The organism is Providencia alcalifaciens DSM 30120 (genome assembly GCF_000173415.1).
GTDB classification, from domain to species: Bacteria; Pseudomonadota; Gammaproteobacteria; order Enterobacterales; family Enterobacteriaceae; genus Providencia; species Providencia alcalifaciens.
The window spans coordinates 115,344-173,014 of the sequence record NZ_ABXW01000004.1 but is presented as its reverse complement, the minus strand read 5'-3'; the positions used below and the strand labels follow the sequence as shown (position 1 = coordinate 173,014).

Here is a 57,671-nt window from a genome sequence, read left to right as displayed (position 1 = left end):
CGTTAATAACTTCATTAAAGCCGTTATTAATATCCGCTAAATATGCCCTAACTCGGCGTACAATTGGTGTACTTAGGCGTTGATAAACCAGCATAACAACCAGTACCGCTGGAAATATTAATACCGCAATGGACGCCATTTTCCACTCTAAAGAGAACATCGCCACTAACATAGCGCAAATCAATGCTAAGCTACGAAATACGGTTGGTACGACCATAACAAACAGGTCTTTGATGACTTCAGTGTCGTTAGTCACTCGGGAAATAATCTGCCCTACGGGTTGCTTATCAAAAGCACTCAAAGGCTGGCGTAAAGCCGCATTCATCACATCCGTTCGTAAGTTTTGTACCACACCAACAGATGCTTGGTTAAACAGTATTTTTTGATAGTAATGGAGGAGTGCGGCGATAATTTGCAATGCAATAAATCCTATCACCATATATAACGTAAGCGGCATGATAATCTGTTTTTTTGCCACCATGTTGTCAATAAAGTAACTAATAAGTAAGGGACCACTCACTTCTGCTGCGGCTGCCAGCCACAGCATCGTTATCGCGATCACCATCGTCCGACGGTAAGCTTTACCATAAGATAATAAGCGTTTTAGTGCCGGCCATAGCGGCTTTTTCTGGTTCATAGGTCACCATCCAAAGCAGCTTCAATTTGCTGATAATGATACATATCACTGTACCAACCTGATTCCTTAACTAACTCTTTGTGAGTTCCCTTAGCAACAATCCCACCATGACATAACACGAGGATATTATCAGCATCGACCAAAGCAGATAAACGATGGGCACTAATAATCAAAGTTCGCCCCTGTCTCCAGTCACTCAAATTTTGCAAAATAACGTGTTCCGTTTGCCCATCTACCGCAGATAACGCATCATCCAAGACCAATATCTCGGCATTTTTCAAAATGGCTCTCGCAATGGAAATGCGCTGTTTTTGCCCACCGGAAAGCATGACTCCACGTTCTCCCACTTGGGTTTGATACCCTTCAGGTAGCCGTAGAATATCTTCATGAACACAAGCAATACGAGCAGCATCTTCTATTTGTGCCATAGTGGCATCTGGCTGCCCAAGAGCGATATTATTTGCCACTGTATCCGAAAACAGGAAAGCGGATTGATTGACGATAGATAGCCTAGCCCGCCATTCATCGAGCTGAATATCAGTAAGTGGCTTATGCTGATAACTAATTTCGCCATCACTCACATCAAAATGACGTTGTAGTACAGTAATTAGTGTCGATTTACCGGAACCCGTTGGTCCACATAAACCAAGAAATCCACCAGGCTTCAACGTAAATTGAATGTCTTTCAGAGCATACCGCTGAGTTTCAGGATAAGAAAACGTTCGGATATTCACACTTAACTCGCCTTTTTCAGCGAGCAAACTTTGGTTACCATCTTTAATCACTAATGGCTCATTGAGTAAACTTAAAATTCGGCTATAAGCTGCACTACCACGCTCAACGATATTAAACATCCATGCAAGCGCTAACATTGGCCAAATCATCAAACCTAAGTACATCACGAAACTGGTGAGCTCCCCGAGAGTCAAGGTATCATCCAATACCATCCAGCTCCCACCAGCTATGGCTAATAGGTTTGCCATACCAATTGCCATAAAAATGGTCGGGTCAAAGCGAGCATCAATCTTTGCGACATGCATATTGCGTCGCCCTGCTTCAGTGGCAACTTGTTCAAACTGGTTAGATTGATGATCTTCCAGACCAAATGCTTTAATCATTCGAATGCTGGTTAAGCTTTCTTGAGCATGGTTATTTAAAGAAGAGAAAGCGCCCTGAGCGTGTTTAAAGCGGTGGTGAAGTTGGTCGCCATAGCGCTTAATAACCAATGCCATAATAGGCATAGGGATCAGGGCAAGCAGTGTTAATTGCCAACTAATTTCAATACTCATCATGATAAGGACAGCACATCCCATCACTAAAGAGTCTACAAGGGTCAGTACCCCTTCCCCCGCTGCAAATACCACGCGATCGACATCATTCGTAGTCCGAGCGATAAGATCGCCTGTACGATATTTCAAATAAAATGGTTGGTTTTGTAAACTGAGTTGTCGATAGATTTGTTGCCTCAACTGAACGGCTAACTTATAGGAAGCACCAAACAACCATAACCGCCAAACATAACGTAACCCATAAACCGTTAAGGCAATAGCTAACATCGATAAGACGTAATTAACAAGTTGTTGATTAGTCATCGAGCCTTTACTTATGCCGTCCACAATCACACCAACGAAACGCGGAGGAATTATCTGTAGAATGGCAATGACCACAAGAAAACAAATAGCGCCGAGATAACGACGCCATTCGCTTATAAAATACCAACATAACTGTGAAAATAATCGCACGTATTACTGCCTTGAATGATGTTAGTAACTGCCTACTTTCTTTATTATTAATGACTTTGTGTTTTAGCCTATATTGTACCAATTTAAGTAAGCTAAATTAGTCGGGAATGGGCAGTACTGTCGTATATTTGATTTTTTCCATTGCAAAACTGGAGGTTACATCAATTAAGCCGTGAACACCATTAACCAACTTCTTATAGAATAGATCATAGGATTTCATATCATGGACTTCAACCTGCATCAGGTAATCATATTCTCCCGCCATACGATAAAATACTAAAACCTCAGGAAGCTTTTCGACAAAGGAAACAAACTGCGCGTACCATTCACTATTGTGCTGCTGGGTTTTAATCATGACAATGACGGTCAATCCTAATCCTAGTTTTTCTCCATCAAGGAGTGTGACACGACCTCGAATATAGCCTTCATCTTCTAGTCGTTTTAATCGCTTCCAACATGGCGTGGAAGTTAAGTTAACGGCTTCCGCTAATGAATTTAATGATAGGCTGCTGTCATTTTGTAATAAGCCAAGTAGTTTTTTATCTATTTTATCCAGCATATTTAGCCCCTAGGCGGATTCCTGTATCAGCAAAATTCTATCATGATGAAATAATAAAGCTGTTATGAATTGCAAGTATTGTAGAATAACTTTGCATAAATAGCCGAAAAATAGCATAAATTACTTATACCATAAGGGTATAGTACAAAAACAAGCTGTTCATTACTCTTCTAGACCGCTAACATAGGGCTCAATTAATTTCCTCATTATTGCAAGCTCAGGAGAGACTTATGAAACGCGCCGTTGTCGTCTTCAGTGGAGGGCAAGATTCAACGACCTGCCTAATTCAAGCACTCAAAGATTATGATGAGGTTCACTGTGTGACCTTTGATTATGGGCAACGTCACCGCTTAGAAATTGAGGTCGCACAAAAATTGAGCCTCCAATTAGGTGCAAAAGCGCATAAAGTTCTCGATGTCTCATTACTCAACGAACTTGCGATAAGCAGCCTAACCCGTGACAATATCCCTGTCCCTGATTATGAAGAAAGTGAAGCAAGTGGGCTTCCAAGTACCTTTGTGCCTGGTCGAAATATTCTATTTCTGACGCTTTCCGCCATTTATGCTTATCAGGTCAACGCAGAAGCAGTGATCACTGGCGTGTGTGAAACTGATTTCTCGGGCTACCCTGATTGCCGTGACGAGTTTGTCAAAGCACTGAATCATGCTGTCAATTTAGGGTTAGCAAAAGATATCCGTTTCGAAACACCGCTTATGTGGTTAGACAAAGCTCAAACTTGGGCTCTTGCTGATTACTATGGGCATCTTGAAACTATCCGTACACAAACACTGACTTGCTACAATGGTATCCAAGGTGACGGTTGTGCTGAATGCGCAGCATGTCATTTACGTAGCAAGGGTTTGAATTATTATCTCAATAATAAGCAAACCGTTATGGACTCCCTACTCAAACACCTCAATAGCATTAAGTAATTCAGCTGGCCAACCAAGACTGCCCCTCGGTTGGCTATACTTCAATACATGCATCTATTTTATTTTTCAAAGACTCAATCTTTTCGTGTAATTCATCTTCAATCACCATCGCTTTATTGCTTTTTCCATCAATGAACACAAAAGTGACATAGGCATCGGAAACCACTTCGTCTTCACCATTACGGTGACGAATAATTTGCTGGTAACAAACGGCACTTTTAACACCAATTTTATCGATTTTTGACGTCACGGTCAGTTCATCCCCCAAACCAACAGCTTGGAAGTAGTTCACATTGATATTTACAGCAGCCATAATAATTTTGTGCTGGATAGCCCACTCAATGAGATTTGCCTTTCCCATCCAATCCCATCTATCCGCTTCGTAAAATTCTAAATATCGAGCATTATTTACATGTTGGAACACATCAATGTGGTAACCGAGTACTTTAATCTGTATCGCCATAACTACTCCGACTAGTTCATTTATTTGGTAACATAAAAATAACAAATATTTAGAAACTCTGCTGAATAAATCTCACTTATCAGACTTAGCTCTCATATTTACTTTTTAAATCAAATTGATTAGAACAAAACATACCGACTAATAATTTTTAACTTATATTTAGAATTTAATTTCAATAACTGAGCACTTAAAACATTCTTTTTATCTACATAAAGTTAGCTCACAATGAAGTGAGCTAATATTTTGCTAAAGCACGAGTTTTTCTCGATTTTTTTCTAAAAATGCCGGACCTATTCCTTGTACCTCAAGAATATTTTCTATGGCATTAAAAGCCCCAAACTTCTCTCGATATTCGACAATAGCTTGCGCTTTCTGCTTACCTATACCGCTGAGTTTTCTCGCTAACTCTTCTGCACTCGCTTGATTAATATTGACCTGATCAGGGGAAGTTAAGTGATTTGTACTTTTTATTTCATCACTATTTTGAGACTGCATAATCGAAGTCACCGGTTTTTCTGTTTCCGCTTTCTTTACCGCCGCAGAGACGGATAAAGGGCACAATATCGCAACCATTAACACTGTCCCTAATCCTTGTTTAATATATTTATTCCATTCCATCATTGTTCTCCTATGTGTGTTGAAACTCCACAATGCCAGAGAATTTTTTCAAAAACTTTTCTTAGAACTATACAATGCGAAAGGCCACCCTATGGGTGGCCTTCTATTACATATATTGCATTTTTAATTGCGAAGCACTTCGCAACTATCCTATGCTGAAAGCTTATTCTAAGCTTTGTACTTCAATTTTTGCATTTGTACGTAAGTTCAGCATTAATGCTTCATTCACAGCAGAGCTCATTGCACCACGATATTCGTTAGCTAACTGATTAAGTTCATCCGCAGTTGGTTGACCTAAAGTGACTTTATCTAGTTGGACAATCAACAGGTTATCTTTTTGATCATAAGCGATTGCATACGTTGGCTTGCCTTCTGACGGTGGTGTCATTTTCATTGCAACACCAGTTATATCAGTAGCTGGAGCAAGGAATGAAACCGTTTGAACAGCACCAAACTGGGTATCAGCGGCTTTCAGTGCTTCGTCACCTTTACCTGCTTGTAACGCTGCCAGTAATTTTTCACCATCTGCTTTTAACTGTGCAGATGCTTTTTGGCGCTTAACCAACGCTTCAATATCCGCGTTTACCGTCTCGAATGGCTCAATTGATTCCGCTTTATATTGAGCAACACGTAAGACAAACGCACGGTCACCTTCCACGTTAATAACATCTGAGTTAATGCCTGTTGAACCGTTTTTATCCACTAAGCGTTCGCTGAATACTTCATTAACCACCTTAGGGAAATTCAGTTCTGCTGGCGGGTTTTGACGATCAAACCAACCTGTAGTGACCACTTTGAGACCGGAAATGCTTTCAACGGAGGCTAATGATTCATTGTCATTCGTTGCTGCTTCACTGACTTTTTGTTGTAAATCATAGAATTGTTTAACGCTTTTATCTTGAACCAAGCTAGTTTCGATGCTGGATTTTACTTCATCAAAAGGCTTAACAGCTTCCGGCTTCACATCATCTAAACGGAATAAAACATAGTTATCTTGAACTTTGATTGGCGCAGAAACTTGACCTTTTTCAGTTAAATTAGCGCTAATAATTTCACTTGGCGTGGAGGTCGCTTCCATCCAGCCAATCACGCCTTTATTGCCCGCACTGAATTTATCAGTCGATTTTTCTGTCGCAAGTGTTGCGAAATCAGCACCACCTTTCAGTTCAGCTTCTAAAGCTTGCGCATCTTTTTCTGATGCAACTTGGATCATGCTATAAAGCTTTTGTTCTGCTTTCGTGAAGTTTTTCAGATTTTGTTCGTAGTAAGATTTCACTTCTTCGTCAGTGACTGACGCTTTAGGCATTGATGCCGCGTCCATTTCTACGTAACTCACTTGAACTTGTTCAGGCGAGATAAAACTGTTTTGGTTTGCCGCGTAATAAGCTTTCAGCTCATCCTCAGTCACTGTTTGTTTTGCTTGCAATGCAGCCAATGACAGCGTTGCAGTGCGTACCTCACGCTCTTGCATAAATAATTCAGCGTAAGCTTTAACTTCCGAAGGTAGCGCAAATTCTGTTCCGGTGAACGATTTACCTAATTGTGCACGCACTAAATCTTGACGAATTTGAGCGGCAAAATTGTCTGCATTGATATTGTAACGACTTAAAATTTCGCGATATTTTTCGCTATCAAACTTTCCATTAGTTTGGAAAATTTGCATAGCAAAAATAGCCTGCTCAATTTGTTGATCGCTGGCAGAAAGTTGTAATTCATTAGCATATTGATTAATCAATTGATTATTGATTAAGTTATTCAAAGCTTGGGTACGCAGCTCTTTCATGTAGTTGTCATTACTCGCAACTTCAGAGAATTTATCTCCTAAGTATTCTTGTAACGACTGGCGTTCTTGCTGGAAAGCTTGCTGTAATTGTTCCTTGCTTATTGGCTGTCCATTGACTTCAGCAGCATTATTACTTGAGCCACCAATCACATAGCCAGCAACACCTGTCAGCACGAATGACAAGATAATAATAGCTAACAACACTTTAATAAAAGGACTGTTCGCCTTCGTGCGTAGATCTTCCATCATAAAAAGGCTTAACTCCGCTTTGCTTTGTTGAATTTCTTAATATTACGCTAATTTTAACTCAGATAGAAAAAAAAGCGCACCATTTCCATGGCGCGCTTATATATTAGCTGATTAAAGACATTACGTCAGTTTGAGTTTTCGCAAAAATGCGTGAAAGACGAAACTAAACTCAATTAACCGTTAACAGCGTCTTTAAGACCTTTACCTGCACGGAATGCAGGTACTTTTGCCGCAGCGATTTTAATTTCTTTACCTGTCTGCGGGTTACGACCAGTACGTGCTGCGCGTTGACGTACGTTAAAAGTACCAAAACCAACTAAAGTAACATCATCACCCTTGCTCAGAGACGTCGTTACAGAAGCAACGAAAGCGTCGACTACGCGACCTGCTGCGGCTTTAGAAATATTCGCTTCTGCAGCGATTTTTTCAATCAGTTGAGACTTATTCACTATTATCATCCCCATATTAGTTTTGACTTTATCGGTTAATTAACCAACTACAGTATAGTTAACATTACTAAGTATAGTTAATTAATGATGCAGCCGTTATATCAATCCTGAATATTAATGGCAAGAAAACAGATAGTACGCTAACCATTATCAGAATCTTCGCTAAATTAACGACGAAAAAAAAGGCTGACAAGCCCTAAATTAGCTGTCAGCCTTAATTTTATACAAACTTCTTGATTCAGCTCACTCTTTTAGCTTTCTTTTGGACCACTTCAGCCCCAAAAGGAGGATTGACCAATGCTAATGAGAGTACTTCCTCAATTGTCTTAACAGGATGAATTTGCAAATCAGCAATCACATTCTGAGGGATTTCTTCTAAATCACGTTTGTTATCATCTGGGATAAGCACGGTTTTAATACCACCACGATGAGCTGCCAGTAATTTTTCTTTTAGCCCACCAATTGGTAATACTAAGCCTCGTAACGTAATTTCACCTGTCATTGCCACATCCGCTTTCACAGGGTTACCCGTTAAGCAAGAAACCAGTGCCGTTGACATCGCGATACCCGCACTTGGACCATCTTTTGGTGTTGCGCCTTCCGGAACATGAACGTGAATATCACGTTTTTCGTAGAAGTCACTGTTAATGCCTAGTTTTTCCGCGCGAGCACGAACAACCGTCAGTGCGGTTTGGATTGACTCTTGCATCACTTCACCCAAAGAACCCGTATATGTTAGCTTACCTTTACCTGGTACACAGGCAGTTTCGATGGTTAATAAATCACCACCCACTTCTGTCCAGGCTAATCCAGTAACTTGCCCTACACGGTTTTCAGTATCAGCATGACCATAGTCAAAACGACGAACACCCAAGTAATCTTTCAGGTTATCTGCTGTTATCTCAATATGCTTCAGTTTTTTATCCATCAGCAATGCTTTAACAGCTTTACGACATAATTTAGAGATTTCACGCTCTAAACCACGCACGCCAGCTTCACGAGTGTAATAACGAATGATGCTCATGAGTGCACCATCGTCGATAGATAACTCACCTTTTTTCAAGGCATTACGCTCGATTTGTTTGGATAACAAATGTCTTTTAGCAATATTCAGTTTTTCGTCTTCGGTATAACCAGAAAGACGGATTACTTCCATACGGTCTAATAATGGAGCAGGAATATTCATCGAATTCGATGTCGCGACAAACATCACGTCAGACAGATCATAGTCAACTTCCAGATAATGGTCGTTGAATGCTACGTTTTGCTCTGGGTCTAACACCTCTAATAGTGCAGACGCAGGATCACCACGCATGTCTGATGACATTTTGTCGATCTCATCCAATAAAAAGAGTGGGTTTTTAACCCCAACTTTCGCCATTTTTTGGATAAGTTTGCCCGGCATTGAACCAATGTAAGTACGGCGGTGACCGCGGATTTCCGCTTCATCACGTACCCCACCAAGCGCCATACGAGTGTATTCACGTCCTGTCGCTTTTGCGATAGATTGGCCCAGTGAGGTTTTACCTACACCTGGAGGTCCAACTAAGCACAGAATCGGTCCTTTGATTTTGCTAACACGGCTTTGAACCGCGAGATATTCAAGGATACGGTCTTTGACTCGTTCTAAACCATAATGGTCAGTATCGAGCACTTCTTGTGCTTTCACTAAGTCTTTTTTAACTTTACTGCGTTTATGCCATGGAACCTGAACCATCCAATCAATGTAGCTACGAACAACTGTCGCTTCCGCTGACATTGGAGACATCATTTTCAGCTTCTGCAATTCTGCTTCCGCTTTTTCTTGAGCCTCTTTTGGCATTTTCGCTTCTTCGATTTTACGTTTCAGCGATTCGTTTTCATCTGGAGCATCATCCATTTCGCCAAGTTCTTTTTGAATCGCTTTCATTTGCTCATTCAAATAGTACTCGCGTTGGCTTTTTTCCATCTGCTTTTTCACGCGGTTGCGAATGCGTTTTTCAACTTGCAGTAACTCAGTTTCTGACTCCATCATTGCCATCAGGAACTCAACACGCTCAGCAATATTTGCCATTTCTAAAACGCGTTGCTTATCTGCCAGTTTTAACGGCATATGTGAAGCAATTGTGTCAGCCAGTTTATCTAACTGATCTTGCTCAATCGTATGCAGTGAAGTCAAAACTTCCGGTGGAATTTTTTTGTTCAGTTTGATGTAACTTTCAAATTGGCTAACGATAGTGCGATATAAAACTTCTTGCTCTTTTTCGTCGACCAATTCAGCAGCGCTAGGCTCTTTAGATGCATCATCGTAAATAGCCGCTTTCGCACTGTCATTTGGTAAATACTCAGCTTGAGCTAAGAAATATTCACCATTGTCAGTCAGGCTAGTAATACGTGCGCGACGTAATCCTTCGACTAACACCTTAACGGTACCATCAGGTAACTTCAGCATCTGAATCACAGACGCAATTGTCCCAACAGTAAATAAGTCATTCACCCCAGGTTCATCGGTTGAGGCTTCTTTTTGCGCAACCAGCATCACTTGCTTATCATGATCCATTGCTGCTTCCAGACTGTGAATGGATTTTTCACGTCCAACAAACAGTGGGATCACCATATGTGGGTACACCACTACATCACGCAGAGGCAATACTGGTATTTCAATGCGTTCGGAACGCTCTGGATTCATAAAGCTCTCTCTTCGTTTAGCACACGCCAGTTAAGGGTTTCTGCTTATAACAGAAAAAATTCTTGCAAAACACTGTTATATAAACAGCGCTATTTCAAAATAAGGAAACCACAACTAAGAATATAAACTATATGGGGACAAGATTTTAGCATTCAATGGTTAGTTAAGCATAAAAAACAAAATGAGGGTTCCCCCTCATTTTATTTGATTATTTATTGAACACAGGTGAGAAGTTAATTATCACCAGAAGCTTGAGCATCCGGCTTGCTGTATATCAGCAGCGGTTCAGACTGTTCATTAATCACGTTTTCATCTACAACCACTTTTTCAACATCACTCATTGAAGGTAGGTCATACATGGTATTTAGCAAGGCAGCTTCAACAATTGAACGTAAGCCTCGAGCTCCCGTTTTACGCGCCATTGCTTTTTTCGCAATCGCTGTTAATGCTTCTTCACGGAACTCTAATTCAGTACCTTCTAAATTAAACAGCGCTTGGTATTGCTTAGTTAACGCATTCTTAGGCTCTTTCAGAATCTGAATAAGTGCTTCTTCACTCAACTCAGTCAGTGTAGCAACGACTGGAAGACGCCCAATGAATTCAGGGATCAAACCAAACTTGATCAAATCTTCAGGTTCAGCTTGAGTTAGTAATTCCCCCTCAGTAGCCTTCTCTGATTCGCCTTTAACTTGTGCTGCGAAACCGATACCCGAACGAGTATTCAGACGCTGACCAATCACTTTATCCAGACCTGCGAATGCACCACCACAGATAAACAGAATTTTCGAGGTATCTACCTGTAAAAATTCTTGTTGAGGATGCTTACGACCACCTTGGGGTGGAACAGCCGCAACAGTACCTTCGATCAGTTTCAGTAATGCTTGCTGCACCCCTTCACCGGATACATCGCGCGTAATAGATGGGTTATCAGACTTGCGCGAAATTTTATCAATTTCATCGATATACACGATACCACGCTGAGCTTTTTCGACGTCATAGTCACATTTTTGCAACAGCTTCTGAATGATGTTTTCAACGTCTTCACCCACATAACCTGCTTCAGTCAATGTCGTCGCATCTGCCATTGTGAATGGCACATCCAGATAACGCGCTAAGGTTTCTGCTAATAACGTTTTACCGCTACCAGTAGGACCGATTAGCAGAATATTACTTTTGCCTAATTCCACGCCATCACTAGTTTTATCGCCATTACGAAGGCGTTTATAGTGGTTATAAACCGCAACCGCTAAGACTTTTTTAGCTTTTTCTTGACCAATAACGTAGTCGTCAAGATGCTGTCTGATTTCATGGGGAGTCGGCAATTCACTACGCTCACGATGCGGAGCCAGTTCTTTGATTTCTTCACGGATGATGTCGAGGCACAAATCCACACACTCATCACAAATATAGACTGACGGACCGGCAATCAGCTTACGCACTTCATGCTGACTTTTTCCGCAGAAAGAACAGTACAGTAATTTACCTGCCCCCTCTTTGCGTTTATCTGTCATCAGTAGACCTCACTTATATTTATAATGCCTTGTTTTATCTAGCTTTCGCAGCAAAACAAGGCAACAAATTTTCAAAAATTTTAAGATATAAACGAATTATATCAAAATGCTCGCAAATTAACGGCTAGTATAAATATGGTCAACTAAACCATATTCTTTTGCTTCATTTGCGGATAAGAAACGGTCGCGTTCTGTATCGCGACTAATTTCTTCGATGGATTTCCCAGTATGCTGAGCCATCAATTCATTCATGCGTGACTTCACTTTCAAGATTTCTTGGGCGTGGATTTCAATGTCCGTCGCTTGACCTTGATAGCCACCTAATGGTTGGTGGATCATAACGCGGGAGTTTGGTAAGCAGAAACGTTTACCTTTTGTACCTGCGGTTAATAAAAACGCGCCCATTGAACACGCTTGTCCCATACAGATAGTGCTAACATCCGGCTTAATAAATTGCATGGTATCGTAAATTGACATCCCAGCGGTGATCACACCACCTGGTGAGTTAATATACAGTTGAATATCTTTTTCTGGGTTTTCTGCTTCAAGAAATAGCATTTGAGCGACAATTAAGTTCGCCATATGATCTTCCACTTGACCCGTTAGGAAGATAATACGTTCTTTTAAGAGACGTGAATAAATATCATATGAGCGTTCACCTCGAGAGGTTTGCTCGATAACCATTGGCACAAGTGCCATTTGGGATGCTAACTGCTCCTGACCGCCAAAATGTGACATCGAAATCTCCTATTAAAAACTTTCTGGTGCTTGCGCCTAATTTGCTGTCTGTCCGCCATTTTGGGCAGGAATTGTGCTACAAACAATATTTCTAAAAAACACGTTTTCTAAATTAGTTGTATCTGTATGCTTATGATCTTCGCTCACTTCATTATTTTAGCCACTTTTTAAATAATAGGTTAAAAAGTGACAGAAGAATTAAGCCAGAACACAGTTAGAAACACTGTGATAAGCAAGATGCTCTGTTAAAGAGTTTAACACAAGTCTATCTAGTTACACGGTTTTATACTGCTGAAAAACGTGTTCCACACAAAAATCCGCTCATCATCCTGCGAACAATATTTTGATGACTCTTATTATAATTAGGGTTTAAATGTAATTTTCAAGATGATTTGCACAAAGTCTAAATATTACGGCTCTAATTGACAAAAAACCCGCAGTGAAACACTACGGGTTTTTGTTTTGTACTGCTAAAAAGAAAAATTAACCAGCTTGAACTTGGTTCATCAGCTCAGTGAAGTTAGTTTCTTTTTCAGTCACTTTAGCCGCTGCCAGAATCGTTTCTACAGCTTGCTCTTCTAACGCTAAGTTACGAACACTGTTCATCAGCTCTTCATTTTTGCTGTAGTATTCAATAACTTCTGATGGATCTTCGTAAGCAGATGCCATGTCTTCGATCAGCGCTTTAACACGATCTTCGTCAGCTTTCAGCTCATTAGTACGAATAACTTCGCCTAACAACAGACCAACAATTACGCGACGCTTAGCTTGTTCTTCGAACAGTTCACGTGGTAATTCCATCGCTTGTTTTTCGTTGCCACCAAAACGCTGTGCAGCTTGACGACGCAGAACATCGATTTCACCATCAACAACTGCTGCTGGAACTTCGATTTCGTTAGCGTTAACCAGACCATCTAGAACTTGCGCTTTCACACGGTTACGAACTGCATTTTTCAGTTCACGTTCCATGTTTTTACGAACTTCTGCACGCAGACCGTCTACTGAACCGTCAGCGATACCGAAACGCTTAACGAATTCTTCAGTAAATTCTGGTAGTTCACGTTGCTCTACTTTCTTCAGAACGATAGCAAACTTAGCCGCTTTACCTTTCAGGTTTTCTGCATGGTAATCTTCTGGGAAGTTAACTTCGATATCGAATTCTTCACCCGCTTTATGACCCACAACGCCTTCTTCGAAGCCTGGGATCATACGACCTTCGCCCATAACCAGTGCGAAGTCTTCAGCTTTACCACCTTCAAACTCTTCACCGTCGATAGAACCAGTGAAGTTAATAGTGATACGTGAATCAGCAGTCGCTGCATCTTCAACTTCTTTCCACTGTGCTTGTTGCTTACGCAGAGTTTCCAGCATGTTGTCGAGGTCTTCGTCTTTCACGGTTACAGCTGGTTTTTCAACTTCGATAGTTTCAAAACCTTTTAATTCGATTTCTGGGTACACTTCAAACTCAACCGCATAAACGAAGTCTTTACCGTCTTCGAACATTTCTGGTTTGTAGCTTGGAGCACCAGCTGGATTGATTTTTTGTTCAATGATTGCATTGATAAAGTTACGTTGCATCACATCACCCAGAACGTCTTGCATTACAGACGCACCGTAGCGTTGTTTAACGATGTGCATTGGTACTTTCCCTTTACGGAAACCATCAACACGAACTTTCTTAGCAACGTTTACCAGCTCGCTATTCAGCGCTTTTTCAATATCAGTGGCAGGAACGGTGATTGTTACACGACGCCCAAGGCCTTGAGTCGTTTCAACAGAAACTTGCATCTTCTTACCTCAAAATAAATCTTAGTGATCGGTCTACTCCAGAGTTATGCCATTAAATCATAACGGCAATCTCCCTTCCAGAACCGGGGGCGTTACTTTCATAACGGTCATCCCTGATATCAGAAGCGTCCCGAAACCTTACTGAAAATTAGACGCAGCATTATACCGATGCATGCGCTCTGAGTCGAGAAAAGCCGATAAAAGAAGCGATCATTCCTCTTTATTTGTGACTTTTCTGACTAAAAATTCATTTTCTCTCTCAAACTGAGGAAAAAATGTTCACTTGCGGTGACTTAAACAAACATATTTTTGCTGCTTTGTTACCATCGACGCATTGAATTAGCGATTCACACCACCTACACCACGACAAGCTGGCGATTTTAGCGCAGTATTTGCTAATTCATTCCACTCTTTCGGTGTATAGGTATGTAATGCTAATGCATGGATGCCACCTGCAAGCTCGTCTGCCAAAATAGCATAAATTTCACGATGACGACCAATCATACGTTTGTTTTCAAATTTATCGCTGACCAAAACCACTTTAAAATGGCTCTCTGAACCCGGCAAAACATTATGTTGATGACTTTCATTGATCACCTCCATGTGTTCCGGTTCAAATGCAGTCTTTAGCTTTTCACTCACTCGAGACTGCATCGTTTGTGACACATTGGCGCCCATAGAGACTCCTAAATTAATTGAATGCAGTAAAGCACACAGAAAAAAATCGCCCTAGTATACCGTTAATGGCTATCTTCTTATTATGGAAATAGCGGATAATAGCATCGACATTGTTAGGACCATGGTCTGGGAACGCAAAATATTCTTCAACTGCACATTTATGCGAATTTTTTCTCAAACTGTTGTCTAATAGTGTTGAGTTGTTGCACCCCGAACCATAACGGAACATTTTCAATTAGGAAAGATGAACTGGGAAGAATTATGTTAAGAAGACTGTGTTTTCCACTTTTTGCGTTATTTTTATTAGCGGGCTGTACAGCACCGTCGAATACGCTATCCCTCGAACCTAAAATTGCCTTACCCGCAAAAAATCCGACATTAAATGCCACTTCAATTAGTGTAAGTAGCGTTGATAACCGTCCAAACCGTTCATTAGCTGAAATTAATCGCAACGGAAGTTTAGTGGTTCTGAACCCTTCTCGCGACCCTCGTTATTTAATGCAAGAAGCGGTTGAAAAACAGATGGCAGCACGTGGGTTTATGGTGACTTCCCCAGCGAATATCAACTTAGTTGTCCAGTTAAACAAGCTGAACACTCAAGTAAGCGAAGGAAGCTTACGACATAATATTACAGTTAACTCCAGCGTAGCCGTCAATGCAACTGCGCCGAATGGTTCGACAAAAACCCGAACTTATAGCCGTAATTACAATACTCAAGGAACGTTAGGCGCAACTAACGAAAAAATTGAAGCTGCGATTAACTTAGCGTTAAGTGATTTAATTTCCGATATGGCTAAAGACCAAGAACTCGCCGATTTTATCAGACAAAATTCACGATATTAATCGCGCATTCCGAATGATTTCATACTAGTATCATTCAGGTTTTTCGAGGCTAGGCAAAGCATCCGCCGCCCCCAACAATCCCAAGCTATACTTTTAATACAGATAGCTTGGGCTGTTTCTATCTTTCTGCTGCGCAACTCTTCGCGCAATGTAATACACCAGCATCAGGCGATGAGGGAATAATGCCACGTTTTACACAGCCCAATTTTACACTACCCAATAATATCACCTTAATTTTACTGGGATTCGTTTCAGGATTGCCTCTGGCATTGACCGCTGGAACATTGCAAGCTTGGTTAACCGTTGAAAAAATTGATATTAAAACCATCGGTTTCTTTTCCCTTGTTGGTCAAGCTTATGTTTTAAAATTTCTATGGTCTCCCATGATGGATCGCTATACCCCACCATTTTTGGGGCGCCGTCGTGGGTGGTTATTAACAACACAGATTCTGCTTGTTATCAGCATTGCTGGAATGAGCTTTATGAATCCTTCAGAACATCTTTGGTGGTTAGCAGCGCTGGCGGTCACAGTCGCTTTCTGTTCCGCCTCCCAAGACATTGTTTTCGATGCATATAAAACTGACTTACTAAGTGCAGAAGAGCGTGGTATTGGCGCAGCAACGTCCGTCATGGGTTATCGCATAAGTATGTTGGTTTCTGGCGGATTGGCACTGTGGCTTGCTGACAAATTCCTCACGTGGCAACAACTTTACTTGTGCATGGCTGGACTGATGTTTATCGGTATTTTCGCGACACTTTTTGCGAAAGAGCCTCAAGAAAATACCGCGCCACCGACATCCCTAAAAGATGCTATTTATGAGCCACTTGCCGAGTTTTTCAGTCGAAATAACGCTTGGCTCATTTTATTGCTTTTAATCTTTTATAAGATGGGTGATGCGTTTGTCATGGCATTGAATACCAACTTTTTGTTGAATGCCCTTGGCTTTAGCTTAAGTGAGGTGGGAACGGTCAATAAAACCGTTGGAATGGCGGCTACCATTATCGGGGCACTATTTGGCGGTTATTTAATGAAAAACATGAGCTTATTTAAAGCTCTACTTGTCTTTGGTGTACTTCAAGGTGGCTCTAATATTGGTTACTGGTTCCTTGCTGTTACACCACCCAATATTATTAGTATGGGATCCATTATTTTCCTCGAAAATATTTTTTCAGGTATGGGAACTGCGGCCTTTGTTGCCCTATTAATGACCCTATGTAATAAATCGTTATCAGCAACACAATTTGCGCTGCTTTCAGCCTTATCCGCAGTAGGCCGTGTTTATATTGGTCCTGTTGCTAGTATTTTTGTCAGTACCTATGGCTGGCCACTATTCTATTTAATTTCCATTGGTGTGGCTGTTCCTGGCGTTTTATTACTACTCGCTTGCCGCACTTCGCTGGTTTACACCCAAACAACAGGGGAATTCCAGCGCAGAGAATTATTCCCTAAAGCCTACAAAATAGCAGTTTATGCCCTAATTATTGCCGCATCTATATTGGCTGTCTGGTTAATCAGTTTGCTAATCACATCATTTGCCAGCGTGAAAGTTTACTTGTTTACTTCCCATCTATCACTATGGCTAGCTCTTCCTTACTATCAAAACCTCATATTTAACATTGGGATAGCTATTGGATCTATGAGCCTTATTGTGGGTGGTACACTCGACTACTTGGCTGTCCGAAAAGCAACAAAACATAAACTATCATAATGTTTTTGAAGAATTTTCATTCTATCTAATTCAATATTCCCCAATTTGAACTAATTAATTTGGGGAATCTCTCCTATTTTCCCAAATTAGATCTCTCTAGCAAATATCGCTTAAAGATTGATAAAAACGTGATCATTATCACCCATTCTTTGAAAGATATTTTTTAATTACAAATCTAAAGTCTAATATCTCACATGTTTGAGGATGGTTAGTTGACAAGCTGAAAATTTGCGTAGCAACTAATTTTTATTAATACATAAACGAAAATAATGTCTTATGAAAAAAACACTACTCTGCGCTGCTGCTTTAACATCATTAGCAGGAACCGCGAATGCTGAAAATTTTCTTGGGTATCAGAATGGTTTCGCAGACATCAACGTGAACTATCTTGACTGGTCCCGTCATACAGTAAACAAATCTAAGAATACAACTCATAAGGAAGATTTTGCTTACTTCGAGCTCGAAGGCGGTGCTAACTTTAATTGGGGTGAACTGTATGGATTCTTTGATCTTGAAAACCCATTCAATAAACAACATGAAGATCCAGGCAAAAACCAACGTTACACTGTAAAAACAACGGCTCGCGTTTATATCGCAGATACTGGATTTAACTTATATGGTCATGTTTATGGTACTTGGTCTTTACCAGGTGATAAGCATGGGGGCAATTTCCATGAAGTAAATACACTGTATGGATTAGGCTATAACACTTCGATTGGCGATCTATGGTTCAAGCCTTTCGTCGCTTTACATTATGTAGACCAAACTTATTATTCTGGTAATAACGGTTATGTCGTAGGTTGGGTTGCGGGTTATAACTTTAAAATGTTCCAAGAAAATTTCATGATCACCAACTGGCACGAAATGGAATTTGCTCGTCATGAACGCTATGGCAATGGCGGTCGTGATGGCGTAAATGGAGCACTTGCTTTTTGGTGGAACGCCACTCCAAATTTAGCAGCCGGTGTCCAATATCGTTATGCTGACAATAAATTAGGCGATGATTTCTATCAAGATGCAATCATTTATACATTAAAGTATAACTTCTAGTGACAACGAAAAACTTGTATATATTTTTAATATATTTCCTTTAGTTTCAAAAATGTAACAGTTTTTCTGTATTGTTTTGCCGGTAAAGTAATCAGTTTAGCTTTATCGGCAATAAATTCAGTAATTTCCCCTACCAATTCTCTTAACAATCCAATCAGTTTTCATATTTTTTTGTCAATTTTGTATATATTTTTCTTTGAAAAATTACCAAGATAATTTAGTATTCATACTGTTTTATCAAAACATACCTATAATTAGCAGTATTTTTAACTTTTTAGACGCAAAAGCTTTACATGTGATCATATTAACATAAAGAGCTAACATTTCCGTTTCTTTGCCTTACAATCATTTACACTCGCATAACCTTACCGTAAAATGCCCGCACTGATGAAACGACAATTAGATTCTTGTCATTTGGGGTCGTGGATGAGACTTATGAACTACAAAAAAAGCATTGGAGCAATCTCACTGGTTGTAGCAGCCTTATTATTAGGCGGTTGCGATATGGTGTTGATGGATCCTAAAGGCGCCGTTGGCGTAAAACAAAAAGAGCTGATTCTTATTGCAATCGGTTTAATGCTCCTTGTTGTGATTCCTGTTATTTTTATGGCGATTATCTTCGCAGTGAAATATCGTGAGTCCAATAAGTCAGCTACCTACCGTCCTAACTGGGCTCACTCTAACAAAATTGAGTTAGTCTGTTGGACAGTTCCTATCATTATTATCATTATTCTAGGTGCTATCACTTGGAAAACGACTCATGAGCTGGACCCGTATCAGCCATTAGTTAGTGATCAGGAACCTGTTACCATTCAAGTTATTTCAGCTGATTGGAAATGGATCTTTATCTATCCAGATCAAGGCATTGCTACAGTCAATGAAATCGCGTTCCCTGCAGGTGTTCCTGTAAACTTCAAAATCACGTCTGATTCTGTGATGAACTCATTCTTCATCCCATCTTTAGGTGGACAGATCTACGCGATGGCGGGTATGCAGACAAAACTTCACTTAATCGCTAACGAACCTGGTACCTATAAAGGCTTCTCAGCAAGTTATAGCGGCCACGGCTTCTCAGATATGAAGTTCAATGCTATTGCAACAGCAGATCGCCAAGGCTTCGATGAGTGGGTACAGAAAGTAAAAGCATCACCAAAAACTATGGATACGATGCAGGCATTCGACGAAGTTGCTAAACCTAGCATGAACGTTCCTGTTACCTACTTCTCTAGCGTGAAACCTAAACTTTATGAAGACATTATTATGAAGTTTGGTCATGAGCACCATAAAGGTCACGCTCCTGTAGATGCTAATAATGAAGCAAATCATTCTATGCACATGGGCAACACTGCTCAAGCACAAGAATCTACAGGTCATTCAATGCATATGAGCCATAATGCTCATGCAGGCGCTGAGGAATAAGGGCATGTTTGGAAAACTAACACTGGACGCAGTTCCACTTCATGAACCGATTATCGTTATTACACTGATTGCCATTGTCCTCGGTGGACTTGGCTTAGTCGGTGCAATCACCTATTTCGGAAAATGGAAATGGCTGTGGAAAGAATGGTTAACGTCTGTTGACCATAAAAAAATTGGTATTATGTACATCATCGTTGCGATGGTGATGTTATTCCGCGGTTTCGCGGATGCGATTATGATGCGTGGTCAGCAAGTGCTGGCTTCAGCGGGTCAAGAAGGTTTCTTAAACCCTCACCACTATGATCAGATCTTTACAGCGCACGGCGTTATCATGATTTTCTTCATGGCAACTCCATTTGTTGTTGGTCTGATGAACTTAGTTGTTCCTCTGCAAATTGGTGCCCGTGACGTTGCATTCCCATTCCTTAACTCCCTGAGCTTCTGGTTCTTCGTAGTGGGTGTTGTATTAATCAACATCTCATTAGGGGTAGGTGAATTCGCACAAACTGGTTGGTTAGCATACCCTCCTCTGTCCGGCTTGGAGTACAATCCGGGGGTCGGGGTCGATTATTGGATATGGAGTCTCCAGATATCCGGTATCGGTACGCTATTAACAGGTGTTAACTTCTTCGCGACCATTATCCGCATGCGTGCACCGGGTATGTCGATGATGAAAATGCCAGTATTTAGCTGGGCAGCATTCTGTACCAACATCCTGATTATTGCAGCATTCCCAATTCTGACAGTGACCATCACGTTACTGACATTAGACCGTTATCTGGGCACCCATTTCTTCACTAACGATATGGGCGGCAACATGATGATGTACATCAACCTGATTTGGGCATGGGGTCACCCTGAGGTGTATATCCTTGTTCTACCAGTGTTCGGTGTGTTCTCAGAAATTGCAGCAACCTTCTCGAAAAAGCGTCTGTTTGGTTATACCTCACTAGTGTGGGCAACCATCGTTATCACCGTTATGTCCTTCATCGTATGGTTACACCACTTCTTTACGATGGGTTCAGGTGCGAACGTTAACGCCTTCTTTGGTATCGCTACGATGATTATCGCAATCCCTACAGGGGTTAAGATTTTCAACTGGCTGTTCACCATGTACCAAGGTCGTATCGAGTTCAAATCACCAATGTTATGGACTATCGGTTTTATCATCACCTTCTCTGTAGGTGGTATGACTGGTGTTCTGTTAGCAGTTCCGGGTGCAAACTTCGTTCTGCACAACAGCCTGTTCCTGATTGCTCACTTCCATAACGTTATTATTGGTGGTGTGGTATTCGGATGCTTCGCGGGTATGACTTACTGGTTCCCTAAAGCTTACGGCTTCACATTGAATGAGAAATGGGGTGTTCGTGCCTTCTGGTTCTGGATTACCGGTTTCTTCTTAGCATTCATGCCATTATATATCCTTGGCTTTATGGGTATGACCCGTCGTCTGAGCCAGAATATTGACCCAACCTATCACGGTATGCTGGTTGCAGCTGCGTGTGGTGCAGGTCTGATTGCTCTGGGTATTGCTTGCCAAGTTATTCAAATTATCGTGAGTATCCGTGACCGTCATGAAAATCGTGACTTAACCGGTGACCCATGGGGTGGACGTACTCTTGAGTGGGCAACCTCTTCTCCACCACCATTCTACAACTTCGCTATTGAACCACAGATTCAAACTCGCGATGCTTGGTGGGATATGAAAGAGAAAGGTATCGCTCATAAGAAACCAACTTCATATGAAGAAATTCATATGCCGAAGAACACAGGCGCTGGCGTTATCATCGCTGCATTTAGCTTAATTTTTGGTTTCGCAATGATCTGGCACATCTGGTGGCTGGCAATCGTTGGTTTCGGTGGCATGATTGTTACTTGGATTGCAAAAAGCTTCGACGAAGATGTTGATTACTACGTACCTGTTGCTGAAATCGAACAAATCGAGAATAAGCACTTTGAAGAATTACGTAAGGCAGGTGTGAACGATGTCAACTAATACAATGACTAATCATAATGTAGCCCATGCAGAGCATGGGCACCACGATGCAGGTGCAACGAAAGTATTTGGGTTCTGGATCTACTTAATGAGTGACCTGATCCTGTTTGCTAGCTTGTTTGCAACTTATGTGGTTTTATCTGATGGCACTGCTGGCGGTCCTGCTGGTAGAGACATCTTTAGTTTGCAGTTCGTATTAGGTGAAACATTCTTACTGTTATTCAGTAGTATCACCTACGGTTTTGCAATGATTGCAATGCACAAAGAGAAAGTGGCTGCCGTTAACTTATGGCTATTCATTACTTTCTTATTTGGTCTTGGCTTCGTTGTTATGGAAGTTTATGAGTTCCACGAGCTGATCGCTGAAGGCTACGGTCCAGATCGCAGTGGTTTCTTATCTGCTTTCTTCGCATTAGTTGCGACTCACGGTATCCACGTAACTTGTGGTCTGGTTTGGATCATTCTGATGATTATCCAAAACTGTCGTCGTGGTCTGACTGCCGTTAACAAAACCCGTCTGAACTGCCTGAGCCTGTTCTGGCACTTCTTAGATGTTGTTTGGATCTGTGTATTTACCGTTGTTTATCTTCTGGGGGCTATTTAAATGAGTCATGCAAAAGATGCTCATACTGGAGCAAGCCACGGTAGCGTTAAGACATACCTGATTGGCTTTATTCTGTCAGTAATTTTGACTGTAATTCCTTTCTGGATGGTGATGAATGGAACAGCGTCACAAGGCGTTATTCTGGCAACTGTTGTTGGAATGGCAGTCGTGCAGATCCTTGTACACCTTGTCTGTTTCTTACACATGAATACATCATCAGATGAGCGCTGGAACCTGATTGCATTCCTGTTCACTATGCTAATCATCGGTATCGTTGTTATTGGCTCTCTGTGGATTATGTACAACCTGAACATCAATATGATGCTCGACTAAAGAGTTGCCGATATGTTTAAGCAATACCTGCAAGTGACCAAACCAGGAATTATATTCGGAAATCTGATTTCTGTGATCGGCGGTTTTCTGCTGGCCTCTAAAGGGTCAATTGATTACCCGCTGTTTATTGCGACTTTGCTGGGTGTATCATTGGTCGTGGCTTCTGGTTGTGTATTTAACAACTACATCGACCGTGATATTGACCGTATCATGGAAAGAACTAAGAATCGCCCTTTAGTTAAAGGGCTGATTGACCCGAAAGTTAGCCTGATTTACGCAACTGCATTAGGTATTGCTGGTATGGTGCTGCTACTCGTAGCAGCCAATGCACTGGCAATGCTACTTGCACTCATTGGTTTCATTGTGTACGTGGGCGTGTATAGCCTGTACATGAAGCGTAAGTCCGTATATGGCACGTTGATTGGCAGCCTATCAGGCGCAGCACCACCGGTTATCGGCTACTGCGCTGTCACAAATGAATTCGATGCTGGAGCTTTAATCCTGCTGTTGATATTCAGCTTGTGGCAGATGCCGCACTCGTATGCCATCGCAATTTTCCGCTTTAAGGATTATAAAGCCGCAAACATCCCTGTTTTACCGGTGATCAAGGGAATATCTGTCGCTAAGACGCATATCTTCTTGTATATCCTTGCATTTATGGTCGCAACATTAATGTTAGCGATTAGCGGATACGCGGGCTATAAATATCTGGTTGTCGGCGCTGCAGTTAGCTTATGGTGGCTCGGTATGGCAATTTCAGGTTTCAAAACTGAAAATGACGACCGAGTTTGGGCTCGCAAACTGTTCATCTTTTCTATCGTGGCGATTACATCGCTGAGTGTGATGATGTCAGTTGACCCAACCGTTTCAAGCGATACTGTTATAGCATTAGTCCGATAATTTATTGCATTATTGACAATAAATGCGTTCAAACGGCGGGAAGTGCAAACTTCCCGCCGTTTTTTTTTGCCTGCGAATATTTTTGTGATGAGTTTTATGGTTAAATAGCCACCTGCTATCAATAAGCCAATGCTTTTATATAAAAAAACATAACTCACTGATTTAACTTTAAATTAACACCAAAACAGCTGCTACCCGAAATAAAAAGAATAATTTAAGCTCATTAAGATTTAATACTCTAAATAGTTTGGGTTGTAGCAAGGCGGCAAGTGAAGCTAATCCCTAGGAACGTAGATAACTACGTGACTAGGGTTAGTGAGCGTAGCCAACACAGCTACAGCTCAAAATATAACGAGTATTTTTATGAATGATAATAAAATGACCCACCTAGAACTCCGAGCAACTTGGGGACTAGGATCCGTATTCTCCCTTCGCATGCTTGGCATGTTTATGGTGCTCCCGATCCTCACCAGTTATGGGATGCATTTACAGGGTGCTAACGAGTTTTTGATTGGTTTGGCGATTGGTATTTATGGGCTTAGCCAAGCCGTTTTTCAAATCCCATTTGGTTTGATGTCTGACCGAATTGGTCGTAAACCTCTCATTGTTTTTGGGCTACTCATTTTTATCGTGGGCAGTATTATTGCTGCACTTAGCAGCTCTATCTGGGGCATTATTATTGGGCGTGCTTTGCAAGGTGCGGGTGCCATTTCTGCTGCAGTTATGGCTTTATTATCTGATTTAACTCGCGAACAAAATCGTACTAAAGCGATGGCTTTTTTAGGTATTAGTTTTGGAGTCACTTTCGCTATCGCCTTAGTATTAGGACCGATTATCACTCACGCTGTTGGCTTAAGTGGTTTATTTTGGGGCATTACGCTATTGGCAGTTGGCGCTATCTTCGTGACCCTTTTTGTCGTCCCTAATAACACTTACCATGTTGTAAACCGAGAGTCTGCTTTCGTTAAAAGTAACTTAAAAGCGGTTTTATTCAATCCTCAACTACTCAAACTAAATGTTGGGATTTTAAGTTTACATACACTGTTGATGTCCAGCTTTGTTGCCCTCCCCTTACTTATGTCCGATGCAGGTTACTTAGCTAAAGACCATTGGAAAGCGTACTTAGTCACTATGCTAGTCGCGTTTATCTGTGTGCTGCCATTCATTATTTATGCAGAAAAACACCGTAAAATGAAGCAAGTTTTCCTATTTTGTATTTTACTCTTAGCCGCAGCAGAAATTGTTTTATGGCAATCGGGTCATCAACTGTGGATTATTTTCTTAGGCATCCAACTGTTCTTTATTGCTTTTAACATCATGGAGGCAATTTTACCTTCATTGATCAGTAAGGAAGCACCCGCTGGTTATAAAGGTACCGCAATGGGCGTTTACTCGACTAGCCAATTTTTAGGTGTGGCGCTAGGAGGAATTCTTGGCGGATGGTTATATAAATTTGAAGGTGCTAGTACCGTTTTTATCGGCGGGTTAATACTTTGTGCCGCGTGGTTTATTGTCAGTTTGACGATGAAACAACCGCCTTATGTCAGCAGCATTCGTATGGTTCTACCACACCGGTTTAAAAATATCGCTAAACTTCAAGAACAGTTAGAAGCGGTTAATGGCGTACTGGATGTGTCTGTTATCTCTGAAGAAATGAGTATATATATTAAAATTGATAAAAAAATCGTTAATCGCGCAGAGCTCGAAGCGATCGTTCATGCTTAACGACTCACCCGTACTCATTCACTTATAGCAAATAGCCCGCAACATAGCGGGCTATTTCAATAACGGAAACAAACTTAAAATTAATCGCGGAAGTTATTGAATTGGAATGGTTGACCTAAGTTACCACCACGAACTAATGCCATAACCGATTGTAAATCGTCTCGCGCTTTGCCGGTCACACGCACTTGTTCACCTTGAATTTGTGCTTGAACTTTCAACTTACTGTCTTTAATCAATTTAACAATTTTCTTTGCGATGCTCGCTTCGATACCTTGTTTTAAGGTCACTTCTACGCTGTACGTTTTACCGCTATGAACAATCTCTTCCGGGACATTCAATACGGCACCATCAATACCTCGTTTTGCCATTTTTTCTCTTAAAATATCAACCAATTGCAAAACTTGGAAATCAGATTCGCTGGTGACTTTGATAGATTCATTTTTATCGTTCAGTTCAAAATTTGCGGTGACATTTTTAAAATCCCAGCGACTCGTTAATTCACGCTGAGCATTTTCTACCGCATTGCGGACTTCACTCATTTCAACTTCAGATACAATATCAAATGATGGCATTTTAACGCTCTCCTATAATCAATCGACTTATCATAGCCTATTTGATTATCACACTCCACGTTGACAGCGCTCATCACTTGTATAACACAACTAATTATTTGGATATCATAATAAAATCGCTATGATGGCAATCAATAATCAAAGTCAACTGCTCTCAGATAGTAGGGAAAACCGATGAAAATAACCCTGATTGGCTGTGGTGCTATTGGTAAACTCTGGCTAGCCGCGCTCTCCTCACAAGGACATGATATTCAAGGCTGGTTACGCATGGCTCAATCTGACCTATTTGTCGATGTCAATGAGCCCAATGGTCAAGTATTTCGTGAATTAATTCCTTGTAATAGCCACCAACACCTTCATTCGAGTGAGCTGGTCATCGTTTGTTTGAAGGCATGGCAAGTTTCAGATGCCCTATTACCCTTACTTGCAATCATTCCTGAAAGTAGCCCAATCCTCTTGCTTCACAATGGATTAGGTACATTGGAAGAGCTCGGTACATTACGTCATCCATTTTTATGTGGCGTCACAACCCATGCCGCATGGCAAGATAATAACCAAGTTTTTCATGTCGCTCATGGTGTCACTCACATTGGTGCAGTTAACTCCCTAGCGGAATCTTATTACCCGATTGCCAATATCTTACATGATGCACTACCTGACGTGGCTTGGCACAATCAAATCCTCAATACCAGCTGGCGAAAATTGATGGCCAATTGCGTCATTAACCCCCTCACTATCGAGCATAACTGTGCTAATGGAGCGCTTGTCCACTACCCAGAACAGATTGCACTACTGATTGATGAATGTTGCCAAGTGATGAGCGCTGAAGGATTGCACGCAGACAAAACAGAGCTAACTGAATATATCTATGGCATCATTCACAGCAGTGCAGAAAATTATTCATCGATGCTCCAAGATGTGCGAAATCATCGCCGAACTGAGATTGACTATATTACGGGATTTTTAATCAAAAAAGCCCGAGCGCATGGCTTAGCCACTCCCGAAAATGACCGCTTATACCATTTAATTAAAAATCGAGAACAACGTTATGACAACCTCCGTGCTGATATGCATCGCCAATGGTAGTGAAGAAATTGAAACAGTCACTACCGCCGATTTACTGGTCCGTGCCGGAATACAGGTGACATTAGCCAGTGTGACGGAAGACGGAGCATTAGAGATTACCGCATCTCGAGGTATTAAACTGGTTGCTGACCTACCTATCATCCACGTAGCAGACGAGCCTTTTGATGCAATCGTGTTACCCGGCGGTCTGGCAGGAGCAGAAGCTTTCCGTGATAGCCCTCTGGTGGTTGAAAAAGTCAGGCGCATGCATTTAGATGGAAAAATTGTAGCAGCCATCTGTGCCGCCCCTGCATTAGTTTTGGAGCACCACCAGCTATTTCCTCTCGGAAACATGACTGGCTTTCCAAGTATGCGGGACAAAATTCCAGCCCATAAATGGGTCGATAGACGTGTTTATTTCGATGAAAGAGTGAATTTACTCACGAGCCAAGGACCTGCGACGGCCTTCGATTTTGCGCTGAAGCTGATTGAATTACTGCAAGGGCGAGAAACGGCTGCCAACGTTGCCGCACAGCTCATTTTACCTCCAGGCATTAATGATTATCTTGAAGACTAGAAACAAAAAAGCGAGCTAATCCGCTCGCTTTTTCATTCGACATCACCTGACAACTTACGGGCGATAAACCTTAATATTCTCAAAACCTTGCTCTTTCAAATACAAAGCTTGTAAGCGGCTCATCACACCACGGTCACAATAGAGAAGATACGTTTTCTCTTTTGGTAAATCACCAAATTGTGTGCTCAGTTTGTAGAATGGAATGTTTTTAATTTCAATCCCTTCCAGCTTCAATGGTTTATCTTCAAACTCATCGATTGAGCGGATATCTAAGATAACTTCGTTATCTGCGGATAACTCGTTGACCATCTCAACTTCAGGCACTTTCTCAAGACTTTCTTGTGCGATTTGGCGGATATCAATGTTTTGAGCCTGCTCAATGACTGACTCTAAAATACCAAAATCAAAGTTAGCTTCTTCCGCTTCGATACGCGCTTTTACTGCTTTCACGGTAGGACTTTTCGAAATGACACCGCAGTATTCTGGCATAGTTTTTGCGAAATCTTCAGTTCCGATCTGACGGGCTAATTTGATAATGTGCTCTTTATCATGAGAAATGAGTGGGCGTAATACTAAGGTGTCTGATGCATTATCAATCAAACGTAAATTCGTCAGTGTTTGACTCGAAACCTGACCAAGCGCTTCACCAGTCACGATAGCTTGAACGCCATAACGCTCTGCCACTTTGGAGGCTGCACGTACCATCATACGTTTCAATACGACCCCCATTTGACCATCATCGATTTTTTCTAAAATCTCAGCCACAACAGGTTCAAAGTTTACTGCTATAAAACGTACTTTATGGGAGCTACCAAAACGGTTCCATAAATAGTGAGCGATTTGCTTCACTCCAATTTCGTGGGCTGCGCCGCCAAGGTTAAAGAAACAATAGTGCACGCGGCAACCACGACGCATTAACATGTAGCTGGAAACCCCGGAGTCAAACCCACCTGAAATCAGCGACAGGACATCCTCTTGCGTACCAATCGGGAATCCGCCGATACCTTCAATTCTCGCTTTTACTAGGATCAACTTGTCATCTTCAATTTCCAGATGCACGGTGGTGTCAGGATCTTTCAATCTCACTTTCGCTGAGGCGATGTGCTGATTTAAGCCGCCACCAATATAACGCTCAGCGTCAATGGATGAAAACTCGTGTTTACCACGACGTTTTACTCGCACACAGAACGTTTTGTTCTCCACCGATGCCCCGTAGGCTTCCAGTGTCATTTCAAAAATATGATGTAAACTAGTAAAAGGTTTCTCTTCTACTTCGAGAATGTGGTGAATACCCGGAATGCGGCTTAGCATGTCACAGATTTCGTCGTGTTTTGATTCCCCTTTAACACGCACTTCAATGTTATCCCAATTACGGACAACCGAGATCTCTTCGCCAAGACTCTTCAATACATTGCGGATGTTACTCGTTAAAATTTTGATAAAACGGAGTCTAACGGTTTGGCTTTTGATTGTGATTTCTGGGAATAACTTAATAATAAACTTCATAGTCGCTGCATGTTCTTGGTTAGTGGGGCAAACGGACGTTGCGAAAAAGTGACTGTTGTTCACTTTACCAGTTGTCAATAAAGAGGCGTATTATAGCACTATCTTGCGTACTGAATCTAAAAACACCAATAATAAATTGTAACCATTGCGAGACTAAGTTAGTCTGCACAATAATTAAAGTTTCCCCTCTTTTAAGTGATTTAACATTAGTGATTAACGATTATGGCTAAAGAAAAATCTCAGCAAGTTCCAACTGTTAGTTTTGAAAACTCCCTTCAAGAGCTAGAGCAAATTGTCGCTCGCTTAGAAACAGGGGAGCTTCCTTTGGAAGATGCATTAAATGAATTTGAACGTGGCGTCCAAATTGCGAAACAAGGCCAAAAAGTCCTCCAGCAAGCAGAACAGCGTGTGCAAATTTTGCTGAGCGATGACGAAAATAAAGCCCTCGACAATTTTTCACCTGATACAGAATAAACTATGCCCGAACAACATCCAGACACCTTTGCGCGTCAACAACGCCAAGCTCATGATCGCGTTAATCAGTATCTATTAACCTCATTAGATTCACTGCCTTTTGCTGATCTCCCCTTAGCACAAGCCATGAAATACGGCACGTTATTAGGGGGTAAGCGCTTACGTCCTTTCTTAACTTATGCCGTTGGCGAAATGCTCGGCGTGAGTCTTGATAATTTAGACGCACCCGCAGCCGCCGTTGAGTGCATCCACGCTTACTCGCTGATCCATGATGATTTACCGGCTATGGATGACGACGACTTACGTCGTGGGCAACCCACTTGCCACATCAAATTTGGTGAAGGTAATGCGGTACTTGCAGGCGATGCCTTACAGACATTTGCCTTCCAGTTACTGTCTAGCGCATCAATGCCCGATGTCTCCGATAAAGACCGCATTGCGATGATTGCCGAACTGGCGTATGCCAGTGGCTTAGCGGGTATGTGTGGAGGACAAGCATTAGATCTTGATGCAGAAGGTAAACGCGTTGATCTTGTTTCTCTTGAGCGTATCCACCAGCACAAAACGGGGGCTTTAATCCGTGCCGCTATTCGTCTTGGCGCCTACGCCGCGGGGCATAAAGGATATCAAGCCTTAACTAACTTAGATAAGTACGCTGAATCCATCGGATTAGCCTTCCAAGTTCAAGACGATATCTTAGACGTCATCGGTGATAGTGCAGTGACGGGCAAACGCCAAGGTGCTGATGAGCAACATGAAAAAAGTACTTATCCCTCATTACTGGGTCTGGAAGCGGCTCAAGAAAAAGCCAAAGAACTCTATCAAGATGCGATCACTGCTTTAGAATCATTACAATCCCAAGGCTACAATACGGATTTGTTAAGAGCTTTAGCCAATTTTGTCATTGAGCGCAAAAGCTGACAATATGTTTTGCCTTTTGGTATGCATAAGACCGATAATTATAACATTGATTACCTAAACAACCTTGAGCTGTTGTGACGACTTACAAAATGCGTTTAACGAAGAAAAATCACTGTCACCAGCCGCTCAATGTTAACAGGCATCGCCCTAATTAATTTAAGTAGTGAGCACCTAATGAGTATAGATACCGCTAAATACCCAACGCTGGCACTTGCAGAGACGCCTGATGAACTGCGCCTTTTGCCAAAAGAGAGCTTGCCAAAGCTTTGTGATGAACTGAGACAATTTTTACTAAATAGTGTAAGTCGCTCGAGCGGTCACTTTGCATCAGGACTGGGGGCTATTGAACTCACCGTTGCTCTACACTATGTTTACAAAACCCCGTTTGATAACCTTGTTTGGGATGTTGGGCATCAAGCTTACCCACACAAAATTTTAACGGGTCGCCGTGATAGAATTGACACTATTCGTCAAAAAAATGGGTTACACCCCTTTCCATGGCGCGCAGAAAGCGAATATGACATTTTAAGTGTTGGTCATTCCTCAACCTCCATTAGTGCCGGTTTAGGTATGGCTATCGCCGCAGAAAAAGAAGATAAAAATCGCAAAACCGTTTGTGTCATTGGTGATGGTGCGATTACCGCAGGAATGGCATTCGAAGCCATGAACCATGCCGGCGATGCAGCGCCCGATATGCTGGTGATCCTCAATGATAATGAAATGTCCATCTCTGAAAACGTTGGTGCTCTGAATAACCACTTAGCCCATTTACTTTCTGGCAAGCTGTATACAACGCTGCGTGAAGGTGGAAAAAAAGTTTTCTCTAATATTCCACCAATCAAAGAGTTACTCAAAAAAACCGAAGAACACATCAAAGGCATGGTTGTCCCTGGTACCATGTTTGAAGAATTGGGCTTTAACTACATAGGTCCTGTCGATGGTCACGACGTTATTGCGCTGATCCAAACGCTAAAAAATATGCGTGAGCTAAAAGGACCACAATTCCTGCACATCATGACTAAAAAAGGTCGTGGTTATGAGCCGGCCGAAAAAGACCCAATTAGCTGGCACGCAGTACCTAAATTCGACCCAGCCACTTTTACGTTACCAAAAAGCAAAGATACCAGACCGACATTCTCAAAAATTTTTGGGGATTGGCTGTGTGAAGAAGCAAAAGATGATGACAAGCTCATGGCAGTCACCCCTGCCATGCGCGAAGGCTCTGGTATGGTACGTTTCTCAAAAGAGTACCCAGACCAATACTTTGATGTGGCGATTGCTGAACAGCATGCCGTTACATTCGCTGCAGGTCTTGCTATTGGGGGCTATAACCCAATCGTAGCTATTTACTCGACCTTCTTACAACGTGGCTATGACCAAGTCATTCACGATGTGGCTATCCAAAAACTTCCTGTGATGTTTGCCATTGATCGTGCAGGTATCGTTGGTGCTGATGGTCAAACCCATCAAGGGTCATTCGATATTTCATTCTTACGTTGCATCCCAACAATGGTCATCATGACACCAAGCGATGAAAACGAATGTCGCCAAATGCTACATACTGGGTATCATTATCAAGAAGGTCCAACCGCTGTACGCTATCCGCGAGGTGCTGGTACTGGTGCAGAATTAATGCCATTGACACCACTCGAAATTGGGAAAGGAATTGTCCGCCGCCAAGGTGAAAAAGTGGCTATTCTCAGCTTTGGTACACTGCTCAGCAATGCACTCGAAGCCGCAGAACAAATCAACGCAACGGTGGTTGATATGCGTTTTGTGAAACCTTTAGATGAAGCCTTAATCCTTGAAATGGCGAATAGTCATGACATGCTTGTGACATTGGAAGAAAATGCGATTATGGGTGGAGCTGGAAGCGGTGTGAATGAATTCTTAATGAAAGAGAAGAAAGTTCTCCCTGTACTGAATTTAGGCTTACCGGATTTCTTTATTCCTCAAGGGACACAAGATGAGTTATTGACTGATCTGGGCTTAGATGCCATAGGGATCGTTAACGCGATAAATGCTTATCTGAATAAATAATTTTGTAAAATAAGGCGTTAACTCAGTAACGCCTTATTAATCCGCAAAACCATCTCATTCTTAGCGCATGATTATAGACAGTTCCGCACTACCGCTCACTTTACCTGCAACGTTATTACCCCGAGAATAAAGTTCATAGACCAATTCATTATTAATACCCACACTTGCCTGTTGAGCGGTAATTTTGGCTAAATCAATTGGGCGCTGATCTAAAGTAATCGGTGTTTTATTGCCATTAACCATGACATACATTTTGACGTATGCCCCTGGTTTTTGCTGTGTATCGAGCAAATTGATTTCCAAACTATTACCCGAATAATATTGCGGCTTCACATTACCCGATAACGAAATAGTTCCAGCGATTTTATTCGTCACTTGGTCACAATTTACCGACATGTTATTTTTCACCGTAGCCAGTAATTCATTACTTCGACTACTCGCACTGTGAGAACCAAAATTCACATACGTTGGTGTGTTCAATGTGCAAGTTAACCCCGATACGATAATGTCCATTGGTTCATTCGCCCTAACCATTATATGGGTTGCGGCAGTACCAAATTTAAGATAATCCTCAATCATGACCCCAAAATATGGTGACGATATTCTATAAAAACCACTTCGTTGATTACCTGTTCCATAAATTAACATACGCCCAGTCAGGGTAACAGAATGACGAATAAGATTTCCTGTCGGTGTGCTTTGATAAGGCTTCCATAAGCAATTGCTGTCCACTCCTAATTGCTCATTAGTTCCAGAACCCCATCCACTAAAATATCCAGCAATGGTATCTACATAACGACCACTGATGAATTCTGTTCTTTCATCAACAAACGTAAACTCTGGGACCAAAATCATTTCATCGCCGCCATCAAGTTTAAGGCCTGTCACACCATCAATAACACCAAAGAAACTATTCGGCGCGCACCAAAAATTATTACGTCCATTCGAAGAACCTCCAGCATTATAAAGATAGACATATGAATATTCCCTTATACCACTCTGACCAATACCACTATAACCCCCCACTGTTTTAGTGTATTCACCATAAACACCAATTAATCCTCGCCCATTGAGGACTGTCACCGTTTTCGAAAAGCTGGGGGCATTCACGATTAAAATGAACAAACCGCTCAGTAATACGCTTTTCAGCCTCATTAATATCTTCTTCGTCATTGTATTCATTCTCATAAAACATCCAGCCCACTTAATGGCATAACAGTGTTAAATTACGTAACGATGAATACGCGTTCTCAACGGATTTCTCCATTTCAAAAGGCGCTTCACAACGCTCGGAGCCACTTTTGCCCCACTTAATTACCAACTGTCCTGACTCGGGTAATCCGCTTAAATAAACCCGTCCGTTATCACTGACAATGCCAGAGATGATAGCCTCTTCTGCAGCCTCATTTTGGTGAAGCGATGCAATAGCACCCATCGGTATATTGTGCGGCTGCTGTAGGGTGATCATGGCTTGATAGCCTTTTAATGTTTTAAAATGAGCACTCACAATCGCACCTTTTGTTGGATAGAGGTTCAACGCATTTTCTTTACTCTCTACGTTTTCAGGCAGTGTATGCACATCTAAACTTGCGACGTTTTGTGCATAATCCGACAAATGAGGGAGTACACCGTAACCATTCAAATCAATGACTGTTGAGCCGTTATTGACTTTTGTTCCTGCTGCATCAGGGGCATACACTACCGCAGCTGAATTTCCTATATATTGGCTCAAAGAGACGCCACCGGCGTGAATAATCATGCCACCTGACGCGTTGGCATACATGAGTTGGCTATCACGACCATAGCTGTATCCACCACCGAGGTATCCTTTACTACCTTGATAGCCCAAACTTAACGAGCTCATCATGCTCTGATCTTGGTTATCGCCACTCTCAGTCAACTGATAATTAAGTTTATTTTCTAGCAATTGACCATTAATCCCGACCTGCTGATAGGTACGCCCAGTATTATCATGGCTGACTTGAAAAGTGCTGTTAATGTTCTCAATACTTTTGTGACCACTGAAAATACTGAACGGAATGCTCATGTTCACACTCACTTGCTTATTTTCAGGCCAATTTCCATTACCTTCAGTACGGCTGATGCTGTAATCAATACCGTAGCTAACGCCATGATAAAAACTGTTATAACCCAGACCCAGTGTCGTGACTGTATCCGCTTTCCCCCAGTAATCACTGCGCATCCCACGTAAGTAGATAGAACCCCACTTGCCTAATGACTGGTTGATATATGTTTGAAAGCTACTGCGCTGGCGACCATTAAGCCACGGTGCGACGTTTTCCTTTAATTGGTATCCAGCTTGGTTGAAATCTGCAAAGCTGTAATACTCTTTCGTCGAATAACGTAGTGCTGTTAAATCCACAGATGTCCCACTTTCCGATAGGTTTTTAGAATAGCGAACACGAAAAGATTGACCTTGTTTACGTTCATTAAAAATCGTGGTTTGAGCGTGCGTCATATCCATAGAAAGCGCACCAAATGCGCCCAATGAAATCCCTGTCCCGATCATTCCACTCCAGTAGTTATTCGCCCCTAATAATCCGGTGTAAACCGTGATAGCTTTTGGCAACCCATAAATCAGTGTTCCCATCATGAAATGCTGCTCTTTAGAGCCGTCCGTGATCCCTCCATCATACTGACCCGCAGCAATTTCATATTTTAAGCCACCGACACGCTGCATAACGGGCAGTGAAGAGAACGCTTGTGTAAATACACGTGTAGAACCGTCTTCCTCTTGAATGGAAACCTCTAAGTCCCCGGCAGCTCCTGTCGGATAAATGTCATTAATCACAAACGGTCCCGGAGCCACATAGGTTTGGTAAATAATATTGCCGTTTTGCCTGATGATAATTCGTGAGTTCGACATCGCGACACCGCGAATCTCCGGTGCAAATCCACGCTCCCCTCTTGAGAGCATTTGTTCGTTAGACAATAAACGAATGCCTTTAAATGGAACGCTATCAAACACATCATTCAGCGTACTGGTTTCACCCACCACCAACTCAGAGCCTAGGCGCTGAATATCTCGAGAAAGGATGGTACGTGAAAATTTACTTTCCCGATGGTGAGTGCTATACCCACTGTGCTTCGACTTATTTTCCATATATAAAAAATTAGAACGTAAGCGCCATGCCGCAATGTTAAGCCCACCGCTCATATTGGCGTACAAGGAATTCACTGTGTTTTTACCGCTGATTTGGGAACCACTAAACTTTTGTTTGCTACCATTCAGCTGATAGTTAAAGAGCAATGCCGTGATCCCCTGATCTAACAAGCTAGGATCTACCGCTCCGCGTGCTTTATGGCGCATAGCAACCTGTGGAATATTGATATTCAAATCCAACTTAGCGACATCAAACTGGATTTGAGAATCAGGCAGTGCCTCTTTTAAAGAAAGGATCGGCTCATCCTTAGGCAAAGATTTCAATGTCGGTATGCTATCCACATTAACCCCATATTCATCCAATAAGGCTGGCGTGATTTCAGGTACAATATTGCCCTGCTCATCCGCAGAGAAATGGATCTCTTTCTGCCCTTGATCTTCCTTGTTAATTCGCAAGGTGACCACATAACGACCTGCCGTCACTGATTCAGAACGTGTAAATGCCGACAGATCAATGCTGTCTACACGGGTTCCCTCTGGCAAGTTCAATAGCGTCGGGTCAAAATAAGGCTCAGCCAAGACATTACCGGTTGATAAACAGCATGCTAGCGCAAAAGCTATCGGGATAATGGCAAAAGGCATCTTGTGCATTTTAAGATTCATTGGCGCCCCTTACTTCCAGCTTTGTCGGGATACTGTATTCGTTCAATACTCGCCATGTAACCGTGCCAGAGACGGACTTATCTAGGTCAATTACCTGTTTTCCAAAAGGGGCTATACCATGAGTAAATTTTTCTACCGGTACGTCATAATCCCCTACCGATAATGTTGCTAATGTCATGGATAATGGTGTCGGATTATTAATGATGACCTTATTGCCTTGCACAACTACGTCTAATTTTTCAGTTTGAGAATCTAAACGTAACGCGTCAATTTGCCTTGGACGATATAACATTTTTAAATAAATGGTTGGTGCCAGAATAAACTGCGATGGCGCCTGATGATTCGATTCTGATTCTGGGATAACCTTTAAAGCAACGTAAAAAACCGTTTCCCTGTCCGTTGCCAGTTTTCCTTCATTTACACGTTGAATACGCCAATTAAAACGCTCATTAATCCCTAATTTATGTAATGGCGGCGTAATTAAAAAAGCATCATGGCTCTTCCCCAAATGCTCAACGACAGGCAGACCGCTTTGACTATCCGTCGAGATGATTTGTGCCTGAATCAATGCTGCTTTTGACGTGCCATTCTGTAAACCTGTGGAAATACCTTTGGGATTACTTTCCAAATAAACCAACCGTTCTGGAGAAAAATGAAATCCTTCATTAATCTCTGAGGCAAAGGCATGGTTCAGCAGCAGCATAAAAACAAGACCGTACAATAATTTTATTACTGACATAACTGCTCCTTGTTATCCTTCACAGAACCTGAATAAAGTGCCGTGTCACCCCCATAATCATTAATTGCTTGCCAACGCATGGGGGCTTGCACCGAAATCGAGTCTGAAATCGCTAATTTTTGTTGGCTAAAAGGCGAAAGCATCGTTCCGGCTAGCTGAGGAAATATACGATTTCCCACCCTAACGTCACTGAGCGTAATGAAATATGGCGAGTGATTCACAACACATAAACCGTGAGATAATGCGTAAAATTGCACATTTGCCACCGCAAAATCAGGAGATTGGGCAAACTCAACGGGACGATAAAACAGTTTAATCACTAAGCGTGTGCCAATAGATAATTGTGCTGCAGCATCTTCCGTTAATTCCGGTGAAACACCGGGGATCGCAATCACGCTAAAATAGAAAATAGATTCTCTATCTTGAGGTAATGAGTCGGGTGAAGTTTGTAATAGCACTTTCATCGTTTGCTGTTTATTCGCATCCAAACGATACAATGGTGGAATAACAGAAAATAATGAGGATTCTTGGGTTCCAGTAGGCGTATTAAATATGCCTGATTGAATTAAATAAATATCATCGCTGTCGTTAGTTAATGTCACTGACTGCTGAGTATCTGAATCACTCCAAATAATACGGCTTTTTTCTAGACGTAATCCAGCCTGTGCTGAATTAACATTAATGCTAATTAACAGCACAAATAAGCGAAAAATAAAAAATAGGGATCCTGTTTTCTTAAACATACTCAAAATTATTCCGTTATTTTTATTATTAATAAGCGTGATTAACCCGCGTACTATTCAGTACGCTAAAATGGTAAACATCATGGTGGCTTTAAATGTGCCTAATTGAATTTTTTGAACGTTTTGGCAATTGCCGCATGAAAGTGCAGTCACCACGGTGATTTGATTTCCTTGGTTATGGGTTGCGGATAAATCCCAGACGGAATCACCGCTAACTTTATTTTGTCCACCCGCTTTTAGCCGAATACCAACTCCACCTGAACTACCACTTTCCTTAAATAACGTTTCACCGTTCATGATTTGAGTCGGGCCTGTGACAATCACTTTGCTCCCACTTAATGTGCCAAGACCGGAGCAGTTTGCTAAGGTTAAAGAGACATTACGATTAAGCGCTGTACTCTTTCCCGAATCATTATCGACAATGGTTTGAGGTTTCACTCTCCCATAAGCAATCACGCTTTCAGAAAGATTGATCTCACATGTTCGCTGGTATAAGTGGGCATCAAAATTAATGCTGACTGAATTTGGAGCAGCCAATATTCCTTCTGAAAATCCCCACAGTGGCACCATAAGAAAATAGAAATATTTGCTCACATCGCCTCCGGTTATGGCATAACAACAGTAAACAGAATTGCCGCTTTCACCGCACCAGCTGTCACTGTGTTATTACCAACTTGGCGGATAAACCCGACTGTAAACGGCTTTTCTCCCTCATTAATGTCAGGTGGTAAGAATATTGAATCACCATTCACCACGGTTTTACCTGTGTTGTAATACCCAGAAAGATTTTTTACAGAACCTTCTTTCAGCATAAAACCAACCCCTTTAGCGCCTGTAAAATCTGCCGTTAAAAACAAGTTGGTATCTGTTGCAGTGCTTCCCGTCACGTTGACTTCAGGACGAGCATTGGTTTCATAGCCCGTACACGTATATTTCAAGCTTAACCTCTGTAAATCCACGGCATCGTTTGCAACAAACTCACCGATTGATGGGCGTCTTTTAAACTCAATCAATGAGGGACTCACCGAAATTGCACACTCACCCGCATTGTCTATTTCAGCGATTAACTCAAGGGTGTTACCCGCATGCCCTAGAGGCATCATCATGATGGAAAACACGCCAGCGAGAAGCATCCATCGATGCTGATAAATGCTACGGTCGTGAATACTCACTTCTTCCTCCAAGATCATTGATAACTGCCCACACTTTTTTACCTTTTTTCACGGACAGTGAATAATTGATACTGGCAAAAGGCGCAATCATGGTGTTGTTCAGATCAGGGTTTAACGCAACAGCTTGTCCCCCCACACTCAATGATGACAATGTGATGTAATACGGTGATGGATTAACCACGTTGATCCCATTAGCTGTTTCCTCAAAGAGCAGACTGCTATGCGCTTGCTCTACCGTTAATGGCAGGTTTTTTGGGCGGTAAAAGACTTTAATGACACTCTCTAACGCGATTTTAACGTCACCTTTCATTGACGTTTTTTGCAGCTCACCATTTTTTTCACTCGCCGCAATCGCTCTGGCGTGAAAATAGAAGATAGACTCACGATCTTTAGGTAATCCCGCAACCTGAGCACCTTCAACTAAGCGAACATCACGCTGTTGTTTTGATGCCAGATAGAACATAGGAGGAAGCACATCTAAAGTTTGGTCTTGGCTCGCACCTTTGGCTATTTTAGTCAAATAAACCTGAACCAAATATTCTTCCTTCTCTGTAGTATTTCGAAGCGTAACTGGAACAGATTGGCTATCTTGGGGGAAAATAACTCTCGTGGCATTAATCCCCACCCCCGCTGCACAAGTTGTGTCTATCTGAATAAAACATAGCGTCACAATAATTGGTAATGCGCGTAGTAACGTTAATAATTTCATTTTTATCTTTAAGTCATGAATAAAATTGTGAAATGGCAAAAAGCGGCCATTTCACTGCAAACCTTACTCGTAGCTAACAGAGAAAGTGATTGGCGCTTCAATACGCTGAGAACCCGGCTGAAGCATGGTAGAATTCAGAGCCACCGTCATCGGGATCACGGCTGAACCATTTTGAGCAACTGTCTTAATACTCTCTAATGGGATCGTTGAGTTTGGTTTTACTGGTTTACCATCTGCGGTCACTTCTACCCCCACAGTTCCTTTATCGATGTTATTAAATAAAGCGGTATTTGTAGCCAAAGCAGTACCTTTCGCATGCATTTGTATAAATTTACCGTCTTTACCATCGAATGCTTTACCACAGTTCGATAAACTCATATCGAAAGCACGAGTACTACCTGCAATAACACCTGCCGCTTTAATATCTGAAGAAATAAAAGTACCTAAATCAATACCGGTATTTGATACGATTAAATCACACGTTGCAGCAGCGATATTTCCAGTGACAGTGATCTGTGCGTTAGTTGCAGACATTGCCACACCCGAGAAACCTAAGCCAGTCGCTATAAATAATACGGTTAGATTTTTTTTATTAAAAAACATAGTAAACCCTTAATAAGAATTAATATAAAATTGAGATAAATAAACCTTCATCAAAATAAAATTTTTAATGGTTTTTTATTTAAAGAATAACAAGCAAAATAGATAAACTTAATTCTTCTAAAAATAACGTACATTTTATAAAAATTAATTCTTGCTTGTTATTTTTAAACATATTACTTGATGAATATGAATTGGTACATGTACTTAGAGAATCGCAGCTGTAACAATTTGTAAATTTCCATTTCAAAATAAAAACACATATTATTGGTGTTTTTAATTAAGTAGTTCAATAATGCGCTATTTTTACTTATCAAGCTTCGACATTAATGATATTAATGACGTTGATATAAACTACATATCAATGTGTAATAGAAATTATGTTCAATTAGATAATTAATAAATCCATAGATAATATCGCGTATACATGAATTTTACTCAGTTAGTTTTCCCTACAAAAAAGAAAAAATAAATTAGATACCATTATTTAGAGGTTAAATTTAATTCTTGGTTTTTACATTTTGAAACAAATGATGATTAAAATACAATCACGGTAAAATTAATTATTACAAATAAAAAAAATAAAATTAACTATATTCACAAAAAAACGAATTGAAAATAATTTAACTTAATCAAAAAGCCCTAGTATTTAACTAGGGCTTTCATTATCTAAAAATACCAATTATCGTGATAGGCTAATTGAAAAATTAGAAAGGCATCACTTGATAATGGACCAATAACCAAATTGTCAGATAGGCAAATATCGCAGCAATGATGTCATCAATCATGATCCCGAATCCACCACTGACTCGACGATCAAAAATACGGATTGGCCAAGGCTTCCACATGTCGTAAACACGGAAAATTAAAAATCCAGTAATCACCCATTGAACGCTGACAACAGGGATCGCCATGAGCGTAATCCACATACCGATAAATTCATCCCACACAATACTTCCATGGTCATGAATCTTCATATCATCGGAAGTACGCTGGCAGATCCAACATCCAAACCAGAACCCAACCACGATAATAACCCAGCAGCTCCACATCGGCAGATGACTCATTAATAGCCAGAATGGAATAGCCGCTAATGATCCCATTGTGCCAGGAACAATTGGCGATAAACCACTACCAAATCCTGTAGCAAGCAAATGCCACGGATTTCGCATATTCAATCGTTTTTTTGCTGCTGCTTTTTCTTGTGTGGTCGCCATGGACATTTTCCTAAACAAAATGATCAAAGCCTTTGAGATTAACCTCAACAGCTTGATTATCACAAAAATAGCTGATCCCTTCAGATTGTGGTCTGATCTGACCAATACATGTAAAGCCTGCCCCTGTATGTGCTAAAGCGACTTCTAACGCACCACGATTCATTTCAGGTACCGTAAAACAGAGTTCATAATCTTCACCGCCACTTAATGACCAAACTCGAGCTTGATCGACGGAACAGTTCGCCTTTAAAGCTTCTGACTGTGGCAAAGCATCAAGATTAATTCTCGCGCCACAACCACTGGCTTTGAGTATATGGTTAAGATCGGATACTAGACCATCAGAGATATCTATCGCAGAGGATGCAAGATTACGTAAAGCCTGACCTTGCAAGATACGAGGTTGTGGCCGTAAATGACGACCAACCAACCACTGTTTCTGTTCACGATTTTCAGGATGCAATTTATCTTGTAGTATCGCTAATCCCGCAGCACTATCTCCCAATGTGCCGGTAACATAAATCCAGTCACCATTATGTGCACCGGAACGCGTTAATGCTTTTCCAGCGGGTACGAGACCATGCACGGTATACGTTAAACTCATTGGACCCCGAGTTGTATCTCCGCCAATCAGTTGCATACCATAGTAATTCAATTGTTCAAACAACATATCACTAAAGGATTGCAGCCACTCATGATCCACGCTTGGTAAAGTTATAGCTAAAGAAACCCAAGCAGGATCCGCCCCCATTGCAGCAAGGTCGCTTAAATTTGAGGCGAGAGATTTATAAGCAAGGTCAGCAGGAGAGATATTGGGTAAAAAATGAATACCAGAAACTAGGGTGTCAGTACTCACAGCAATTTGCTGTTTTTCGGGGATAGTCATTAGCGCACAATCATCGCCAATACCGATATTAACATCACGTCGGTTTACAGGTTGACGATTAAAAAAACGTGCGATGAGGTCAAATTCGCCATATGACATGGTAGATTTTCCATTTTCGCTATGTCTGATTTTAAATAAACTGAAAAACCAGACATAAGTACTAGAGTAGACTGGAACCCAGCCTACTCATTGTGACTCACGTATTACAGGAGGGAACCTGATTATGTTTATTTCTTACGACGTACTACAGGCGCTGCTTTATCTAACACACCGTTGACAAACTTATGGCTATCTTCAGCACCAAAAACTTTAGCTAATTCAATACCTTCATTTATCGCAACCTTGAAAGGTACATCTTGTCTATAGCTTAGTTCATACATCGCGACACGTAAAATTGCTTTCTCAACTTGACCTAACTCCTCTAATTGACGAGATAAGTAAGGTGACATTAATTGATCCAGCTTCGTGGCATTGTTCGCAATACCAGAAATTAATTCACGGAAATAGTTTACGTCAACGTCAGACATGTCCTGTTCAGCAATAAACTCATATTCCACTTCGGCAATAGGATTACCGGATAATTGCCATGAATAAATGGCCTGTACAGCACACTCACGAGCGCGGCGACGAGCAGCAGGTTTCACAAGATTCCCCTTAAATAAAAAAACTACACAGCATATTCCGAGCTCATTGAGCCCGAAATATGACGCGCATTATTTGCCTTTTACAGCTTTAATCACATTAATCATTTCGAGCGCAGTCAGTGCAGCTTCTGCACCTTTATTACCTGCTTTAGTCCCTGCACGCTCAATGGCTTGTTCGATATTTTCAGTGGTTAACACACCGAAAGTCACAGGAACTTCGCTGTTCATTGCAACTTGAGACAACCCAGAGCTGCACTCACCAGCAACAAATTCAAAGTGAGCAGTCCCGCCACGAATAACGGTACCTAATGCGATAACTGCATCATATTTTTTGGTTTCGACCAGTGCTTTTACAGTCAATGGTAATTCATATGCACCAGGTACCCACACAACAGTGATGTTGTCTTGAGCAACTTGACCAATACGCTCTAACGCGTCAACAGCACCGTCCAGCAGGCTATCATTAATAAAGTTGTTAAAACGAGCGATAGCGATAGCAACACGCGCTTTTGGCGCAGCAACAACACCTTTGATTACGTTCATAATCTTCCTCAAATATTAATTATAACCCGCGGGGCGCGGATTTTATCACATTCTTTAGGTAATCGTATGAGTGAATTTCAGCAAACAGCTAAAAAAAACGCATTTACCATACAGGGCGCAACCTTACACGAAGGTCACTACCGACTTTTTCAACGTCAGTAAATTCAAATTTAGGCGCATCCGATAATGCGCTTAATTCAGGGAGGCTCACTAAACCACGTGCCGCATCCCCAAGTAATTTCGGTGCAATATACACAATTAGCTCATCGACTAAGCCTAATTTCAATAGCGAACCCGCCAGTTTAGCCCCAGCTTCAACCCAGATGCTATTCACATTGCGCTTCGCTAATTGCATCATTAAGATGACTAAATCGATACCATTGTCATCCGCAGGGATAGCGAGTTGCTCAACATCACCTTGCCATGTGACTGCTGTGTCTGGCGTCGGGCGGACTAACCAACATTCCCCCTCTAGCTGAGTGACTTTATGATCAGGGGTGATGCGATTATGGCGATCTAGCACAATACGAATTGGCTGACGCAGCGTCTCTTCTGGGTACTTTGCTTGAATATCCTCAGGTAACTCATTCCAACGTACGGTTAAAGCTGGATCATCCGCAAGAACCGTATTGCTGGTACTCAAAATCGCACTCGCTTGAGCACGTAATACCTGAACATCTTTACGCGCCGCAGGACTTGTGATCCATTTACTTTCCCCATTCGCTAAAGCCGTTTTGCCATCTAATGAGGCTGCCAGTTTTAATTGAATGTAGGGAAAAGCGGTACGCATGCGTTTTAAAAAGCCACGGTTAAGTGCTTCAGCTTCTTCCAGTAAAATATTGCTAGCCGTTTCAATGCCCGCTTGATTGAGCATATATAAACCTCGCCCAGCGACTTGTGGGTTTGGATCTTGCATCGCGGCAACAACACGACTAATTCCGGCATTAATTAAAGCTTCCGCACAAGGCGGAGTACGACCGTGATGGCTACAAGGCTCAAGGGTCACATAGGCTGTCGCACCTTTTGCTTTATCCCCAGCCATACGCAATGCATGCACTTCAGCGTGAGGCTCGCCCGCTTTTTGATGATAGCCTTCACCCACAATCTCGCCGTCACGGACAATGACGCAACCCACATTAGGATTCGGCGATGTGGTAAAGCGCCCTTCTTTTGCCAATTCAAAGGCTCGCGCCATGTAAATACGGTCTTGTTCAAGCATCAATATTAGTCCTGTAACTTAGCAATTTCTTCGCCAAATTCACGTACATCCTCAAAGCTACGATAAACCGAAGCAAAACGAATATACGCTACTTTATCGAGTTTTTTGAGCTCATCCATCACCAAATTACCGATCAACTTGGAAGGCACTTCACGCTCGCCTGTTGCACGTAGGTGGGATTTAATAGAAATAATCGCTTGATCAATAGCATCAGAGCTGACAGGACGCTTTTCTAATGCTTTTAGCATACCTCGGTTGAGTTTTTCTTCATCGAAGGGCTCGCGTATGTCGTCACTTTTAATTACCCGAGGCATAACAAGTTCCGCCACTTCAAAGGTGGTGAAGCGTTCATGGCACACCAAACATTGGCGGCGCCTGCGCACTTGAGAGCCTTCACCAACCAGACGCGAGTCGATCACTTTCGTATCTACAGCTGAGCAAAATGGGCAATGCATAGGAATTCCTGATTATATTTATAGGGTAGGTAGTGTAACTCAGTCCTGAAATGAAAAACACCCTGCAAGTAGAACTCGCAAGGTGCTTTCAACGCTTTATACTACGCAAAAATTAAGGCAGTAAAGACTCTTGGTCCGCACCTTCTTTCTCGACTTTCGCCTGAATTAAGTGCTCACGCTTCATACCCATCTTCAGTGCTAATGCAGAAGCTACGTAGATAGATGAAATCGTACCGATAGTCACACCGATTAACATAACCAGTGAGAAGCCTTCTAACATTGCGCCACCAAACAGATACAGCATCAGAACCACTAATAAGGTTGTTGCTGATGTCATGATGGTACGGCTCAATGTTTGAGTCAGAGATACGTTCATAATTTCATAAGGCGTACCGCGACGAATCTTACGGAAATTCTCACGGATACGGTCCGAAACTACGATGCTGTCGTTAAGGGAATAACCAATAACAGACATCAATGACGCCACGATAGTCATATCAATCTCAATATGAAATAGAGACAGAATACCTAATGTGATCACCACGTCATGAGCGAGCGCCAATACAGCTCCTGCCGCCAAGCGCCATTCGAAACGGAAACCAACGTAAATCAGGATACAGATCAGCGCCGTTAATAACGCTAGTGCCCCTGTTTGTGCTAACTCAGCACCTACACTTGGTCCCACGAATTCAATACGCTTAACCGTCGCTTGCTCATCAACGTTTTTATTGATGATAGTAATGATCTCTTTACCCACTTCTTGACCCGCTACACCTTCAACAGGTGGTAAGCGGATCATGATGTCACGGCTGCTACCAAAGTTTTGGATTAATGGATCTTTATGATTCGAGTTAGATAGGCTATCACGAATTTTATCCAAATCAGCAGGTTGGCTAAGGTTGATTTCAATGACGGTACCGCCCGTAAAATCAAGTCCCCAGTTAAAGCCTTTAACACCGATAATCACACAAGAAGCGATCAGTAAAATGATAGAAATACTAAAGGCAACGTTGTCCCAGCGCATAAAGTCATAAACTTTACGACCATAGTTCAATTGTTCAACAGTATAATCCTGTGCCACAACGTGCTCCTTAAATTGACAGCTTATTAATACGTTTACCACCGTATAGCAGGTTCACGATTGCACGTGTACCAACAATAGCTGTAAACATAGAGGTTGCGACACCAATCGCTGTCGTAATCGCAAAGCCTTTAATCGACCCTGTACCCACTGCGTACAAAATAATTGCCGTGATCAGCGTCGTTAAGTTTGCATCGGTAATACTTGAGAAGGCGCCTTTATACCCTTCGTGGATCGCTTGCTGTACCGAGCGCCCATTACGCAGTTCTTCTTTGATACGTTCATTTATAAGAACGTTAGCATCGACGGCAACCGCAAGGGTTAAGACGATACCTGCAATACCTGGCATAGTCAGTGTTGCCCCTGGTAACAGAGACATAATACCCACGATCATCACCAAGTTTGCCATCAAAGCACTACTCGCGATCAAACCAAATTTACGATAGTAAATAATCATAAACAGGATAGAGGCTAACAGACCTGCGATACACGCTTTCAGACCTTGCTCAATGTTTTGCATACCCAATGTTGGACCGATTGTACGTTCTTCAACAATTTGGATTGGTGCAATCAGCGCACCTGCACGCAACAGCAAGGATAATTGACGCGCTTCGTTTGCGTTATCAATTCCTGTAATACGGAACTTACTACCGAAACGAGCTTGAATACGTGCAGCGTTAATCACTTTCTCATCTTTGACTAAAATCGCACGACCCGCAGCATCTTTTTTACCACTGTCTTTGTACTCAACGAACAGGGTTGCCATCAGCTTGTCTTGGTTGTCACGGGTAAAATCAGACATGATAGAGCCACCTGCACTATCAAGACTAATGCTGACCTGTGGGTAACCATTTTCATCCGTTTCAGACGTTGAGTCAGTGATGTGGTCACCCGTTAAAACAACACGCTTATACAGAACATAAGGCACGCCATTACGGTCAGATTTGAGTTCTGAATCACCCGGAATACGTCCACTTTCTGCAGCTGAGCTATCCACACTTGTATTGACTAAACGGAATTCTAAGGTTGCAGTTGCACCTAAAATTTCTTTTGCACGCGCAGTATCTTGGATACCTGGCAATTCAACAACAATGCGATCCGCACCTTGGCGTTGAACCAATGGTTCAGCAACACCTAATTGGTTAACACGGTTACGGATGATAGTGATGTTTTGAGAGACGGCATAGTTACGTGCTTCACGTAAGCGCTCATCAGTCATAACAGCAATCATGGTGTTATCGCTGCCATCAGAAAACACTAAATCTGGGTATTTACGCGCCAGTGTTTTCTCAGCAAGACTGCGATCATCAGCGTTACGGAAGCGAACTTCGACGCTATAATCACTGCCTTTACGAATAGAAGAGTACGCAATACCTGCTTGACGCAAGTCATTACGCAAACCATCCATGTTTTGTTCCTGCAATTTACCTAATGCAGTGTCCATATCAACTTCCATCAGGAAGTGAACCCCACCACGTAAGTCCAGACCCAGCTTCATCGGTTCACCACCGAGAGCTTCAAGCCATTTTGGTGTAGCAGGTGCAAGGTTTAATGCAACAACATACTGGTCACCCAACGCGTTCATGATAACTTCACGAGCACGTAACTGAACGTCAGAGTTGTTGAAACGGGCTAAAATCGCCCCATTCTCAAGAGCAACAGATTTGCTCTGAATTTTATCTGTTTCTAAAGCTTTTTGGACTTGGATCAGCGTTTGTTCATTGGCGGCGGTTCCCCGCACGCCAGTGATCTGAACAGCCGGATCCTCACCATATAGGTTTGGAAGTGCATACAGCAAACCGATGAGGATCGCAGTGATCAACATCAGATACTTCCATAAAGGATAACGGTTTAGCACGGCAGTTCCCTTCGGGAAAATTCAGAATTAGATTGCTTTCATTGTGCCTTTAGGTAGAACAGCAGCAACGAAATCACGTTTGATAGTTACTTCAGTGTTCTCACTCAGTTCAAGAACAACATAACCTGTTTCAGACACTTTAGTTACACGACCGATTAAACCACCCGTTGTTAAAACTTCATCGCCTTTAGCGATTGATTCCATCAGTTTACGGTGATCTTTAGCACGTTTTTGCTGTGGACGCAGGATCATGAAATAGAAAATCAGCGCGAAAACAACCAGCATAATAATCAGAGAGTACGGGCTACCTTGAGCGGGTGCGCCTGCTGATGCAGCTGCTTCAGAAATAAAAAAACTCATTCAACTTTCCTCATTGTTATTGAAAGCAATTTCAAACTTACACTTTAACTAATTCAAGTTACATAAAATACATCAAACCATTATGTAACTAGAACTAAAAACTATAATTTGCACTAAATAATTCTTTTGGCTGATGCCAATAACCACAATTCAGCTGCAAGAACGAAGGGTACAGCCCGATATGCTACACAGATCGGGCTAACTTCGCACTTTAAATTCACGCTCTATTTAATGAAGGCTGAGGTTTCCCAATCTTCTGATAGAAATCGGCAGCAAACTGCTCAAAATTGCCAGCTTCAATCGCTTGGCGAATACCTGCCATTAAGCGCTGGTAGTAACGTAAATTATGAATGGTATTGAGACGCGCACCCAAAATTTCATTACAACGGTCAAGATGGTGCAAATAAGCACGGCTATAATGACGACAAGTATAGCAGTCACACTCTTCATCAAGTGATGAAGTATCTGACTTATACTTCGCATTACGAATTTTTACCACGCCGTTAGTGACAAACAAATGCCCATTACGTGCATTTCGAGTTGGCATCACACAGTCAAACATATCAATGCCACGACGCACGCCTTCAACTAAATCCTCAGGTTTACCAACGCCCATTAGGTAACGCGGTTTTTCCGCTGGAATTTGCGGGCATACGTGTTCTAAAATGCGGTGCATATCTTCTTTTGGCTCACCCACTGCTAGGCCGCCTACAGCGTACCCATCAAAGCCGATTTCCACCAGCCCTTTCACGGAGATATCGCGTAAATCTTCGTAAACACTGCCTTGAATAATTCCAAACAGGGCATTTTTATTGTTTAGCTCATCAAAACGTTGGCGGCTACGTGCAGCCCAACGTAATGACATTTCCATTGATGTTTTGGCGTAATCCCAATCGGCTGGATATGGTGTACATTCGTCAAAGATCATGACGATATCAGAACCAAGATCGTACTGAATTTCCATCGATTTTTCAGGACTTAAGAAGACTTTTTCGCCGTTAATTGGATTACGGAAATGAACGCCTTCTTCTTTAATTTTACGCATGGCGCCAAGACTAAAAACTTGGAAACCGCCGGAGTCCGTTAAAATCGGACCTTGCCATTGCATAAAATCGTGCAGGTCACCATGCAATTTCATGATCTCTTGACCCGGACGTAACCATAAATGGAAGGTATTACCCAGTAGAATTTGTGCGCCAGTTTCTTTCACTTCTTCAGGGGTCATCCCCTTCACTGTGCCATAAGTTCCTACTGGCATAAACGCGGGGGTTTCAACCACGCCACGTTCAAAAATTAGGCGACCACGACGCGCATTACCGTCGGTTGTCTGTAATTCATATTTCACGTTTTATCTCCTAGCATCAGAAAAACAGTCTGGTGCTATTGGTTACTGAATCTAAGCGAGCAGCGACGCCGCCACTTATTCTTGTTCTGCCGAGCCGACTTGCTCAAAACGAGCATTCGCATTTGGCGTAATAAACATAGCATCGCCATAACTAAAGAAACGGTATTTTTGCTCAACCGCTTCTTTGTAGGCTCGCATGGTGTTTTGATATCCCGCAAACGCAGAAACCAACATAATCAACGTGGATTCTGGTAGGTGGAAGTTAGTGATCAGGGCATCAATCACTTGATATTCATAACCCGGATAAATAAATATCTGGGTATCATCAAAGAATGGAGCAATTAAAGCATTTTGGCTGGCTTTCGCGGCGCTTTCAAGTGAACGAACAGATGTAGTTCCCACCGCAATCACACGATTTCCACGCGCTTTACATGCCAACACAGCATCGACCACCTCTTGCGGCACCTCTGCATATTCAGAGTGCATAATATGGTCTTCGATGGAATCAACTCGCACAGGTTGGAACGTGCCCGCACCGACATGCAATGTCACGAATGCCATCTCAACGCCTTTTTGACGTAATGCGTCTAATAACGGCTCATCAAAGTGTAAACCCGCTGTTGGTGCAGCAACCGCACCTGGACGTTGGCTATACACCGTTTGATACAGCTCTTTATCAGACTCTTCATCTGGACGGTCGATATACGGTGGCAATGGCATGTGCCCAATTTGGTTAAGAATGCTCAACACATCACGGGCATCATCAAAGCGCAATTCAAATAGAGCACCATGACGAGCAACCATTGTTGCGTTCACACTTTCATCTTCACCAAGCAATAATGCCGCACCTTCCTTCGGTGCTTTAGACGCTCTAACATGAGCCAAAACACGGTGCTCATCAAGCATACGCTCAATCAGAACTTCAATTTTACCGCCGCTCGCTTTACGACCGAACAATCTAGCAGGGATCACTCGAGTGTTATTGAACACCAGCAAATCCCCTGGCTCCAATTTTTCAAGAATATCGGTAAACACACCATGCGTAAGCTGTCCCGTGGCACCATCAAGACCAAGTAAGCGACATGAGCTACGCTCAGCCTGAGGATAATGGGCAATAAGTTCTTCTGGTAATTCAAAAGTAAAATCGGATACACGCATTGTATTAACATCAATCTAAAAAAATAAGGCGACTAGTCTAGTGCTGCACTGTCTTTGGCGCAAGAAATAAGCGCCATTTAGTATAAAAAATAAGCAATATTGCGCAAATATTTTCTGAAACCGCACGGAATGTGCCTGCACTCTTTTTTCTTTCATTTTTTCGTTTATAGTACCGACATGAACTACCTTGCTCATCTTCACCTTGCCCATCTCGCCAAAAGCTCTCTATTGGGAAATATGATGGCGGACTACGTACGCGGCAATCCCGCGGGGGAATATCCTGCCGATATTGTCGCAGGGATCCGTATGCACAGGGCTGTTGATAGAACGACTGATACACACCCACTCGTCAAACAAGCACGTCGCCTATTTCGTGAAGAATATCGCCGAGTTGCGCCTATCACATTGGATTTGGTCTGGGATCATTTTCTTTCTCGACATTGGACACGCTTCGTTCCTACCCTTTCACTCTCTGATTTCGTGCGTTTTGCTCGGCAAACCATTGAACCTGATTTGTATCATACCCCTGAAAAATTTCAGGAGTTAAATGAGTACCTGTGGTCTCAGCAATGGCTGACTCGCTATGCGGAAAAAGAGTATATCGGGAAATCGCTCAATGGTATGGCAAGACGCCGACCGAAGTTGGCTGCCTTGAGTGGCTCTTTTGATGATTTTTTACTTAATTATCCAGAACTTGAACATATTTTCTTTCAGTTTTATCCACTAATGATTGAGACGGCGGAACAACAGCTTTTTGCCCAAGAGTTCACATTACGTGCATCTGAATAAATTAAAACTTGCACTTTAATGGAATAAAACTATCTTATTGATATTAATTTGCCAAATTGATACCATTGATAGGTAAAAACTATCATATTAATTGGTTTTAATGCCTTTATTCTCCAAGGATAAATCCTTATCCTTAGGTTATATTTATCCGCATGCCCCATTATGATTGCGGAGATAGAAACCCTTAAAACTCATAGGAGTACATTATGGTTCTGGTAACACGTCAAGCCCCTGACTTTACTGCTGCAGCTGTTCTTGGTAATGGTGAAATCGTTGATAACTTTAACCTGAAAAACCACCTGAACGGTCGTCCAGCTGTGATCTTCTTCTGGCCAATGGACTTCACTTTCGTTTGTCCTTCAGAACTGATTGCATTTGATCACCGTTATGAAGAATTCAAAAAACGCGGCGTAGAAATCGTTGGTGTTTCTTTTGACTCTGAGTTCGTCCATAACGCATGGCGTAAAACGCCTGTTGATAACGGCGGTATCGGTGAAGTTAAATATCCGATGGTTGCTGATATCAAACGTGAAATCATGAAAGCATACGGCATCGAGCACCCAGAAGCGGGCGTTGCTCTGCGCGGTTCTTTCTTAGTTGACAAAAACGGTATTGTTCGTCACCAAGTGGTTAACGACCTACCATTAGGTCGTAACATCGACGAAATGCTGCGTATGGTTGACGCGCTGCAATTCCACGAAGAGCACGGTGATGTTTGCCCAGCTCAGTGGGAAAAAGGTAAAGAAGGCATGAGCGCATCACCAAAAGGCGTTGCTGCTTACCTGACTAAAAACGCAACTGGTCTGTAATTCTACCAATTAAGTTTTCAGATGCCGGCTCAATGCCGGCATTTTTACATCTCTTATCTGCAATTTTTCCTACCTCGTTAACACTTTTCTACTTTTGCTGTTCAGCCCCCTAAATAATTCATGCTATATCTTAACGATACAAATATTTAACAAATTATTTATTTGTATTACATCTAAGCGTTACTTCCTTCATTTAATCGGGAGATACCAATGATAAAAAATGCATGGCGCCCTTCTTTACTACTGATTTCTTTGCTGACATCAAGTCAACTTTACGCCGCTTCCGAACCCGCTGTTGAAGCGACAAAAGGTATGGTTGTCTCCTCTCAACACCTCGCATCCCAAATTGGAGCTGATATTTTAAAAGCAGGAGGCAATGCGGTGGATGCTGCGGTTGCAGTCGGTTACGCGCAAGCCGTTGTTAACCCGTGCTGTGGTAATATCGGCGGCGGTGGGTTTATGACACTTCACCTTGCTGATGGCAAAGATATCTTCATTAACTTTCGAGAAACCGCACCAAAAGCCGCCAGTGCCGACATGTATTTAGATAAAGATGGCAAGCTTATCAAAGATGCCAGCTTATACGGCTACCTCGCCTCAGGCGTTCCAGGCACAGTCAAAGGTTTAGATTATGCCCTTGAAAAATATGGCACGATGAGCCGCCAACAAGTCATGGCGCCTGCAATTAAACTCGCAAGAGAAGGTTTTGTACTCACCCGTGGAGATACGGATGTACTCGACACCACAACTGAACGCTTTAAACAAGATCCTGAAGTCGCTCGTATCTTCTTAAAACCAGATGGAAGTACTTACCAACCTGGAGACTTGCTCGTTCAAACCGACTTAGCTAACACCTTAGAAAAAATCGCTAATAACGGTCCTGTCGCCTTCTATGAAGGGGATATACCTAAAATTGTAGAGGCAGCCTCGAAGAAAAACGGTGGGATCCTGACGGCTCAAGACTTTGCAGATTACACCATCGCAGACACAACGCCCGTTAGCTGTACATATCGCGGCTACAAATTTATCTCTGCCCCGCCACCAAGCTCCGGCGGTGTGACTATCTGTGAAACCCTCAATATCTTAGAAGGTTATGACCTAAAAGAAATGGGTTTCAACTCAGCAGAATATATTCATACACTGACCGAAGCGATGCGCCATGCTTACATGGATCGCAATACATTCCTAGGTGATCCTGCATTTGTCGATAACCCGACAGGCAAATTACTCAGTAAACAGTATGCGGCAGATCTGCGAAAAGAAATTGTTCCGAACAAAGCCACGCCGTCTACCGAAGTCCAGCCTGGTATGGGACCGCATGAAAAACCAGAAACCACCCATTATTCTGTGGTAGATGATAAAGGCAATGCTGTTTCAACCACTTACACGATTAATGGTCGATTTGGCTCCGTCGTTATCCCTCCGGGTACAGGCTTCTTCTTGAATGATGAAATGGATGATTTCACCACCAAAGTCGGCGAAAAAAATCTGTATGGATTAGTACAAGGAGAAAGAAACTCCATTGCCCCCGGTAAGCGCCCACTATCATCCATGAGCCCAACAATTGTCACTAAAGATGGCAAAGTGTTCTTAGTTCTCGGCTCACCGGGTGGCTCTCGTATTATTTCGATTACCTTACAAACCGCGTTAAATATTATTGACCATGGTATGCCTCCACAAGAAGCGGTAAATGCCCCTCGAATTCACCATCAATGGCTCCCAGACGAGGTTTACTATGAACAGCGTGGCGTATCTAAAGATACGTTAGCTCTACTAGATAAAATGGGATATAAGATGGTTGAACAGACGCCATGGGGCGCTGCGGAGCTGATTATGATTGGTATTCCTGATGGTGCAGGTGTCAGTGCAAAATCCTCAGGTAACGATTCTGCCGTTTCCGGTAAAGTTCGTGAAGGCTTTATCTATGGCTCTAACGATGTCCGCCGCCCTGCGGGTAGTGCTGTGGGTGTGAATTAATTCAGTCATCATGATAACGAAAAATGCCAGTGGGATTATCCTCCACTGGCATTTTTATTGCGTATTTACAAAATACTATGCGTGCTTATGATGTTCGCTAGATGGTGAAATGAATCTATCACACACAATAGCAACAACCAGCACAGCGACGGATGGTAACACCCAAGCTAAATCTTGTTGGTATAATGGGATAGACGTCATCCAATCCGGAATGTAGGTCTTCAAACTATCCGATGCTTTCACTGCGCCAATCAAGCCAACCACAAAACTTGTTAACATCGTCGGTGCAATTACGATGGTTGGATTACGCCACCATTTCAATGTAAAGCTCATCAAAATCAAAACAATACAAGGCGGATAGATTGATACTAAAACAGGCAGTGAGAATGCGATCAGCTTACTGAGCCCAAGGTTTGAAATCACCATGGAGAACAGACCCAAGATTAGCACTAACTTACGGTAAGAAATTGCGACATAACGGCTGAAAAATTCAGCACATGCACAGGTTAAACCAACAGCAGTTACCATACAGGCAACAAAAATCAGCACCGCTAAGAAGAAGCTACCGTAGTTCCCAAAAGTGTACTGAACATATTCATGCAGAATATCAGCACCATCGGCAGGATTTGGAATTAATGAACCGCTATTCTCGCCCAGTTTAAACAGCGATAAATAAACCAGCGTTAATAAAACCCCTGCAATTAAGCCCGCCCACATAGTATAACGAGTTAATAATGAGGAGTTTTCGATACCTCGTGAGCGCGCCGCATTCACAATGACGATACCAAACACCATCGCACCTAATGTATCCATCGTTAAGTAACCATTGATGAAACCATTAGAGAATGCCATATCTTGATATTCTGGCGTTGCCACAATTGGTTGCCCTGCGGGCCACATCACCGCCGCAATACCCAATATAGCCAGTGCCAACATTTTTACTGGCGCCAGAATATGCCCCACGCTATCAAGTAACTTACCTGGATATAACGAAATTCCGATGACCAGTACAAAATAGATTGCACTATAAACCAATAGGGAGATTTCCGATTCACCACCAAGCAATGGCGCAATACCCACTTTATACGAAACGGTTGCTGTTCTTGGTGTCGCAAAAAGAGGTCCTACTGATAAGTAAGCAACGACAGCTAATAATAAACCGGCAGTTTTACCAATCGGCGTGCTGAGCGCTTCAATACCGCCCCCCACTTTTGCTAGTGCAACAACAGTAAGAACAGGAAGACCGACGCCAGTGACTAAGAAACCAAGTGCAGCAGTCCAAACCTGCTCACCTGCTTGTAAACCGACCATTGGCGGGAAAATGATATTTCCAGCACCAACAAATAGCGCAAAGGTCATAAAACCTAAGGCGAGGATATCTCTGGATGATAAACGATGAGCCATATTATGTTAATTTTTAGTAAATTATGAATTAAAAACAGGCTATCTCATAGATAACCTATTGGAACATATATGACGAAATAGAGTTCTGATTAACATGACTTTAACAATATAAAATGCATGCCTTGGTTAGCTTTGTAATACTAAACATCAAAAAACAGTAAAAATCGCCAATAACTGGCGACAAGTAAAACTTTTATAGGGAAAAAAGGCAAGAGCAAACCTGAAAACAAGAATAAAGTACCAAACTAAATTTAAGAACCAGTGATTACTGTCAGTAAATTTGCAATATCCCGTATATATTCAGGCTAAAAAAACAGCAACAAAACATTATTTAACCACTCATAATGTATTTTAGCAGGATAAGATGAAGAAAATTGCGGGATAACAATGAAAATATAGCGCAGCGATTAAAAATAACGTCAAAAAGGAAGAAATAGCAAAACAAAAAACCTTGCTAATGCAATGATTTTATTAGCAAGGTTTCATTTTTAGCGATTATTTGGCACACCTATTTTTTATCTGACACAATAAAAACAGGCGGTAACGTAAAGGAAAATTCACTGCCCTTACCAATCTGACTGGTGACCGATAATTGGCTGCTATGATGCTGAACAGCATGCTTAACAATCGCTAAACCTAGACCCGTTCCCCCACCACCTTGTCGAGAGCGCGCTTTATCTACACGATAAAAACGTTCCGTTAAGCGAGGAATGTGCTCAGCAGGAATTCCAGGACCATTGTCACTCACGCTAAATTGTGCGCCGTTATTGGTTTTCTGCCATTTCACCTTAATTTTCGTCCCTTCCGGTGTATGGTTTATCGCATTATAAACCAAGTTAGCAACCGCACTGCGTAACTGTTCTTCATTACCATGCACTCGCAGTTTTTCATCAATAACGAATTCAAACTCATGTCGCCCTTGGCTTAAGCCAATGGCTTCTTGTTCAATCATTTTAAGAATGACCGGCATATTAATCTGTTCATCAAGATTAATTTGAGGGGCAACCTCAATTCGTGATAGTTGCAGCAATTGCTTCACTAAATTATCCATCCGATGGGTCTGCTCTTGCATCACCGATAAGGCTTTTTTATTCATCGGTGATGTTCCTTCTTGGTCATCCATCACCTCGAGATAACCTTGAATGACGGTCAGAGGTGTACGTAATTCATGGCTAACGTTGGCAAAAAAGTCTCTGCGTGCTTTTTCCAATCTGCGCTTTTCAGTCACATCTCGAGCCACCATCAATAACTGGTCACTGGTGTATGGCAAAATGCGAAACTCCACAATTTCACCGCTGTTCAATTCAATCGTCAGCGCTTGGTCATAACTCTTCACCGTGAAATAACGGCTAAAATCAGGATAACGTAATAAATTAAAAATATGCTGCCCGTTATCCTCTGGCCAGCGAAAGCCAAGAAGCTGTTGAGCGTGGCGGTTACACCAAAAAATATTGCCTTCCGTAGTCATCATAACGACCGCATCGGGTAGAGACTCAGCTCCACTGCGAAACCGTTTAATAAGTTGCCCTAATTCGCGGCGGCGCTTACGGTTACGCTGCTGCATTTGATAAATACCGTAAAATATTGGCTCCCAGCCCCCTTTACCATCTGGTGGCAACATACTTCTATC

At 42.0% G+C, this 57,671-nt stretch carries 53 protein-coding genes (2 of these 53 cut by a window edge); 18 read left to right on the top strand and 35 right to left on the bottom strand.

Annotated elements, in window-relative coordinates; translation table 11 throughout:
• From PROVALCAL_RS01170 to PROVALCAL_RS01160, 3 genes are all read right to left on the bottom strand, one after another.
• Positions 1-637, bottom strand: partial view of a SmdB family multidrug efflux ABC transporter permease/ATP-binding protein gene (locus PROVALCAL_RS01170; protein ID WP_006657229.1) — the 5' end (the start) only. It extends 1,145 nt beyond the left edge of the window; only the first 637 of its 1,782 coding nucleotides appear in the window; it begins with the start codon at positions 635-637; the stop codon falls past the left edge of the window.
• Positions 634-2,379, bottom strand: coding sequence for a SmdA family multidrug ABC transporter permease/ATP-binding protein (locus PROVALCAL_RS01165; RefSeq protein ID WP_039861389.1), 1,746 nt, complete (start codon positions 2,377-2,379; stop codon positions 634-636). Before PROVALCAL_RS01165 ends, PROVALCAL_RS01170 begins: the two co-directional genes overlap by 4 nt.
• Positions 2,380-2,476: 97 nt before the next feature.
• Complete coding sequence (locus tag PROVALCAL_RS01160; protein WP_006657227.1) at positions 2,477-2,938, bottom strand: Lrp/AsnC family transcriptional regulator; 462 nt, start codon at positions 2,936-2,938, stop codon at positions 2,477-2,479.
• Between the two features lie 230 nt (positions 2,939-3,168).
• Here PROVALCAL_RS01160 and queC point away from each other — a divergent pair, with 230 nt between their 5' ends.
• Positions 3,169-3,870 carry a 7-cyano-7-deazaguanine synthase QueC gene (gene queC, locus PROVALCAL_RS01155; RefSeq protein ID WP_006657226.1) on the top strand — a complete coding sequence of 234 codons (702 nt, stop codon included), beginning with the start codon at positions 3,169-3,171 and terminating at the stop codon, positions 3,868-3,870.
• A gap of 34 nt (positions 3,871-3,904) precedes the next feature.
• On the opposite strand, the gene PROVALCAL_RS01150 is transcribed toward queC, so the two are convergent.
• The 9 genes from PROVALCAL_RS01150 to bolA all read right to left on the bottom strand — a co-directional run bounded on the left by PROVALCAL_RS01150 (position 3,905) and on the right by bolA (position 14,815).
• Positions 3,905-4,333 carry an acyl-CoA thioesterase gene (locus PROVALCAL_RS01150; RefSeq protein ID WP_006657225.1) on the bottom strand — a complete coding sequence of 143 codons (429 nt, stop codon included), beginning with the start codon at positions 4,331-4,333 and terminating at the stop codon, positions 3,905-3,907.
• A 246-nt stretch (positions 4,334-4,579) separates the two neighbouring features.
• The gene (locus PROVALCAL_RS01145; RefSeq protein ID WP_036961879.1) at positions 4,580-4,951 is read right to left on the bottom strand and encodes a ComEA family DNA-binding protein; all 372 of its coding nucleotides are present in this window, start codon (positions 4,949-4,951) and stop codon (positions 4,580-4,582) included.
• Between the two features lie 163 nt (positions 4,952-5,114).
• Positions 5,115-6,983 (bottom strand): peptidylprolyl isomerase, encoded by a 1,869-nt coding sequence (gene ppiD / locus PROVALCAL_RS01140; RefSeq protein ID WP_006657223.1) that lies wholly within the window; start codon positions 6,981-6,983, stop codon positions 5,115-5,117.
• Positions 6,984-7,156: 173 nt separating this feature from the next.
• Positions 7,157-7,432, bottom strand: a complete 276-nt coding sequence (gene hupB, locus PROVALCAL_RS01135) for a nucleoid-associated protein HU-beta (protein ID WP_006662768.1) — start codon at positions 7,430-7,432, stop codon at positions 7,157-7,159.
• Positions 7,433-7,670: 238 nt separating this feature from the next.
• Complete coding sequence (lon, locus tag PROVALCAL_RS01130; protein ID WP_006657221.1) at positions 7,671-10,100, bottom strand: endopeptidase La; 2,430 nt, start codon at positions 10,098-10,100, stop codon at positions 7,671-7,673.
• Positions 10,101-10,333: 233 nt separating this feature from the next.
• Complete coding sequence (gene clpX / locus PROVALCAL_RS01125; RefSeq protein WP_006657220.1) at positions 10,334-11,611, bottom strand: ATP-dependent protease ATP-binding subunit ClpX; 1,278 nt, start codon at positions 11,609-11,611, stop codon at positions 10,334-10,336.
• 117 nt (positions 11,612-11,728) lie between these two features.
• A complete protein-coding gene (gene clpP, locus PROVALCAL_RS01120) occupies positions 11,729-12,349 on the bottom strand; it encodes an ATP-dependent Clp endopeptidase proteolytic subunit ClpP (RefSeq protein WP_006657219.1) in 621 nt (206 codons plus the stop codon).
• A 483-nt stretch (positions 12,350-12,832) separates the two neighbouring features.
• On the bottom strand, positions 12,833-14,137 hold the full coding sequence (gene tig / locus PROVALCAL_RS01115; RefSeq protein ID WP_006657218.1) for a trigger factor: 1,305 nt from the start codon (positions 14,135-14,137) through the stop codon (positions 12,833-12,835).
• Positions 14,138-14,476: 339 nt separating this feature from the next.
• A complete protein-coding gene (gene bolA, locus PROVALCAL_RS01110; RefSeq protein WP_006657217.1) occupies positions 14,477-14,815 on the bottom strand; it encodes a transcriptional regulator BolA in 339 nt (112 codons plus the stop codon).
• Positions 14,816-15,076: 261 nt separating this feature from the next.
• Between bolA and PROVALCAL_RS01105 the strand changes: the two genes are divergently transcribed.
• The 9 genes from PROVALCAL_RS01105 (at position 15,077) to PROVALCAL_RS01065 (ending at position 25,394) form a co-directional block, all read left to right on the top strand.
• Entirely contained in the window at positions 15,077-15,658 is a 582-nt protein-coding gene (locus PROVALCAL_RS01105) for a YajG family lipoprotein (RefSeq protein ID WP_036961876.1), read from the top strand.
• 182 nt (positions 15,659-15,840) lie between these two features.
• Positions 15,841-17,367 (top strand): muropeptide MFS transporter AmpG, encoded by a 1,527-nt coding sequence (gene ampG / locus PROVALCAL_RS01100; protein ID WP_006657214.1) that lies wholly within the window; start codon positions 15,841-15,843, stop codon positions 17,365-17,367.
• Between the two features lie 276 nt (positions 17,368-17,643).
• Complete coding sequence (locus PROVALCAL_RS01095) at positions 17,644-18,417, top strand: nucleoside-specific channel-forming Tsx family protein (protein WP_006657213.1); 774 nt, start codon at positions 17,644-17,646, stop codon at positions 18,415-18,417.
• 426 nt (positions 18,418-18,843) lie between these two features.
• Positions 18,844-19,836 carry a cytochrome o ubiquinol oxidase subunit II gene (cyoA, locus tag PROVALCAL_RS01090; RefSeq protein ID WP_036961872.1) on the top strand — a complete coding sequence of 331 codons (993 nt, stop codon included), beginning with the start codon at positions 18,844-18,846 and terminating at the stop codon, positions 19,834-19,836.
• 4 nt (positions 19,837-19,840) lie between these two features.
• A complete protein-coding gene (gene cyoB / locus PROVALCAL_RS01085; protein WP_006662774.1) occupies positions 19,841-21,832 on the top strand; it encodes a cytochrome o ubiquinol oxidase subunit I in 1,992 nt (663 codons plus the stop codon).
• Positions 21,822-22,436: a cytochrome o ubiquinol oxidase subunit III gene (locus PROVALCAL_RS01080; RefSeq protein ID WP_006657210.1), complete on the top strand. Its 615-nt coding sequence runs from the start codon at positions 21,822-21,824 to the stop codon at positions 22,434-22,436. Before cyoB ends, PROVALCAL_RS01080 begins: the two co-directional genes overlap by 11 nt.
• The gene (locus PROVALCAL_RS01075) at positions 22,437-22,769 is read left to right on the top strand and encodes a cytochrome o ubiquinol oxidase subunit IV (protein WP_006657209.1); all 333 of its coding nucleotides are present in this window, start codon (positions 22,437-22,439) and stop codon (positions 22,767-22,769) included.
• Between the two features lie 12 nt (positions 22,770-22,781).
• Positions 22,782-23,669 (top strand): heme o synthase, encoded by an 888-nt coding sequence (cyoE, locus tag PROVALCAL_RS01070; protein ID WP_006657208.1) that lies wholly within the window; start codon positions 22,782-22,784, stop codon positions 23,667-23,669.
• A gap of 363 nt (positions 23,670-24,032) precedes the next feature.
• A complete protein-coding gene (locus PROVALCAL_RS01065; RefSeq protein WP_039861387.1) occupies positions 24,033-25,394 on the top strand; it encodes an MFS transporter in 1,362 nt (453 codons plus the stop codon).
• 80 nt (positions 25,395-25,474) lie between these two features.
• On the opposite strand, the gene PROVALCAL_RS01060 is transcribed toward PROVALCAL_RS01065, so the two are convergent.
• Positions 25,475-25,966, bottom strand: a complete 492-nt coding sequence (locus tag PROVALCAL_RS01060; protein ID WP_006657206.1) for a YajQ family cyclic di-GMP-binding protein — start codon at positions 25,964-25,966, stop codon at positions 25,475-25,477.
• Positions 25,967-26,140: 174 nt separating this feature from the next.
• On the opposite strand from PROVALCAL_RS01060, the gene panE reads away from it, so the two are divergent.
• The gene (gene panE / locus PROVALCAL_RS01055) at positions 26,141-27,052 is read left to right on the top strand and encodes a 2-dehydropantoate 2-reductase (protein ID WP_006657205.1); all 912 of its coding nucleotides are present in this window, start codon (positions 26,141-26,143) and stop codon (positions 27,050-27,052) included.
• On the top strand, positions 27,015-27,608 hold the full coding sequence (gene yajL, locus PROVALCAL_RS01050; RefSeq protein WP_006662777.1) for a protein deglycase YajL: 594 nt from the start codon (positions 27,015-27,017) through the stop codon (positions 27,606-27,608). Before panE ends, yajL begins: the two co-directional genes overlap by 38 nt.
• Before the next feature lie 54 nt (positions 27,609-27,662).
• Here the strand turns inward: yajL and thiI are convergent, their stop codons facing one another.
• Positions 27,663-29,114, bottom strand: a complete 1,452-nt coding sequence (gene thiI / locus PROVALCAL_RS01045; protein ID WP_006657203.1) for a tRNA uracil 4-sulfurtransferase ThiI — start codon at positions 29,112-29,114, stop codon at positions 27,663-27,665.
• Positions 29,115-29,336: 222 nt separating this feature from the next.
• Here thiI and xseB point away from each other — a divergent pair, with 222 nt between their 5' ends.
• The 3 genes from xseB to dxs all read left to right on the top strand — a co-directional run bounded on the left by xseB (position 29,337) and on the right by dxs (position 32,549).
• On the top strand, positions 29,337-29,588 hold the full coding sequence (gene xseB, locus PROVALCAL_RS01040; protein ID WP_006657202.1) for an exodeoxyribonuclease VII small subunit: 252 nt from the start codon (positions 29,337-29,339) through the stop codon (positions 29,586-29,588).
• A gap of 3 nt (positions 29,589-29,591) precedes the next feature.
• Complete coding sequence (gene ispA, locus PROVALCAL_RS01035) at positions 29,592-30,509, top strand: (2E,6E)-farnesyl diphosphate synthase (RefSeq protein ID WP_006657201.1); 918 nt, start codon at positions 29,592-29,594, stop codon at positions 30,507-30,509.
• A gap of 174 nt (positions 30,510-30,683) precedes the next feature.
• Positions 30,684-32,549: a 1-deoxy-D-xylulose-5-phosphate synthase gene (dxs, locus tag PROVALCAL_RS01030; RefSeq protein ID WP_039861413.1), complete on the top strand. Its 1,866-nt coding sequence runs from the start codon at positions 30,684-30,686 to the stop codon at positions 32,547-32,549.
• 60 nt (positions 32,550-32,609) lie between these two features.
• Here the strand turns inward: dxs and PROVALCAL_RS01025 are convergent, their stop codons facing one another.
• From PROVALCAL_RS01025 to queA, 19 genes are all read right to left on the bottom strand, one after another.
• Complete coding sequence (locus PROVALCAL_RS01025; RefSeq protein ID WP_226890330.1) at positions 32,610-33,704, bottom strand: hypothetical protein; 1,095 nt, start codon at positions 33,702-33,704, stop codon at positions 32,610-32,612.
• A 49-nt stretch (positions 33,705-33,753) separates the two neighbouring features.
• Positions 33,754-36,336: a fimbria/pilus outer membrane usher protein gene (locus PROVALCAL_RS01020; RefSeq protein ID WP_006657198.1), complete on the bottom strand. Its 2,583-nt coding sequence runs from the start codon at positions 36,334-36,336 to the stop codon at positions 33,754-33,756.
• Complete coding sequence (locus tag PROVALCAL_RS01015) at positions 36,326-37,075, bottom strand: fimbrial biogenesis chaperone (RefSeq protein ID WP_006657197.1); 750 nt, start codon at positions 37,073-37,075, stop codon at positions 36,326-36,328. Before PROVALCAL_RS01015 ends, PROVALCAL_RS01020 begins: the two co-directional genes overlap by 11 nt.
• Entirely contained in the window at positions 37,066-37,818 is a 753-nt protein-coding gene (locus PROVALCAL_RS01010) for a fimbrial biogenesis chaperone (RefSeq protein WP_006657196.1), read from the bottom strand. Before PROVALCAL_RS01010 ends, PROVALCAL_RS01015 begins: the two co-directional genes overlap by 10 nt.
• Before the next feature lie 57 nt (positions 37,819-37,875).
• The gene (locus PROVALCAL_RS01005) at positions 37,876-38,412 is read right to left on the bottom strand and encodes a fimbrial protein (protein WP_226890331.1); all 537 of its coding nucleotides are present in this window, start codon (positions 38,410-38,412) and stop codon (positions 37,876-37,878) included.
• 11 nt (positions 38,413-38,423) lie between these two features.
• Positions 38,424-38,990, bottom strand: a complete 567-nt coding sequence (locus tag PROVALCAL_RS01000) for a fimbrial protein (protein WP_226890332.1) — start codon at positions 38,988-38,990, stop codon at positions 38,424-38,426.
• Entirely contained in the window at positions 38,971-39,699 is a 729-nt protein-coding gene (locus PROVALCAL_RS00995) for a fimbrial biogenesis chaperone (protein WP_006657193.1), read from the bottom strand. The genes PROVALCAL_RS01000 and PROVALCAL_RS00995 overlap by 20 nt, the downstream gene beginning before the upstream one ends.
• A gap of 63 nt (positions 39,700-39,762) precedes the next feature.
• Positions 39,763-40,302, bottom strand: a complete 540-nt coding sequence (locus tag PROVALCAL_RS00990) for a fimbrial protein (protein ID WP_006657192.1) — start codon at positions 40,300-40,302, stop codon at positions 39,763-39,765.
• A 704-nt stretch (positions 40,303-41,006) separates the two neighbouring features.
• Complete coding sequence (gene pgpA, locus PROVALCAL_RS00985) at positions 41,007-41,516, bottom strand: phosphatidylglycerophosphatase A (RefSeq protein ID WP_006657191.1); 510 nt, start codon at positions 41,514-41,516, stop codon at positions 41,007-41,009.
• Between the two features lie 10 nt (positions 41,517-41,526).
• Positions 41,527-42,498 (bottom strand): thiamine-phosphate kinase, encoded by a 972-nt coding sequence (thiL, locus tag PROVALCAL_RS00980; protein ID WP_006657190.1) that lies wholly within the window; start codon positions 42,496-42,498, stop codon positions 41,527-41,529.
• Positions 42,499-42,626: 128 nt separating this feature from the next.
• Positions 42,627-43,043: a transcription antitermination factor NusB gene (gene nusB / locus PROVALCAL_RS00975; RefSeq protein WP_006657189.1), complete on the bottom strand. Its 417-nt coding sequence runs from the start codon at positions 43,041-43,043 to the stop codon at positions 42,627-42,629.
• Positions 43,044-43,112: 69 nt separating this feature from the next.
• Complete coding sequence (gene ribH / locus PROVALCAL_RS00970) at positions 43,113-43,586, bottom strand: 6,7-dimethyl-8-ribityllumazine synthase (RefSeq protein ID WP_006657188.1); 474 nt, start codon at positions 43,584-43,586, stop codon at positions 43,113-43,115.
• A 103-nt stretch (positions 43,587-43,689) separates the two neighbouring features.
• Positions 43,690-44,805, bottom strand: a complete 1,116-nt coding sequence (gene ribD, locus PROVALCAL_RS00965) for a bifunctional diaminohydroxyphosphoribosylaminopyrimidine deaminase/5-amino-6-(5-phosphoribosylamino)uracil reductase RibD (protein WP_006657187.1) — start codon at positions 44,803-44,805, stop codon at positions 43,690-43,692.
• 5 nt (positions 44,806-44,810) lie between these two features.
• Entirely contained in the window at positions 44,811-45,260 is a 450-nt protein-coding gene (gene nrdR / locus PROVALCAL_RS00960) for a transcriptional regulator NrdR (protein WP_006662792.1), read from the bottom strand.
• 112 nt (positions 45,261-45,372) lie between these two features.
• Positions 45,373-46,341, bottom strand: a complete 969-nt coding sequence (secF, locus tag PROVALCAL_RS00955; protein WP_006662793.1) for a protein translocase subunit SecF — start codon at positions 46,339-46,341, stop codon at positions 45,373-45,375.
• Between the two features lie 10 nt (positions 46,342-46,351).
• Entirely contained in the window at positions 46,352-48,199 is a 1,848-nt protein-coding gene (gene secD / locus PROVALCAL_RS00950; RefSeq protein WP_006662794.1) for a protein translocase subunit SecD, read from the bottom strand.
• Between the two features lie 27 nt (positions 48,200-48,226).
• Positions 48,227-48,559 (bottom strand): preprotein translocase subunit YajC, encoded by a 333-nt coding sequence (gene yajC, locus PROVALCAL_RS00945; protein WP_006657183.1) that lies wholly within the window; start codon positions 48,557-48,559, stop codon positions 48,227-48,229.
• A gap of 217 nt (positions 48,560-48,776) precedes the next feature.
• A complete protein-coding gene (tgt, locus tag PROVALCAL_RS00940; protein ID WP_006657182.1) occupies positions 48,777-49,904 on the bottom strand; it encodes a tRNA guanosine(34) transglycosylase Tgt in 1,128 nt (375 codons plus the stop codon).
• 75 nt (positions 49,905-49,979) lie between these two features.
• Complete coding sequence (gene queA / locus PROVALCAL_RS00935; protein WP_006657181.1) at positions 49,980-51,062, bottom strand: tRNA preQ1(34) S-adenosylmethionine ribosyltransferase-isomerase QueA; 1,083 nt, start codon at positions 51,060-51,062, stop codon at positions 49,980-49,982.
• 177 nt (positions 51,063-51,239) lie between these two features.
• Between queA and PROVALCAL_RS00930 the strand changes: the two genes are divergently transcribed.
• From PROVALCAL_RS00930 to ggt, 3 genes are all read left to right on the top strand, one after another.
• A complete protein-coding gene (locus PROVALCAL_RS00930) occupies positions 51,240-51,851 on the top strand; it encodes an acyl carrier protein phosphodiesterase (protein ID WP_006657180.1) in 612 nt (203 codons plus the stop codon).
• Between the two features lie 206 nt (positions 51,852-52,057).
• Entirely contained in the window at positions 52,058-52,660 is a 603-nt protein-coding gene (locus PROVALCAL_RS00925; RefSeq protein ID WP_006657178.1) for a peroxiredoxin C, read from the top strand.
• 210 nt (positions 52,661-52,870) lie between these two features.
• Entirely contained in the window at positions 52,871-54,637 is a 1,767-nt protein-coding gene (gene ggt, locus PROVALCAL_RS00920; RefSeq protein WP_006657177.1) for a gamma-glutamyltransferase, read from the top strand.
• 75 nt (positions 54,638-54,712) lie between these two features.
• Here ggt and brnQ read toward each other — a convergent pair whose 3' ends face one another.
• Both brnQ and phoR read right to left on the bottom strand, forming a co-directional pair.
• Positions 54,713-56,041, bottom strand: coding sequence for a branched-chain amino acid transport system II carrier protein (gene brnQ, locus PROVALCAL_RS00915; protein ID WP_006657176.1), 1,329 nt, complete (start codon positions 56,039-56,041; stop codon positions 54,713-54,715).
• A 508-nt stretch (positions 56,042-56,549) separates the two neighbouring features.
• A protein-coding gene (gene phoR / locus PROVALCAL_RS00910; protein WP_006657175.1) for a phosphate regulon sensor histidine kinase PhoR crosses the window boundary here: on the bottom strand, positions 56,550-57,671 show its 3' portion. Its footprint extends 177 nt past the window's final position; only the last 1,122 of its 1,299 coding nucleotides appear in the window; its start codon lies beyond the right edge, outside the window; its stop codon occupies positions 56,550-56,552.

What these genes read in the sequence shown, in the direction of transcription:
- PROVALCAL_RS01065 (WP_039861387.1), top strand. Translation starts at nt 24,033, where the DNA reads ATGAATGATAATAAAATGACCCACCTAGAACTCCGAGCAACTTGGGGA.
- xseB (WP_006657202.1), top strand. Translation starts at nt 29,337, where the DNA reads ATGGCTAAAGAAAAATCTCAGCAAGTTCCAACTGTTAGTTTTGAAAAC.
- thiI (WP_006657203.1), bottom strand. Translation starts at nt 29,114, where the DNA reads ATGAAGTTTATTATTAAGTTATTCCCAGAAATCACAATCAAAAGCCAA.
- PROVALCAL_RS01060 (WP_006657206.1), bottom strand. Translation starts at nt 25,966, where the DNA reads ATGCCATCATTTGATATTGTATCTGAAGTTGAAATGAGTGAAGTCCGC.
- queA (WP_006657181.1), bottom strand. Translation starts at nt 51,062, where the DNA reads ATGCGTGTATCCGATTTTACTTTTGAATTACCAGAAGAACTTATTGCC.
- lon (WP_006657221.1), bottom strand. Translation starts at nt 10,100, where the DNA reads ATGAATCCAGAGCGTTCCGAACGCATTGAAATACCAGTATTGCCTCTG.
- ampG (WP_006657214.1), top strand. Translation starts at nt 15,841, where the DNA reads ATGCCACGTTTTACACAGCCCAATTTTACACTACCCAATAATATCACC.
- PROVALCAL_RS01145 (WP_036961879.1), bottom strand. Translation starts at nt 4,951, where the DNA reads ATGGAATGGAATAAATATATTAAACAAGGATTAGGGACAGTGTTAATG.
- PROVALCAL_RS00930 (WP_006657180.1), top strand. Translation starts at nt 51,240, where the DNA reads ATGAACTACCTTGCTCATCTTCACCTTGCCCATCTCGCCAAAAGCTCT.
- PROVALCAL_RS01160 (WP_006657227.1), bottom strand. Translation starts at nt 2,938, where the DNA reads ATGCTGGATAAAATAGATAAAAAACTACTTGGCTTATTACAAAATGAC.
- PROVALCAL_RS01105 (WP_036961876.1), top strand. Translation starts at nt 15,077, where the DNA reads ATGTTAAGAAGACTGTGTTTTCCACTTTTTGCGTTATTTTTATTAGCG.
- ispA (WP_006657201.1), top strand. Translation starts at nt 29,592, where the DNA reads ATGCCCGAACAACATCCAGACACCTTTGCGCGTCAACAACGCCAAGCT.
- PROVALCAL_RS00990 (WP_006657192.1), bottom strand. Translation starts at nt 40,302, where the DNA reads ATGTTTTTTAATAAAAAAAATCTAACCGTATTATTTATAGCGACTGGC.
- ribH (WP_006657188.1), bottom strand. Translation starts at nt 43,586, where the DNA reads ATGAACGTAATCAAAGGTGTTGTTGCTGCGCCAAAAGCGCGTGTTGCT.
- nrdR (WP_006662792.1), bottom strand. Translation starts at nt 45,260, where the DNA reads ATGCATTGCCCATTTTGCTCAGCTGTAGATACGAAAGTGATCGACTCG.
- dxs (WP_039861413.1), top strand. Translation starts at nt 30,684, where the DNA reads ATGAGTATAGATACCGCTAAATACCCAACGCTGGCACTTGCAGAGACG.
- yajC (WP_006657183.1), bottom strand. Translation starts at nt 48,559, where the DNA reads ATGAGTTTTTTTATTTCTGAAGCAGCTGCATCAGCAGGCGCACCCGCT.
- PROVALCAL_RS01010 (WP_006657196.1), bottom strand. Translation starts at nt 37,818, where the DNA reads ATGTTTAAGAAAACAGGATCCCTATTTTTTATTTTTCGCTTATTTGTG.
- thiL (WP_006657190.1), bottom strand. Translation starts at nt 42,498, where the DNA reads ATGTCATATGGCGAATTTGACCTCATCGCACGTTTTTTTAATCGTCAA.
- PROVALCAL_RS01095 (WP_006657213.1), top strand. Translation starts at nt 17,644, where the DNA reads ATGAAAAAAACACTACTCTGCGCTGCTGCTTTAACATCATTAGCAGGA.
- ppiD (WP_006657223.1), bottom strand. Translation starts at nt 6,983, where the DNA reads ATGATGGAAGATCTACGCACGAAGGCGAACAGTCCTTTTATTAAAGTG.
- cyoB (WP_006662774.1), top strand. Translation starts at nt 19,841, where the DNA reads ATGTTTGGAAAACTAACACTGGACGCAGTTCCACTTCATGAACCGATT.
- panE (WP_006657205.1), top strand. Translation starts at nt 26,141, where the DNA reads ATGAAAATAACCCTGATTGGCTGTGGTGCTATTGGTAAACTCTGGCTA.
- bolA (WP_006657217.1), bottom strand. Translation starts at nt 14,815, where the DNA reads ATGGGCGCCAATGTGTCACAAACGATGCAGTCTCGAGTGAGTGAAAAG.
- clpP (WP_006657219.1), bottom strand. Translation starts at nt 12,349, where the DNA reads ATGTCACATTTTGGCGGTCAGGAGCAGTTAGCATCCCAAATGGCACTT.
- cyoA (WP_036961872.1), top strand. Translation starts at nt 18,844, where the DNA reads ATGAGACTTATGAACTACAAAAAAAGCATTGGAGCAATCTCACTGGTT.
- tig (WP_006657218.1), bottom strand. Translation starts at nt 14,137, where the DNA reads ATGCAAGTTTCTGTTGAAACGACTCAAGGCCTTGGGCGTCGTGTAACA.
- PROVALCAL_RS00995 (WP_006657193.1), bottom strand. Translation starts at nt 39,699, where the DNA reads ATGAAATTATTAACGTTACTACGCGCATTACCAATTATTGTGACGCTA.
- yajL (WP_006662777.1), top strand. Translation starts at nt 27,015, where the DNA reads ATGACAACCTCCGTGCTGATATGCATCGCCAATGGTAGTGAAGAAATT.
- pgpA (WP_006657191.1), bottom strand. Translation starts at nt 41,516, where the DNA reads ATGGCGACCACACAAGAAAAAGCAGCAGCAAAAAAACGATTGAATATG.
- cyoE (WP_006657208.1), top strand. Translation starts at nt 22,782, where the DNA reads ATGTTTAAGCAATACCTGCAAGTGACCAAACCAGGAATTATATTCGGA.
- brnQ (WP_006657176.1), bottom strand. Translation starts at nt 56,041, where the DNA reads ATGGCTCATCGTTTATCATCCAGAGATATCCTCGCCTTAGGTTTTATG.
- PROVALCAL_RS00925 (WP_006657178.1), top strand. Translation starts at nt 52,058, where the DNA reads ATGGTTCTGGTAACACGTCAAGCCCCTGACTTTACTGCTGCAGCTGTT.
- PROVALCAL_RS01080 (WP_006657210.1), top strand. Translation starts at nt 21,822, where the DNA reads ATGTCAACTAATACAATGACTAATCATAATGTAGCCCATGCAGAGCAT.
- PROVALCAL_RS01025 (WP_226890330.1), bottom strand. Translation starts at nt 33,704, where the DNA reads ATGAGGCTGAAAAGCGTATTACTGAGCGGTTTGTTCATTTTAATCGTG.
- clpX (WP_006657220.1), bottom strand. Translation starts at nt 11,611, where the DNA reads ATGACAGATAAACGCAAAGAGGGGGCAGGTAAATTACTGTACTGTTCT.
- ggt (WP_006657177.1), top strand. Translation starts at nt 52,871, where the DNA reads ATGATAAAAAATGCATGGCGCCCTTCTTTACTACTGATTTCTTTGCTG.
- PROVALCAL_RS01150 (WP_006657225.1), bottom strand. Translation starts at nt 4,333, where the DNA reads ATGGCGATACAGATTAAAGTACTCGGTTACCACATTGATGTGTTCCAA.
- PROVALCAL_RS01015 (WP_006657197.1), bottom strand. Translation starts at nt 37,075, where the DNA reads ATGTCAGTAATAAAATTATTGTACGGTCTTGTTTTTATGCTGCTGCTG.
- PROVALCAL_RS01075 (WP_006657209.1), top strand. Translation starts at nt 22,437, where the DNA reads ATGAGTCATGCAAAAGATGCTCATACTGGAGCAAGCCACGGTAGCGTT.
- PROVALCAL_RS01020 (WP_006657198.1), bottom strand. Translation starts at nt 36,336, where the DNA reads ATGAATCTTAAAATGCACAAGATGCCTTTTGCCATTATCCCGATAGCT.
- queC (WP_006657226.1), top strand. Translation starts at nt 3,169, where the DNA reads ATGAAACGCGCCGTTGTCGTCTTCAGTGGAGGGCAAGATTCAACGACC.
- ribD (WP_006657187.1), bottom strand. Translation starts at nt 44,805, where the DNA reads ATGCTTGAACAAGACCGTATTTACATGGCGCGAGCCTTTGAATTGGCA.